Below are 48,251 nucleotides of genomic sequence, written 5' to 3'. Positions count from 1 at the left end.
ACCCCCGCGGCTTCCTCCTTCCAAGGTTTGTCAACGCGGGCCGCCAACGCCGGCGGCGAACATCGCGATGCGGCCCGCATCGAGAAACCTTCAGGGGGGCGGAACGGCTGGAATCAGGACGAACTATCGAGAAGCGGCCCTCTCGAGAATACAAGATTGCTTTGAACTTAACTCTCGCAGGAAGTGGCTTTCCTTCGTGACGCCGGCCAGCGAAACTGTTCTCGACGTGACGGCAATAACGGCAAGGCGTTCCGGGAGGATTCCTCGTGCGCTCTCTTCCGTCCGCTTGGCCTGATTCACGGTGTCGCCGACAATCGTGTAGTCGGTTCTCCCCTCATAGCCGAGGTCGCCGACAACGACATCACCTGAATGCAGCCCTATACGAACGCGGCATCCATCGCTGCCCACATCCTTCCGGGCACGCAGATGAATTGACAATGTGTCGGCGATTGCGAGCGCACATTCGACGGCCCGCAGCGCGTGCTTTTCATCCTCGATCGGCGCGCCCCAGAATGCCATCAATCCGTCGCCCAGGTACTTGTCGATCGTGCCGCCATATTGCTCCACTAACGGGCCAGCCTGGCTGAATATACCGTTCAGGTAGGACGAAATCTCTGTCGCGCGGCGGTTTCGCGAAAATTCGGTAAAGCCCTCGAGATCCAGGAAAAGCACCGTTACCTCGCGCACCTGGGATCGGCCGCTCTGATCGCCAAGGTCGATGAGCCTGCGCATGAGGCTATTGGGTATGTAGCGCCTGATGGACGCCAGCGCCGCCGCCATGCGGCTGAAAGCCCGCGCCGTGCTGGCAATCTCTGAAATGCGGCTGGCGTTCCAGCGGCTGAGATCTGGTGCTGTGAAGTTCAGTTCGCCCACGGCCCGGGAAGCGTCGCCGAACGAGACGATGGGACGAGCCAGACTGCGGGCGACAAGTCGCGAAACCAGGATCGACACCACCAAGAGCGCAAGTCCGATCATCACGACGATCGAGGCCATCCACCGTTCGCGCTCAGTCGTCGAGGACGAAACGTAAAAACCCGCAACCATCTTCGCGTCGCTGGCAAGTGGAAGCTCCCGGTAGAAATAGGTGTAAGATCGTTCGTTCACACGTGTCCAATGGGTCTGGGCCTGATGCAACGCCTTGACCGTCGTCGTCGGCCGGGGCGCCGACCATATCGCGGCAAGTACGTCATCGCCGATCGAATGGATCGTTGGCAGTTCGACCGGAGTGTCGTCGCTTGCCGGCGCTGCGTTCATGTTCGGATAAGCGACGATGTCGAGGCGGTTCGAGAGAACAAAGGGGACCACTCCGAACTCGCTGCCAAGGCCGGAAAGCCGTGGCGAGAGGCCGTTGAGCGGCACTGAAGCCGTCAGCAACCCAAGCAGACTGCCATCCCGCCTCATCGGTGCGCGGTAGGTGATGACGATTTCGCCGCTTGCGTAACTGACGAACGGGGAGGACCACGTGCCGCTGCGGCCCCCCGCTGCTTTCGTGATCAGCTCTTGACGAAATTGAAGGCCGTCATCGTCGACGAGCAGTTGTCGTTCGCCGTCGCGGGACCATCTGCGCATCGAACCATCCAGAGACACCAGGGCGATGCCGCTGATATGCCGGTTGGCAGCCAGAAGACTCTCGACGAAGCTTCCAAGCTGGAGCGGATCACCCGTGGTTCCACGACGCGCGCCAAGGGCTTCCGACGCGCCGTCCATTGCTTCCGATACGGGTGTCAGCAAGCCCTCGATCGGGGTTACGACAGCTTCCACCAGCAAGTCTCCGCGATCCCGGAGCAGTCGGCTGGCGACGTCTTGTGTGCCCATATAGCCGACGAGTACGACAGGCAGTGTCGCCCCTGCAACCAGCGCGCCGAGTATGAGCGGTAGCAACCAGGCGATCGACCAGCGCCGGCGTTCGCTATCACTTGCGGATGCTTGTGCTGGAGTTTCCAGCCTGCTCACTGTTGTCCGTACCCGCGCCATTCGGTTGCTCAAAGTTATAAAGCGAAAGCGGTAGCCGTCGGATCCGTCGGCCGGTCGCTGCAAAGACAGCATTCGTCAGTGCCGGGGCGAGCGGCGGCAGGCCGGTTTCGCCGATCCCGCCCCATGGGCCGCCCCATCTCCCCATAGCGGGAACCAGATGCACGTCGATCTGTGGTGCTTCGTCGATCCGCAGATATTGATAGGTGTCGAAATTAGCTTCGACCATCCTGCCGTTGTCTACGGTCATCTGTCCATAGAGTGCCGCGGCGAGACCCTGGACGATTCCCCCCTGGATCTGCTGTATCAGTATGTCGGGATGCACCACGTAATTCGGATCCACCGCGCACGTCACGCGATGAACCCGCAGTCGCCCATCGGTGATCGAGATCTCTGCGACTTGCGCGCACCAGGCGTGGTCGCCCTGCACCAGCGCAATCCCTTGATGGTGTCCTTCCGGCGCGGCGCCCCACCCCGCACGTATGGCCGCCGCGTCCAACGTCGCCAAGGCGCGCGGATTGGCCGCCAGCATTTCCTGGCGCATTCCATATGGGTCCATGCCACGGACCTCGGCGATCTCATCGAGGAAGGCTTCGCGGAACCAGCCGTTTTGCGAGTAGTTTACGCCGCGCCAGAAGCCAACGGGAATGTGGGTCTTCCGCTGCGCGACCGTAACCTTCAATGCCGGAACCTCGTAGGGCATATCCTCCTCGACGAAGGCATCCATCAGTGAGTGGTCGACGCCGTCGCGGAGGAAGAACGGCGCAAGCGTTTCGCCGATCGATGACCCGGAGAGGCGGATCTTCCACGCGGTCAGGCGGCCGTGTGCGTCGAATGAGGCGTTCTGACGTGCGATCACCATCGGGCGATAGAAATCGTGGGTGAAATCCTCCTCGCGCGACCAGATCATCTTGATCGGTACGCCTGGAACCTGCCGGGCGATACGGACGGCTTTCGCGGCCCAGTCTTGCGCTAGCCCTCGGCGGCCGAAGCCCCCGCCGATGAGGCATTTGTAGACATGGACCTGGGTCTCGTTCATCCCCAATGCCTGCGCGACCGCGCGGCTCGTTCCCTCGCCATTCTGGGTGGGCGCCCAGATTTCGGCGCGATCGTCGGTCACCCGCGCCGTCGCGGTCTGCGACTCCATGGTCGCATGGGCCAGATAGGGCGCTTCATATTCCGCCTTGATGACCTTCGCGGCACTCGCCAGTTTCGCATCGGCGTCGCCCACATCGGCGCCGATAGCTGCTTTGGGATCCTCGCATCCATGCTGAAAAAGGACGCGCAGGGAATCGTTCGAGACACCGCTGCCGATGGATTCGTCCCAAGTGACAGGCAGGCTCTGGATCGCGAGATGGGCCTGGTACCAGGTATCGGCGACGACAGCGACAGCACCATCGTCGACCTGAAGCACGTGGCGTACGCCCGCCATTGTGGCGACTTTGTCTGCCTCATGGGAGACAAGCCGGCCCCCGATGGTGGGACACGCCTTGATCGCGGCATGCAACATGCCCGGCAGTGACGTGTCGATGGCGAAGATCGGCTCGCCAAACACCCGTGGCCTTGCATCGAGCCGACGCGCTGGGGTGCCCAGGAGCCGCCAGGCCTCCACCGGCTTGAGGGCGACCTCCGGAGGAACAGGCCGCGCCGAAGCGCCTCCGGCCAATTCGCCGTAGGTGAAGGTCCGGCCCGAGAGCGTGTGCGTGACGAAGCTGTCTCGCGCCGTGCATTGCCCGGGTGAGACACTCCATCTCTCCGCAGCTTCTGCGATCAGCATTTCCCTGGCCTGTGCGCCGGCCAGCCTCAGATACTCCTGCGAGGCGCGTACGGAGATCGACGTCGACGTGACCATGTCGCCCCAGGGCTTGTCCTTGTGGATGTTCTCGTAGGTGTCGCAATATTCCGCGCGCACCTTGGCCCAGTCGCATTCCAATTCTTCGGCAACCAGCATCGGCAAGGCTGTCATGATGCCTTGGCCCATGTCGCTGCGCGCCACGCGGATTGTGACGATGTCATCCGGCTGAATCGCGATCCAGGCGGTAATATCAGCGGAATTGCCCGGGACGGCACTCGAGCTCTGCGCCAATGCGCGTGGTGCGCCAAATGTCAGGCCGCCGGCGGCCGCCGCGATCCCGAAGAGAAACTGGCGGCGGGTTTGCATGAAAGCTGTCATCGCTGCAACTCTGTTGCTCGATGGATGGCATCGCGGATCCGCTGGTAGGTGCCGCAGCGGCACAGATTGCCGGACATCGCGCCGTCAATGTCGGCATCGGTTGGTTGCGGATTGGTGGCGAGCAAAGCCGCCGCCTGCATGATCTGACCTGACTGGCAGTAGCCGCACTGGGCAACGTCAACCTCGAGCCAGGCAGCCTGAACCGGATGCGGTCTCTCGGACGTTCCGAGACCTTCAATCGTCGTGATCTGCGAGCCTTCTGCATCGGCCAGCGTCGTAACGCAGGAGCGGACAGCTTCACCATTGATGTGAACGGTACAGCAGCCGCAGAGGCCAACACCGCAACCAAAGCGGGTTCCCATCAATCCAAGATGATCCCGGAGCACCCACAACAACGGGGTGGTGCTGTCCGCCTCGACTTCTCGCTGAACGGAATTGACTGTTAGAAGAGCCATTTTGTTCCTTCGCTCTTTCCGGTTGCTTCACTTTGGCCCTAGTGTTTTCAAATAGGCGATAAGATCCGAACGGTCCCGGGCCTGGGGAAGGCTTACCGTCATCGTCGTGCCCGGAAGAAAGCCGGCCGGCGCTGTGAGAAATCGATCGAGATTCTGTTCGTCCCATACGGTTTGGGCATTGCTCATAGCGCTTGAATACCTGGTTCCGGTCACGGAGCCCGCGGCACGGCCGATCACGCCGTTGAGTGGTGGTCCGATCCGGTTTTCACCGGTGATGGAGTGACAAGCGGCGCAACGGCCAAAGACAATTTTCCCATGCGCGGGATCGCCGTCTGCATGCGCCGACACGATCGTCATGGAGGCAAAGGCCATGACATGGAGCAGTCGACGACCGTCGAACGAACCCTGTTGGCGGGTCATTTTGGCCAATCGAGCAACGATTTTCATATCTTGCGATACCTTCAGACGGGGAGGAGACCGCTTTGGGCAAGCGGGAGATGGCGTATACGTTGGCCCGTCGCGGCGAAGACGGCATTCATCACCGCTGGAGTGGCCACGGCGATCGGTGGCTCGCCACCGCCACCCCAGAAGTCTCGTGACTGCAGGACGATGGTTTCAACTTCCGGCATATCGGCGAGTCGCAACACGCGATAGGTGTCGAAATTCGTCTGCTGAATGGCGCCACCCTTGACGTTACACTGGCCGTACAATGCAGCCGACAGGCCAAAGGCGCAGGCACCTTCGGCCTGGCGGGCAATCAGTTCCGGATTTACCGCATTGCCGACATCGATCGCAACGATCAGGCGGTCGAGCCGAACAAAAGTGTCCTTGAGCGAGACTTCGGCTACCGCTGCGACATAGCTTCCATAGCCATTGGCGACGGCAATCCCGCGATAGGTGCCCTCGGGCGCTGCCTGACGCCAGCTGGCGCGCTCCGCAACTGCTTCGAGCACAGCGCGGTGCTTTGGGCGTTCAGCCATCATCTCAAGCCTGAACTCGAGCGGATCGCGCCCTGCTGCATGAGCCATCTCATCGACAAAGGATTCGAAATAGAAGAGGTTCTGATTCAGGTTGACCCCGCGCCAGGAGCCGGGCCGAATCGATGGATTATACATGACATGGTCGATCAGCAGGTCAGGGATGCTGTAGCTGAGCGTTCCGTTCCCCTCTCCTATGTATAGCCCGTGGAAGACGCGCGGATCGTTACCATCGACAAGTCGATGCGGAGCAATCGAACCGGAGATCGATTGCCCCGAAATGCGCATGTGCAGCCCGGCGAGACGGCCTTTGGCATCGAGAGTCCCAGTCATGCGGCAGCGCGTAATCGGATGGTAGTAGTCGTGCGTCATGTCTTCTTCACGTGACCAGATCATTTTCACCGGCGTGCCGGGAATCTGCTTTGCGATCAGTACCGCCATCCGTGCATAGTCATGATACAGGCGCCTGCCGAACCCGCCGCCGAGGTGCAACCGGTGCACCTCGCAACTTTCGGCAGGCAATCCGCTGGCTTCGGCTATGGTTTCGAGGCAAGCACCGGCGTGTTGGGTCGGCGCCCAGATCTCACAGCGCTCCGGGGTGTAGAGCACAGTCGCGTTGATCGGCTCCATCGCGGCATGAGCCTGATAGGGATAGCTGTAGTCGGCGGTGATGACACGTTCGCTATTTTCGATCGCGGAAAGGGCCTCTCCCACCTCTGTGCCAACATAACCCCGTTCGTCATCGAGCCCTTCCTTAAGCCGATCCGAAATCGTCGCATCGCTCACTGCCGCGTGCGGACCTGGATCCCAGTCGATTTCCAGCGCATCCAGGGCCGTTTTGGCTTGCCACCACCGGTCGGCAACTACAGCGACTGCAAGGTCTTCGACGGACAGGATATCGCGAACCCCAGGCATCGATCTTGCGATATCCGGTTTGAAGCCGCGCAGCTTGCCCCCGAAAATCGGACAGGATCGGACGGCTGCATTCAGCATCCCCGGCAATGACAGATCGATGCAGTAGAGTTGCTTCCCGGTTAGTTTTTCGGGCGTATCCAGCCTTTTCAGCGGCTGGCCTGCGATCCGCCAGTCCTCCGGTTTCTTGAGGTGCACGCTGGCTGGCGCTTCCATCCTCGCCGCCAGATGGGCAACCTCTCCGAAGCTCACACTCTCGCCACTGGGTGTATGCCTGATGATGCCGCTCGCGACCTGGCATTCGCCTTGCGGAAATCCCCATTGCTTGGCGGCTGCGGCGACCAGCATCATGCGCGCCGCGGCGCCGGCCTGCCGAAGCGGCTCATGCAGTTCGCGGATCGAACCACTGCCGCCCGTCTGAAAGTCGCCCCAGATCTCGCCGCGGACAAGATTCTCCCTGGGCGACGCATATTCGGTTCGGACTCGAGCCCAGTCGCATTCCAGCTCCTCGGCTAACAATTGCGCCAGCCCGGTCAGCGATCCTTGCCCCATCTCAGATCGGGAAATTCGAATGACAACGTCATTGTTGGGATAGATCATTACCCAGCCGCCGAGCTCATGCAGCGTTTTTGCAGGGTCGGAAGTCTCGGCCGAAGCATGGGTGGCGAAGCCCAGCGCGAAGGTGCCGGCTGCCGCTGCAGTCGCCTTGAGGAAGCAGCGACGGGACATGGATGCAACTGCAGTCATAATGTCCCTCCGCTAGTTTTCGTTCTGCTTGGCAAGTTCCGCCGCCGCCTGCTGGATTGCGGTTCGGACCCTGTTGTACGTCCCGCAGCGGCAAATGTTGGTTATCTGCTCGGCGATGATGTCGTCGGTCGGGTGCGGATTCTCATCCAGAAGTGCAACCGCCGCCATGATCATTCCCGATTGGCAATAGCCGCATTGCGGTACATCGCCTTGCAGCCAGGCCTTCTGCACGGGGTGTGTGCCGTCTTCAGAAAGCCCCTCGATCGTGACGATCTTCTGGTTCGGCTCAATGGCGCCCACAGGCATCGAGCAGGAGCGGACAGCCGTGCCGTCTATATGCACAGTGCAGGCGCCGCATTGTGCGATTCCGCAACCATACTTGGTACCGGTCAGGCCCACTTGTTCGCGCAGCACCCACAAGATCGGGGTGTCCGCGTCCGCATCGAGATGATACGTCTTGCCGTTGATGTTCAGGGTGATCATCTTTTCTGATCGTTTTCGCTTTTGTTTCCCAAGCCGATGCAACCGACGGCAGGCGTTGGTTGCTCGTGGTTCGATAGCCGTAAGATCGCGGGCTTCGTTCATAGTGTCCAATTGAAAAGTTTCTTTCTGTAATAGGCATCTCCTATAAGAGCCGGAACGGCAGCTTTAGGTGCAGAAAATTCAGCTGCTTAAACGACCGCGCTACGGCGCCATGGCAGACACAATGGGCCGATTGTCCATGGGGTGGCCGGGCCAGGTCGCGTTATCTGATCTGCAGCGACAAATTGCATAGGATGCTGTAGCGCCGTTTCACCGGCGTCACCGCGAGAGCCGGCTACGGGCGATCTCGATCATCCCCTTGGCCGTGGCAGCTATCGTGTCCTTGCGCCATGCAAGCGAAGTCGCGAGTTGCGGTGCCCTGCCGGCGAGGGGACGATATACGACGCCCGGATGCCTGATTATTTCAAACGATCGGATGACAAAGCCGCATCCCACGCCTGCTGCTGCCAAGCCAATCAAAGTCGTCATGGCAGTAACCTCTTGCACGATCATGGGACTGAATCCGCCATCCGTACGGCAAAGGTGAATGATCTGGTCGTAGAGATTTGGACCCATTCGGCGTGGGTTGATGAGAAAGGGCTCCCGCGCCAAGCGTGAAACAGGAATTGCGTCCAGCAACGAAAGTTCGCTCGATGCGGGGAGAGCCAACACCAGATCTTCGGGCGGGAACTCGAGCTGAGCAAATTCTCCGTGTTTCAGCGGCGGGTGAAGGAGGGCGACGTCGATCTCATTGGACAGCATTCCTGCTTCCAGGCGTTCGGTTTCGGCGTGAACGAGTTCGATCTCGACTTGCGGGAAGTGCAGCCGGAACTGTTGGACGAGTTCCGGCATGGCGGCATACGATGTCAGGCCGGTGAAGCCGAAGCGGAGACTGCCGGCTTCTCCGGCCGCCGCACGGCGTGCGTCGTTGACTGCCTCGCGCGTATTGGCGACGGCCGAACGGGCACGATCCAGGAAGACCTTGCCGGCAGGTGTCAGTTGGACATGGCGACGATCCCGCTTCAGCAGGGCTGTCCCCACCTGTTCCTCGAGAACCTTGATCCTCGAACTGAGTGACGGTTGCGTGATGTTGAGCCGCAAGGCGGCGCGGCCGAAGTGCAACTCCTCGGCGATGACGACGAAACATTCGAGGGCTCGATAGTCCAGGGTTCGTCCTCCTCATGCCACACCTAAACCGAGGCTTGCAGTACAAGAAAACTGGGCGTTACCAGACCTCCAGTCAATTGGTCGCGGGCTGACACCCGACTCCGACCTTATCGGTGCGATGCTGCTGCTCGAAAAGAAGCACGACTTCGCCCGGATTAGTACATCCTGTGGCTGCCAAGCGTTCATCCATGAATGATGCGAGATGCTAGTATCGCTGCCTGCCTCACTGCCTCATGACGGTTCATGTCTGCTTCCGAGTGTTAGCGAAGACGCCGTTAGCGGCCGATATTGTGCGCGCACCGGTCTAGGCTGGCGCTGTCGTTAGGCCGAGATGACCAAGCGCAAGTGCGCTTCCGTTGTCTTTCGACCTCGCGAAATGGGACTGCGGCGGCGAGAACCTCTCATTCTGCCAGCATGTAATCCGCCACGCTATAGCAATGGCTCGCCTGGTAGGCGTTCCGTCCCCGGTTCATGTGCGTCAGGTTGAACGTCCGAATGGCGCGCAACACGCGGCGGCTCGCAAGGAATTTGCGGATCGAGACAGAGCCGCGCACATTGATGCCGAAAATGTCCGCACCGCTGGGGAAGAAATAACTGACGTCCTCTGGCATCGCGACGCTTTGCTCGAGAAAGGATTCGTCCACCCGGCCCGGTGTGGCAGAACGATCCGTCGTGAAATCCGAAAGATGCACGATGAATCTGGCGCGGACATCCTCACCCTCGGCATAGAGCGTGAAAAGCTCCATCCAGCTCGCATTGACGCGTATGAGCGGCTTGTCCTTGGTCGACGGGAGACAAGAAACCGACCAGTAGTAGCGCTCGGTCTTGCGCGGCATCGGAATGCAGTTTGGACCGTATAGCCCGAGAATCGCCAGCACTTCCCTTGCCTGCGGGCGACGAAGCAGCTTCTCAAATCGAGCGGCGTATTTGAAGCGCTGTTCCAGGGACTCTGAGCGGTCGCCCGCGTCCGGCAAGTCGGTCTTGCCTTCTATCCAATTGCACTGCTGCTCGAGATCAAGGAATTGCCGCACACCAGTGGTTTTCGGGCGAGAAGTCGTGCCCATGTCACGCGCCCTGCGAAATTCGTGTGCTCGTCACCGGCCGACTCCTATGTTCTCGCTTGGGCGGTTGGGAGTCTAAGCATCGCCAATGCGTCTCCGAATGATACGTCGCAGATGGAGAATTTGGAACTACTGCTCGACCACGAGGCGAAAGTTCCATCACCGTTCGCCGCCTTCGTGACGGCTTGACTTCAGAGTTGGCGTTGCCTGCTCTGCAGCGCTGCAAGCGGGATCAAGTTCGATCTAGCTGATGGCCGATCTGTTGTGCAAAGCAGTTATCCACATCGCGGCGGAGTTAAGTCGTCTTTGGGCCAACGCGGAAGCCCGCGTCGTGTCGCAAGTATCCAGATTTTTGAATCGGTTTACTCCTGAAATTTGCCAAGTCGCAGAATAGCGGTCTCTACAAAACCTTGGGTCGATCTGTTGCCACCCGCCGTTTTCCTGCATTTGCACGCTACGGTTCTACTACTCCCGAAACTTGTTGAACTGACCCCGTTTCGGGTTCTTTTAATCGTCCCCGATCCAGGGCCGGCTGAACGGTCCCTGGCCGCAAGGGGACGACATGGCGGCAACGCACCAGAAATCAGAGGCGATCACGCGGCGCGCGCGTATGCTGCGCACAGCCCTCGGCTCCGCCATTGCCCATTTTCTGCACGACCCGTCGATCGTCGAGGTGATGCTCAATCCCGACGGCCGGCTCTGGATCGACCGGCTCTCTGAAGGTCTATTCGATTCGGGTGAGCAACTGTCTCCCACCGACGGAGAGCGCATTGTGCGCCTGGTCGCTCATCACGTTGGCGTCGAGGTTCATTATGGCAACCCGCGGGTTTCGGCGGAATTGCCCGAGACGGAAGAGCGGTTCGAGGGGCTGCTGCCGCCAGTCGTTGCGGCCCCGACGTTCGCCATCCGCAAGCCGGCTATCGCCGTATTTACGCTCAGTGATTACGTCACTGCCGGGGTCATGACCGACATGCAGGCCGAAGCACTCCGGCGGGGCGTTGCCTCGCGCGCCAACATTCTCATCGCCGGCGGTACCTCGACCGGAAAGACCACCCTGACCAACGCGCTGCTGGCAGAGGTCGCGAAGACTTCCGATCGCGTCGTCATCATAGAAGATACCCGCGAACTGCAATGCATGGCCTCCAACCGAGCGATGCGAGCGCTTCTTCAATAAGTCCCTCGGCGGCGACATGGATATGGACGAGGTCGCATCGCTGTATGCCTCCGAATTCATAGCGGCTTCGCCTGCCGGAGTGATGACCGGAAAGAACGACGACAAGCTCAAGCAGGTCATGGCCAAAGGCTATGCGCATTATCGCGAAATAGGGACGAAGGAGATGCGCATACGTGGCGTCCGCATCTCCCCCATGGATGATCAGCACTGCGTGGCCCATGTTGCCTGGACGGCAATCTATGCCCGCAAGGATCAGCTGGACGTCGCAATAGATTTCGATGTCCACTACTTCGTCCAGAAGCTGGACGGAGAGCCGAAGGTTTTCGGTTGGGTATCGGGCGACGAGCAGGCGCTTCTGAAAAAGCACGGCATCATCTGACGTCCGTATTCGGCTCACAAGCGATCGGCGCGCATTCTTCATCGCGATCGCCACCGTGGTGCACTAGAGAAGGGCCGTTTCGAGTTCATTTCTGAAAAGGGTGGAGGGCCAGGGGATTTGCTCGCCTTTCTGGCCCCTTCTGACTTCAAAGATCAGAAGTGGGCTGAACGATTTCAGCGAGCCTTGCCGCGTGCAAGGGCACAGACGTCTTGCGGCGGTTTGGTGGAAATGGGTTTTCGATGTAATCATTTGCCGATGGGATGGCGATCAAACCTCGCATACGAAAGGGCTGAACGGGAAGAATGGCGGTGCTTCATCGCGGCGCAACCGTTGTGGCGGCGGATAAACATCTACGTCTGGCAGCTCCTCTTCTTCGCCGCCGCCGCCGTGATCCTGGCCGTTCCGTTCCTCTACCCGCTCGCCCGCTTCCAGCACTGACCGGCTGCTCGCGTCCTGCTCCACTGGCCAGCCACACTGCTTCGGCCACGTCGCCCGGGTCGTCAGCGTCGGACTGGCAAATGCTGCTGCCGCGAGATTGGTATCCCTGAATTCAGGCATAGACAGGCAGTGGCAAAAAGGTGGCGGCCGCTATTCTGCGTCTTCGAGCCCTTGATGCCTGCGTGTTCCTTCTGGAGCGCGCGGGCACTTTTGCGTTTTCATCGCTCCTAGCTTGCCGGCTGCGCCTCAGGAAACTTCCACGATTCGTCGAGGATTTCGGCGCGCGGCCTGTAGAGGCGCACGGTGTAATTCCAGCCTTTCATGATCGGCAGGCAATTCGCGATTTTTCCATCGCAGCCGCCAAACTGGATGTCGATCGACCCGTTTTCACTTTTCTCGGCGGTTATGTTGTTGAGTGAATAAGCGTCGTAGGGGTTTTCCTCGTAGTAACCTTGGGCGTTGTAGAGGCTGACCGACCAAAAGCCGTCGACGGGCACGTCCTTGACTTCCAGGTTATAGATCGTCTTGCCGTCATTTTTTCCCGGTGTGAAGTTGAGGTAGGTCGCATCCTTGTCCGGGTTGCCACCCCAGGCGGCCGCCGCGGCGACAAGACGCCGCACAGGATCGACCTCACCTCGCTTGCCGAAGGCATTCTTGAAGTCTGGAATGGTCGAGCCCAGAACGAGCAGCGCATCTCGTACTTGCTTTTGGCTTTCCTGGTCCCATTCGGGCGCTTCAAATTTTCCTGGCCCCCCTTGCTGCTCGACCTTTATCGCGTCTTGAAGCGCATGGACCTTCTTGACGTCCTCGGGATCTGCCGGATTGACTAGCGTGCGGAAGGCGGTGGCGACATAGCGCGTGCCAGTCTTAGCTTTGTCGAGCGTATAGGTGCCTGGACCGTAAACCACCTCGGGGACGTAGTGATCCTCGTCGATTACCTGCATCGACATGAATCGATCACCGGCGTCGGGGAGGGTGATGGTTACCGGCCCCGCATCGAGGTCAAATATTGCCGACGAGTAGAGCGTGTCGCGATTGAGCCGGATGACGGTCTGATTGTCGATTCTGGCCGGCTCGCGACGATGGTTGAGCTTTCCGATGCCGTCACTGTCCTTGATTATATTGGCGAAATACAGGTCTGATTCCGCGCGGACAAAATTGTCGACGGTCACCGGCTCGGCACCCGCCGAATTAGCCGTGAGTGCGGGCAGAACCGAGAGCGCGACGATGAAAACTGCCGAGAGCTTTGTTCTCATTTCAACTATCCTTATTGTTCAGTTCAGCCGGTCAAGTGGGGGTGCCTTCCATTTGCCCTCCAGCGCTTCCGGCTTCGGCCAATAGAGCCGCATTGCCATGAAGAACGGCCCGGAGGGAGAAGGTAGCCAGTTTGCCTCCAACTCGCTGCCTGGCGACTCGTGCTGCACATAAAGCGTCAGCCCACCATCCGCGTCCTTCTTCAGGTTCGGCAACATCGGCGAATTGATCAGGTATCTGTTCAACTGGTTGGCCGACAATAGGCTCCGCGGCAGTTCGTAGAGCGTTAGCGACCAGAACGCGTTGACGGGCGGCAACTCGCCGGGCGCGAAGTGAATCGTATAGCGGTTTGCACCGTCCGTCGGCTTCTTGTCCGCATCGACGAAGTAAACGGGATAGATCGCCTCATCCTTTGAGTTCCCATAAATGCCGAGGACAGCCCCGGACATGCGGTCCAGATAGCTGCCATGCAGGAATTCGCGCGTGCCGAAGCTGTCCGCACTGGTCCTTTTGCCCGTATCGAGCTCGGTTTCCTTGAACTCCTTGAAGGTGGCCCAGGCATCGGCCATCCCATCCTCGAGCGCCTTGCGGATTTCAGGCGCTAACGCATCCGGATCGAACGGCTTGCCGGCTTCAATGCCGAGCTTGGCAAAACGCGCCCGCAACTCGATCTCGGACGGATGGACCGGGCCGAACTGCATGACGAAGTTGAGGTCGTTGAAGAACTTTGCTGAGGTTTTCTGCTCCTCGGGGGTGAGCGGTGTCATGAAGTCGATCGCTGGCGAAGCAGCAGGGGCGGATTGACCGAGAAAGGCGGACAGGGGCTCGACCTTGTACCCTGCCTGAATTTTCTTGACGTTTTCTATGTCGTCGGGACCGAAAAGCTGTGTCCGGTAAAGAAGGAACGCCAGTTCGGTTTCCGAACGTATCACCTCCTTGATCCCTGCCGGCTTCTCACCCTGCCAATTCGGTCCGGCCAGCAAAAAGCTGCCCGCACCGTTTCCGGTCGCGCGGCTGCCGACATAGGAGAAGTTGAACGTGTACATGTCGATGAATTGGATCGAATAGTAACGGCCTTCTTCCACCTGTGGTACGGTCAGCACCATGGGTTCCGTCCTCAGGTCAGCTCCGACAAAGGAATATGGCGTATCCGAATTAGGAGTCTGGATCGCTTTGTCGTCGGGCGTATAGACCCGCGCCGTGTTGTGGATTTCATTCCAGCCGCCTTTGTACTCGGGATTGTTACGGTCCACGAAGTAGGAATGCTGGATGCGGTAGCTGTCCACGAGCGGGAAGCCGTAGATATAGGCTTCCTTGGCAATAGCGCGAGCTTCGTCAGGACTGATCGATTGGGCGTGCCCAAGCATGGGAAAAGCTACGAAAAGTAAAAGCGCAGATATAGCCGCTGTCAGAATGCGGTGCATTTCTCCACCTCTTTTCCGAGACAAGTGCTGAAGCTGCCGGAATAACTAAGTGGATTTCAGAAGGATAGTTGGACCTTGGCCTCATGGAACTGCGCGTAGCGGCAATCCGCGGGCGAAAAGGTTCACTCCATATCCGGCACTTCGCCGGCCATAAACAGCGTCCTTGATGCTCGTCATATCTTTCGGCTTATGTTTCGTCCCAAACCAAATTCCTGACCTAAGTTAGCTCTGCCGGTTTCTCTTAGTGGTAGTGCTTTGAAGGTTGCGTGCCTTGCCTCCAACGGCCTGAGGGGACCGAAATGAAATACACACATGCAGACGTTCGCCTGACGAAACTGCCGCGCATGGTGTTGGTTCGAGGTCGAAAAGTGAGCGTAGATCGAACGGCGATTGAGTTTTGGTCGGAAAACCCAACCGGAATACTCGTGGCGGTTTGGAACGCGGAAAAACGGTTGTTCCGGCTGCGAAAGGCTAATGAGTAATATCCATGGCGGTCGGCCTACGCCATAAGGCGGTGAACTTCCTTTTGCCCGTCACGGAACAAAAATGCTCGCGTCAGCGTTGCTGGCTGGATGGGGTTCGAGCAGATAGCTGAAGTTTCACACGTCTTGCAACATACACGAGACACATTGCATGAGCTACGAAGGTATTTAGCGCAGGCGGGATACCGGGAAATTCTCGATGATATTGAGACGCTGGTAGCTACCGCTGAGGACGAGGCAAGACGGGAACTTGGGTGGCTCAACAGCAAGCAGGTACTACCAACTCTATCTAGGCAGTCAGTCCGCAGCCGCTTTCCGTGGCTCCCCTTACCAGAAACTGCCCAAGCACAAACGATGTCTCACGCAGAAGTTTCTTGACGTAGTCCGGCGGTAATTTTTCGAGATGTTCAGAGGCGTCCATAAGCTCGACAACTAGCTGAACACCTCGGGCGTCAAGTTGTGGCATCGCAATATCCTCCCTCATGAAGGATGGCCGACGCCAAGGCGGGGGCTGGCTGGGGCTTTTCGCGCCGGCCATCGCGAAGGAGTATAGTCCTGCGCGTAAGAATTATATCACCGCTTGCGACGGGTGCGATATCCCATTTAGGTGCTCTTCAGCAATGAGAGGCCGACGCGACGAGGGTTCAATTCATCACATCGGCCAATGCGGTAAACCCTGCCGGTCAGCCGCATGAGGAGATAATCACCGAATTCTTTGCCGTGCTAGCATTTTTGATGGGAACATTGCCGCAAAACGAGCGTTTCCCTTTTGCCGCCCACTGTCTGGGGTTGTGCTATGCGCTTGGGCGGCAGCTGCCGGCCTTTCCCTTACTCCCCGGCGGTATAGAGCCCGCCTTCGCCGCCCAAAGCGATGGCGGGCTTCTTATTTCTCGAAAAACTCCTTCAGATGTGAGGCGCCAACTTCTACCAATGATCACCTGCGTGAATGAGAATATCAGCTTCTTCCGCAGCCTTAACGAATGCCTTCCGGCCGTCTGACGGTTGTAGAGGACCTTCAAGCGCAGCCATCACAAACTTGCCAGCTTCGAGGTGAAATGGTCCCCGCCTGCCGGGCCACCTTGTGAACAGAACCTCGGCCGCTTCGTTGGCTGAAACGACACGTCGGTCTTCATGTGCCAGCCTCCTTATCGAGGCTGTAACGGCTGCGACGTCAAAGTGGTTGCACAGCGTTTGGACATGCTTTGAAGGTGCGCGCCCTTCTTGATCTGCGTCCGGTTCCAAATTGGGAATAGCTTCGCCGTCCAACCAAGAGGCTCGACGTACTTGCGCGGGGGTTAGGGCGGGTGGCGCCGAGCCTCCGCTGACACAGTGCTAGCGATGGCCAGAGCCCATTATCGATCCGTCGTGCCGATTAGGTGAGGCGGATGAAGTGATAAAGCCGGTCACCTGTTGGAGGTAAGCGGGAAGCTTTGGCCGGAACCACACTCTAGGGGATTATTCTCAACTTGTGCTAGAATGCGGTTCAAAGCTGGAGGGACAACCACGATGCAGCAGATACTTCCGGTTCTCGGCTACATAGCCGCAATCTTCGCGTTCGTCTTGGGCGGAGTCCTTATCGCCAGACGCTTTGGATGGGATGCCGAGATGAACACGTGGGTGCATCTATCCAGGCAGTTTTGGAATCGGCGCAATCTTTCGGGCAAATGAACTCAACGATTTTGTTTTAACTCCTTCGCCTCTCGATGAACATGGTAGGTTGCAATCAGCCGATCGCTCTGCTCGATTGCAAACTTCGTGCCGTTGGTCTTATCTACCGAAAGCCTCACCTGGCGCGTAATTGAGGGGCACATAGGCTTCCGCTATCGCGGCTACCCGGTTCTTCGCCCAGGTCTCGGCATATCGCCGGATCGCGTCATAACTGCCATCGTAGCCGTGTGCTCTGACCTCCTCGTAAATCCGGATCAACGTCAGCCGTTCACGCAACGGCTTGCCCTCATTGGCTGTCAGAAACCGCTCGATCTCGGCCTTCCACACTCCGACCTTTGGCAGCGGTTGTCGCTCTCGTTCATAGGTAAAATCGGTCTCGTCGGAGCGCAGGATCTTGCGAACCGTGTTGCGTGAAACATGGAGTTCCTGGACGATCTTCTTCACCGACCAGCCCTCAACTGAAGGACATAGGCAATCAGGAGGCCCATCGATCCAAGATTGAAATTAAGGCCGGTCTGATCAAGAGCATCTTGGATGCCCTACGAGCGCAAAGGCGGATCGACGAAGACGAGATGTTTAGTAGGCGGATCGCTTCCCCACGATACGCCACCGGCGATATTCGCGTGTGGACCTATTATTCGCTACTCGGGTCGAATGTCTCCCTTACCTCATCGATTTTGCCGTAAGCATCCCCGACCCCAAGCACGTCCTTGGCCCAGTCCATCATCTCGTCGTCGACATAGTTATCCCCGTAGGCCGCAACGCGGTTGTCGTTTGCCGCTTCCAATAGAGCTGCTCTGAGGGCTTCATCGTCAGTGCCGACGGCTGCGGCTTCAGAAGCAAGTTCGGCTTGGCTGAGCGACGTCTCGGCTTGGCTCACGGCAGTTGCCGCGGCACTGTCCAGCAATCCCTCTACCGCGGCAACCTCGGCTTCCCAGGACACTACATCCTCCGGTGCAACAGTGGCTGCGTTCAAATCCTCAAGCCGGGAGGCAAGGCTTTCTACGGTTGGATTGTCGTAGACGCTGATCGCATCGTCATAAGGCGTTATTGCCGCTGTCTCGACTGCGATTGCAAAGCTTGCCTTCGCTTCGGCAAGCGCGGCCGCCGCTGCCGTGACTTTTGCGTTTGCCAAGTCGAAATTTGCCGAGGCCATTACGAAAGCCGATATCGCAGCCATGCGAGGCGACTTGCTGTTCAGATAGGCATGGTAGTTCCGCTTCAGTGAATTGAGGCCAGCCAGTTTGGCGTGAAAATTCTTCGGCCTTGCTTCCGGCAGGGCCACATTTGCGGGCAAAACCGCCAGCTTGGCGGCCTTGCTTGCAAGATTCGCCGATTTCACTCTCGTGGGGAATGCTTTGGCAGTTGAACCCTTTACACGCGAACGTTCTTTGCCAAAAACCGCACCAAAGACGCTGCCAATCGATTGCGAGACGGCTTGACTACCCCGGGAGGTTTTTGAACGACCCCTCGCATCGGCGGACTTGCCATGTTCGCCAGTGGCACCCTTGCCACCCCCGCCGCCTTTTCCACCGCCATTTTCGCCACCGTTACCACCCTTGGCGTAAGCGGTGATCCATTCGAGGCCGATCGTGGTCGAGGTAAAATTGATGGGTAGTACGGCTATCGCCAGCGCCGACACAGCCAACACAAGAATCTTGGACTTCATCGCAAGCTCCTCCCAGACGACCCGCTTGGGAACAGAAGTAGAATGAGCTGCGGCGATGTCCAATAAATTTGTATCTCAGCGCGCAATCGCTCCGAGAAACCGCAATGGTCTGTTATACGACGAAGAAATCCGAACTAGTCAGCGCATTCCTGTATCGAGCACAGCGAACTCGGAAACTCCGCCTGCGCCGTTGCCGTTTTGAATCGTAAGTAAGATTGCCGGTGGTTGGATCATAGACAACGCGATCATCGGCGTCGTGCGCCGCCGTCCCGATGTAGAAGGCCTAGTCGTCGAGCGTACCAAGCGTGGAGAGGGCGGTGAAAACGGCGTTGTCCAGCCAGATCATGTCGTCGGCTGCTTTTGAGCAACTGTCGTCATCAACCCGTGATGTACCCTGTGTTATCGTTGAAATTACTCGTTGATCCACGGGAGCTGGGAGCTCGCTCTCGACGTCTCTTGGAGGCCGGCAGGCTAGGATCGGATCGAGGGCTTGCGGCCCGGTCTGCCTGAACGGCAAAGTTGCACACGTTCCGCAGGTGGACCGATGATCCGTCCGATTACCTACAAGCCTCCGCCACCCCCGACTCCAAAGGTTGATCCCCAGGCGAACGCCGAGCATTTCACCAGGCTGCAGGCCGAAGCCACGAAGCTGCGCAGCGAAATCAAGCTCGCAAGCAAAATGGGCGAGACTGATGCGGCGGCCAGCGCGCGCCAACGCCTGACGCAGGTCAACACGGAGCTAAGGACGGCGCAATCCATGAGCCCGGCGGTGCAGCCGGCCCTGGTGAAACCTGCGGCGATCACTGCACCGAATGGCAACGGCGGCGCCACCGCTGCGCCTGCGCTTTTCACGACGCAGAATTTTGCCGCGCCAAACCTTCTACTGACCAACGGTCCGTCAGATGGCGGCGCCTCGCCGGAAGCCACGACCGCGAACGACATCGTCGAGGACATCGACAGCGGCAAGAGCATCGACAACATTGCTGAGGATTGGGACATGAGTCCCAAGGAGGTGGTGGCCGCCCTGAATGCCGGCGGCATCGCGGCAAAGGCCACCGAATACGCCAACGGCGATACGCGAACGACGATGATCACCGACGGCAGCGGCCGCACGATCACCGAAAACCAGGATTATCAGCACGGCGGCTACTATATCGAAGTGACGGGTGCCGACGGGCAGACGACCTCCTCGCCAGTCCGTGACGATCTCGGCGACGGCTCCGTCACCGAACGCACGACGAATCCGCAGACCCGTATAACCACGACCACCGAAACGAACGGCGCTGGCGCCGTCATCGTCACCAAGAACCTGCCGAATGGTTCGACCGTGAAGACGGTGACGCCTGCCGGCGGCCCCGCATTGCCGGTAACCACGGTGACGGGTCCGGACGGCGAGGACATCGTCCTGGCGCATGCGCAGGCAGCGAACGGCTCCGCCGCACTGTCGATCCAGGAACAGCTTGCCGAAGGCAAGAGCTTCGAAGAAATCGCCGAGGCAAGCAATCTCACGTCCGAGCAGGTGATCGCCGAGCTGAATGCCGCTGGCCTCGAGGTAACGCAGGGCGGCGACGAAGGCGAGACCCTGCAGATTGTCGTCACCGATCCGACTACCGGCAAAACGGTCACCTACAACAACGACTACCAACACGGTTCGACCTCGGTAACGACCGTGGAGGGAAATATCGAAACGACCGACTCGATCGATGGCAACGGCAGGACTAGCCATACCGAGCGCAATACCGAGACCGGCGAGCAGACCACCACCATCATCGACCCGAAGCACAACACCGAGACGATGATCGTCTTCGACAAGGATGGGCGACGCACGGAGACCGTCGTCGAAACGCTGAATGACGGCGAGCCGATCGACTACGAGGTCAAGCCGGGCGACAATCTTAGCGACATCGCCGAGGCGTATGGCGTGACGCTGGAGGAACTGGCCGAGAGCAATCCGGAACTGTTCGCCTCTCCGCGCGATCCCGACCTTATCCATCCAGGAGAAACGGTGGTCATCGAAGGCGGCACCAAGACTACTGTCGAGGTGACGTTCAACGGCTATACGGTGACCGAGAATCCGGACGGCACCGTCACGGTCGCCAATCAAGAGCACGCCTACGAGATCGAGTTCGAAGCCGGCAGTCTGGAGGCGGACCTGGCCGGGCTCTTGACGGAGGTCAATCCAAACAGCAGCGACCCACAAGAGGCACGCGAGGCCGAGACCGTCCTCAACACCCTCGATGGGATATTCGCCAGCGAGGCTATCCAGCAGGAGGCAGCGGGCCTGGATCTCGAGGCCGTCGAGGGACTGGGAGAGGTGTCTGCCGCAACCTGCGAGGTGCTCGAGGAACACGGCACCGGGATCCTGGCCGAACCGGTGCTGGATCAGGATGGCGAGGTGCTCGACCTTTATGGTGAGCGTCCCGAAGAGGCTGGTGCCGACTGGATGCCTGTGGACTGGCAGGGCACGGTGCGCTGGGTCCATCCGGATGTCGCACAAGCCCTGATGACGGATTTGGAGACGCTGGCAAAGATCAGCGAACTTTCCGCGGTCGTCGATCTGTCCAATGCGCAGAGCGACGTTTATGCGCTCGACTCCGATCATGCCAGTGCTCAGCATGCAGCCGAGGATAAGCTGAACGGAGTCCTGAACCCGCACGGCTACGCTATCACCTTCGAGAGACCCCAAGGCACGCTCGATGAAGCCCGGGAGACGCTGACCGCGGCCCAGACCGTGCTCAACGACGCCACCGAAGTGAGGAGCACCTACGAGGAAGCGAGTTCGACGCTCGACGCGGCCATCGAAGCGAATCGCGAACTCGATCCTCCGGTGGCCGCTCCGGATCCAAACGCGCGCCAGGCGATCGCGGAAGACTCTAACATCCACACCGACGCCTACCAGCAGGAGGAATATGCCACCTCCCGGGCCGAACATGCCGAAGTCGAGGCCTTGTTCGGTGAGTATAACCGCCTGATCGCGGAAGGCGACCTGGGTTCGATCGATCTTGCGATCACGCGTAACGAACAGGCCGGCGTCGACACACAATCGCCCGAGCATCAGAATCTGCTGAGCCTGCGCGACCTGGCGCAGAATCGCGTCGAGCTGGGGCAAGCCAACGCGGATTACCTACGCGCCGAGAGCGACCTGCGCGGCTTTGAAGCCGAGTCTGCTCGAATGGTGCGCGAGATGTTCGACGAGTGGGCGGAGGGCAACTCCGGCGGCGACGACGACATGTATGCGCGTGCCTATGTGACCGCCGACGGTCAGGCGATGATCGATGTTTATTACGATCGTGGGCACTATGCCGAGGAGTACAACATCGACCGCCCGATGGCGAACCACTCCCTGCACGGCCAGTCGATCAGGCTGAGCGTGTTTGATCAAGATCTTAATCCGGAAATGTCGCGCAATCCGCCGGGGTCGTGGATCGATGAGTCGCTCAACACCGCCTGGAATGAGCATGTCGCAACAGGTGTCCCGGAAGGTAAATCGCTGAACACCGCCTGGAACAAGCATCCGGAAGGCATTCCCGAAGAGTACGAGATCTACACGCATGGCCAGACATTCATCGCGGCGCGCGAAAATGCTGCCGCAGATTTGAACGAGCTCATGGCATCGAATGCGGATACCGCATTGGAGACCCTGAACGAAGGTCTTTCCGCAGCCCGGACCCGGAGCCAGTTCGCGAGCGATCTCGCCGAGCATGGGCCAGGCACGACCGAATTGCCTGACGGCGCCTTTCCGGACGGCGTCGAACCCGTGAGCGTGGAATGGCAGGGCCAGACCATCATGGTCTCGCCTGAAATAAAGGAACAGTTGGAAGCCGGCAATCTGGATGCGGTCATCGAGAGCGGAACGCCGATCCGGGTGCAGATAGATGTGCCGCCGGATGACGGCGAGTACAATCCCGAGAGCCGCTGGGTTGCAGCGGAACTGGCACTGAGCACGCTCGACCTAGCCGCCGTCAACACCGAAATCGGAAATATGGAGGGGTTCCGCGACCAGTTGAATGGAATCGCGGCGGGCCAGCGCGATACCGCCGAGAATACGCAAAACTATTACATGCCGAACGCCGTACAGGACGAACGCCTGGAAAACGACACGCAAAACGTGCTGGATGCCGATTTCCAGTCCCAGTTTCAGAGCCTCTTCCAAAACGGCTTCGACGGCTCCTTCCAAATCCAGGAAGGGGATGCGCTCGAACAGACCATTCAGGAATCGCTCGGCCTTGACGCCGAAAACGAGGATTACGCCGATATCATCGAAACCGTCGCGGACGGGATTCGCGAATTTGGTGGCGATACGCCAGATGTCTCCACGATCCCGATATTCTACGTTGACGAGAACGGCACCAGCCAGACGATGCTGTTCGGTGTTCGCAATGGCGAGGGCCAGACGACCTATGTGGACATAACGGGCAAGCGCTACACGGACATAGAGGATTTTCGCCACAACAACGAGCAGTTCAGCGACGACGGTCAGATCGTCTACGCCAAGGACCTGGACATGACGCCGGGTGAGGACGGTCAAATCGAGATAGACGCCGAACAGGCCCGCGTGCTCTCGGCCTGGGAATCCATGGTTGATCCGATCGTGGGTATCGGGACCGCTATCGCTACTGTCGCCTCCTTTACGCCGCTCGCTCCCGTCGCGGCACCGATTGCCATAGCGGGCGGTGCCTATCTCGGCACGCGCGCAGCCATCAACCAACATGAGCACATCAGCCGCGGCGGTGACTGGGCCGACAGCCAGTCGATTATGAACGTAGCGAGCATAGTAACGACGGCGTTGCCAGTAGGCTCGAGCGCCCTGCGCCTGGCTGGGCTTGTCCGGGCAGGTCTTCCGCGCGGAACCGCCTTCATGGCGAGCATCGGAGGGACGAGAGCGACCAACGCCTATGCCGACGACGTCGCCCGATTCATGCAGTCGGGAGCCACCTCCAACCGCATCGCCTACGGCATCGACGCAACTACAGTTGCCGCAGCCGTGCCGCTGGTCGGCGTTTCCGGTTACGACATCGTCGTCAATGGCGGTGAGATGAATGGCCTTCAGTTCGCCAATGCCGTGCTCAATTTTGGCGCGGGCGCATTCGGCGCCGGCATGGGCATCAGGGGGCTGTCGGTTCGGCCGGGATCCGGACAAATCGGCGACCACAGTCAAAACGCGCGACAGGGCACTCCTGACGGGCTCGTGCCGGACGTCGTGATTCCGCCGCCGAATGATACGACGGGGCCGCCCGCGATAACCGCCGGAGACAGGGGCCGGCCGATGGTCGTGCATGAGCAAGGTCCCGATGGAGTGCACCGGCCCACGGACAAGGTGGTTTTCCACGACGCCGATCACCCGGTTATCCAGGGCGAGACCGTTGTCCGCGAGGCAGACGGCGCGTCGCAAGAGCGGACGCGTCACCACCAGGCCGGCGAGCCCGCGCCGCGCCCACCAATGACGGACGAGGGCGGCGTGCCCGCACGCTATGTCTGGGATTGGGAGAGCCGGACCTTCAGGCAGAGCCCCCCGGTCGGAAGCCGGCCGATCGAGTTGCCGGCCACCCCTGAACGCCCGATGCTGACCGCCTCGCCAGCAACAAGCCATACCTATGTTTCCCTGCAGAATTCGCGCCACCCGGATTTCCATACCAACGCCGAACAGTTCGGTGCCGAATTGTATGGCGGTACCCCGCAGGTGCATTTTCCTGTGTCGGCCGATCCGACCGGTCCCAATTCGGTTCGCGGGAGCGGCGGCAGATATGTCGATGTGGCGGTTGTAGATCCTCAAACCGGCCGAACCCTTGCCGTCGAAATCAAAGCGTACGGGCGCTGGACGACCGTGGACGGTGAGCCCACCATGAGAACGGTTCCCCTGACCGAACAGATACAAGAGCAGATCAACAAGGATATCGCGCTGAGAAGCGCTGTCTCCGGGTACGAGCCGCGGTGGGTATTTCTGGGCGCCCCACCGTCTCCGGCTCTGCAACGGGCGCTCAACGATGCGGGCATTACTGCAAATATCTGGCACCCTCCCAGCAGCGGCCCGGGGTCGCGGATGGGCCTCGGCGATGACAACAACAGCAGTCCGCCCCTTCCAGCCAGGACGGCCATACCTGACAACGGCGGCAACCCGCGTACCTTCGTTGTGGACGCGAACGGAGTGACTACTCGACGAATTTTTGAGGCTGATCCAAATGGCGAGGTTTCGTTGATTCATCCGGCCAACCTAGACGCGCAACATCTCCAGACGCCGGAAGAAGCAGAGGTCGTGCTTCTCTACAGCGCGCTGGAAGCCGGGGACGGCCAGACGATTGCGAAGCACGATGTCGATTCGCACAACACCATGCAACCCGTAGGCGAACGTTGGGGCGTTGCGGTCCGCGACATTGTGCCGGAGACATACGAGGTGCGCATCACGCAGGTGCATGAAAACGAGCTACTGTTCTTCGATCCTGTTACGCGCCGGACCTTCGGCCGGTCTCAATATGACGGAACGCCGCCTTTGCAGTTCGAAAACGGAGCCCGCGTCTTTCACCCCGGGACCAATAGGGAATACATCTATAACGCTGAGCGGCAGCGTTTCGAGGCCCCTCAGCCTCCTGCTGATGCCTCGCTTTACTATAATGCCGACGCCAATGTTACGCTGGTGCGGCAACCGGAGGGAAGCTTCGATCTGTTCGGCAGGGGCAACAACACCGCTGGCGTCGGCACCTGGAAGCCCTCACAGAGGGATGCTGCGCATGAAGCGCCCGAAGGCTCCGACTGGCGCTATAACGAAGCAACGAACCGCACCTACAGGCCAGATGAAAACGGAGAGCTTCAACGCCTTGCTCCAGAGAATGAGGATGGACTGGTCCATTACGACAAAACGAATAACGCCACTTATCTCATCGTGCCGCATTCAGGCGAAGTCAGATTCTTCGGCAGGGGAGACAACCGCGTTCCGCAAGATCCTGCAAGCCGGGTTCAGCGCGTGCGGCAGGCGATCAGCAATTTCGTTGGGGACAACCGCATAGGCGCGACGGGGAGGATCAAAGCTCCTATCCCCGGGGATGTCGCCACCGGCCCCACGATTTCCTCCATGGGCAGAGCTGTGGGAACAAAGACCGGCTTGGGCAAGCCGAACAAATCCGACCGGGGTTGGGAATTCAGGAATGCGCCGCTCAGCCCTTTGACCGGATACTCCGTACAGGAGGCATTTCAGTTCAAGGCCAGCACGTTTCAGAATGAGATCGAGACGATTCTGGCGGGATACCCCGAGGCGTCTCCTTTCCGAGGCGAGGCGGTCAAATGGCGGGAGGTCGGGGCGTATGCAGACGACTCAAGCCGGACGGTCGTCGAATTGTCTGTGGCTCTTGAACTGCGAACCGGTGACACGACGCGGCTTCAGTCGGGTGAAAGGGACTTCTTTGGTGCCCGCCGGGGTCTGGTGCGCGAACTCACCCACGGTATTCCCTTCAACAAAGTAATGTCGGAAACCAAGGTCAGCCTGCCGCTCTGGGCACGGATCATGATTCTGCAAAAGCTCGGCTATGACCCTGCGGCCATGCCGGAAATTCTGGTAAACCCGCAGGAGCTTCCGCCCGAGGTGGCGGCGATCGCCCTGAGACCCGGCTTCGAGGATAGACCGGAAATCGAGATCGACGGTCTGCCCCAGGGAGCCAGGGTCTCTGAGCCCTTCGTCCAGCAGGTTCAGGCAGCGCTGGGGCAGAGCCGCATCCAGCTGCAACTGGTCACCAACGATCCTGCAGGGCTGATGCAGGCCCTGCAGGCCAACCCCGATCTGACCAGCGTTCACGGGCTTCATGATCCGGAGCAAAGCCTGATCTTCGTGGACGGCAGCGTCCGTAGCGGAATGCGTCTGTCGCGGGTGAAGGTCGATCCTGACCGCCTGCACATCACCGATCTGGCAGGCCGGCGGCGTTACGTCATGAACCCCTCGCAGATGAATCTGGACGTGGTCTTCAACAGACACCTCACCGTGGACCACTGGCTTGACCGGGCCTTCTGGCCGCTGAAAAATCGCTTAAGGGCAAGCGGCATGCTACCGCAAAGGATGCAACCGCAGCCGCACTACCATCCGGGGGGGTTCTACCGGCCGATCCAGCAGGGCAATCCGAGGGCGGCGAGACGCGAGACGGTTTCCGTAACACCGCTCAGCGTACTGCGTATGTTGAGCGGCGAGATCCGCGTTGCGCACAAGACCAGCAACAACTCTGACGCAACGCCGCGCATCCTGGGGGCAAGGTATGCGCAGGATCTTAGGACTGTCACCATTTCGCAGTCGCATGGCGGCGAGACCCAGGTCCAAGTCCCCAACTGGCTGGCCGATATTTTGAACAGGGGCGGGACTGGCCACGGGGTGGTATGGCCCAAAGGCGGTACAAAGGCATTAAACCCCCTTCTCGATAACTGGCAGGCCCATCCGGAACGCTCCGATTCGGTGAGGGAGTTCCGTCAGAACACCTTGAGGACGATCGAGGGCAGGGAAGGCAGTCACCTGTCCCCCACACAGGTGACCGCCATTATCGATTTCTTGTCGACGCAGGGATGAGGGCAGGATGACTGCGAAGCCCTGATCATCCGGACGCGCTTTTGAGATCGCGCGCCTTGTCGCAGAGGGAGACGGCGGCTGAACGATGCTGAGCGTCGATTCCAACGCAGCGATTAGCAGCGGATAGCTGCGGCGTGCTTGTCGAACATATCTCTGGCTTTTTCCAAGTTCCGTCCATTGTAGCGCGAATACATAGACATCGATATCGGGCACACTGGCGCGGGAGGGCCAAGTGAAGAGGATCGGCGCGACCCGTCGTGCCCGCGAGCGAATATGACGGCGACGAAGATGCGATCGTCCGTGAAATCGATCCTTTCCCTCCTTAAAGGGAGTGAACACCGCTCGCTTCCAATCAGCCGGGCCGTTGGCGTGATTCCCCCTGGCCGGGGGTATCGTGGCGTTCGCACGTAGGGTCAATCCTTCAATATCTTTGGCAATTTAAGCTGGCCGCTTTCCAGAAGACGAGTCCATACGCCTTCTCGTCGCCATGCACCACGGACACGACGTTGTCCAAAATGTTCACGATGATGAGCTCAACTGCGCCAGTAGGGAACGTTGATGCAGCGCGGTTTTGGAATGGTGGCGAGATGCGGACGAAAGGCTTCGTATCCTGAGAATTCTCCGGCAAGCCAGATGAAGTAATCATGGCTGACCGCGACAGCGTCGATCTTCGTCGTAACCAGTTCGATGAAGCGCCGCCCGGATCCATGATCTCCCGGCTGGCGTTGAACCCAGTCGACCGACATGCGGGCCGGTGCGGTGAATGGCAAGTCGTCTTCGGGCCCATTAGTTTCGATAACGATATTGCCCTGGATATCGCCGGGCAGCGTCTCGGCGATCCGCGCAATAGCGGGAAGTGCGGTTTCGTCTCCCGCCAGTAGATAGTTGTTCGCTTTCTTTACACCGAGACCACAAGGGCCTGAGATGCCACAGAGGTCTCCCGGTCTCGCTTGCAGAGCGAAGCGGCAGGCCGGTCCCGCATGGTCATGCAGCACGAAATCGATGTCGAGCCAGCCGGCATCGGCATCGATGCGCCGGATGGTGTAGTAGCGCGTGACGATGTTCGATAAACCGCCTTTCCGGCGCGAGCTACTGCCGGCACTCATGCCAGTCTCTCCAGCCACTCCTTCGGCTCGATCGTGAACATGGAGCCGGACATGGAGATTCTTGAGCGTGTCGAAATGGGCAAGATCGTCGCCAGCCAATCGCAGGCGCTGCATGCGCGGCGCGATGCGCTCGACGGCAACGACCCTCATCATGCGGAAGCCATCGTCTCTCTTGTTCATCCCCGCCTCGCGATCAGCACCAGCAGAAATGGCCCGCCGACTACGGTGGCGAGAAGGCCAGCGGGGATCTGGAATGGAAAGATGAGGTTGCGGCCGAGCCAATCGGCGACAAGAAGAACCAGTCCGCCGATGATCGCCGAAGCCGCGAGTTGCGTGCCGGCTCGATGGAATCCGGCAAGGCGTGCCAGATGCGGCCCCATCAGTCCGGCGAAACTTAGTGGCCCCACGAGGATGGTCGCTCCCGCAGTCAACAGCGCCGAGATCGAGAACAGAATGTTGCGGCTATAGGCGATGGATATGCCCGAGGCCGATGCAGTGGCGAGGCCGAGCGGGAGCAATTCGAGCCAGCGCCGGATAAGCCGAATGCAGGCCAGTGCGGCAAGCAGCAGCGCGGAAGACAGCAAGGCCTCCCTTGGCCGCACCGCGTAGGTCGAGCCGGAAAGCCAGGCCAGCAGCTGACCGAGGCGCGGATCCTGCGACGTCATCAGAACGGCCATGACGAAGCCGGAAACGGAGCCTAGCGTAATGCCGATCAGAAGCAGACGATCTCCCGAGAAACCGGGTTTGCGCGACAGCGCCAGCATCAGGAAGAGAACGGCAAAAGCGCCGGCGGCACCGGCTGCAATCTGGTCCGTCCGTGTCGGGGCTGCAGCGGTCAGGAGCAGAAGGATGACGCCCAGCATCGCGCCGGAAGAGACGCCGAGCACTTCCGGCGAGGCCATGGGATTGCCTGTCATGCGCTGAAGGATGGCGCCTGCCAGTGCAAGCATCGCGCCGCCGCTGAATGCCGCCAGCGCGCGAGGGCTTCGCCAATCGAAAAGGGAGACGGTTTCTGCGCCTGCCGCAAACGACCAGCCATCCGGTCCCTGACCGGCGGATATCGCCACCCAGAAGGCGGGAACGAGCAATGCAGCCAGTAGGGTGACGGCGACCAGCGGATGCCTCAGCCTGCGAGGAGCTGAGCCAGATTCGGCTTGCGGCGGAGTGAGCAGCTTCAAACGCCTGATCAGCAGGAACAGCAGCGGAGCACCGAGCAGCGCCGTCACCGCGCCCGTTGGAAACAGCCGGTATGTCACCGGCAGGGAGAGTACGATCTGATCCGTGGCCGTCAGCAGCAATGCGCCCGTCAGCGCGGACCAGAACAGGTGTTCGCCTGTGCGCCTGGCGCCGGAGGCGCGGGCCAGGGCCGGGCTCGCAAGGCCGACAAAACTTATGATCCCGACAGAAGCGGTCACGACTGCCGTCAGCGCCGCCGCGGCAACGAGCGCGATCAGACGATAGGTTGCAATGGACAGTCCGAGGCTTCTGGCGTTGCCGTCATCAAGACCGAGCAAGGTCAGCGGGCGCACCAGAAGCATGATGACTATAGCGACAAGCAGGAGGCGTGGAGACAGGAAGAGCACTCCGCTCCAATCCTGCTGGTCGAGATAACCGGCTCCCCAGAAAAAGATGCCGGTCAGAAAGTCATGGTTGAACAGCGTCAGCACCGCACTCACCGCGCCGCAGTAGAGGCTGACGATCATCCCCGCCAGGGTTACGGTGACGGGAGACAAGCCCTTGTTCCAGGACAATGAGAGAATTGCCAGCAGTGCCAGGATGGCGCCGGAGAAGGCGATCCATTCCGGTCCGGATGCCAAGAGCGCGGGGAACCACAGGCTGGCGATGGACAAGGTGAGATAGGCTCCGGCCGAAATTCCGAGCGTGGCGGGTTCGGCTAGAGGGTTGCGCAGAATGCGTTGCAGGACAGCACCGGCAAGTCCAAGTCCGGCACCAGCCATAAGGGCGACAAAAATACGGGGCAGCACCGTATGATGCAGGAGCATCTGCGCTGTCACGTCCGGGTCCGGAAAGATCAGCGAGACGAGTGGTGCGTTATCCGGCAACAGCCCTTTCATATTGAAAGCGGCCAGCGACAAGGCGACAATTGCTAGGGCAAGCACTAGAAACGGCGTCACAGCGTGCGGCCTATTCATCCTGTCCTCCGGCGGACAGGGCAAGCGAAGCGAGCCGCGCGAAGCGGCGAACGGGCGGCAAGCCTCCATAAAAGAGGACATCGGGAATTCGCACGATACGATTTTGCTTCACGAATGGCAGGCTGGCGATGACAGGAGACGCCAGCAGGATATTCAGTGTATCGCGGCTGGTGTCGCCTACGCAGAGCAGCCGCGCCTCCGGACGATCCGTCAGCCGATCGGCGCTGGCAGTCGTATGGCCATAGCGGGACACATGGCCGCTCCAGGCGTTTTCTATGCCGAAATGATCGAGCACGTTCTGGAACAGGCTGTTTCTGCCGAAGATCAGCAGGCGCCTGCCGTCGATAACAGTTGCTACGTAAAGGGGACGGCCGTCATAGCCGGCGAGGCGCTGTTTGCCGTCGGCCAGTTCCACGTCCACCGATTGCTCGAACCGTTCGAAAGCGATTGACGCGCCGATCTCCCCAGCAAGGCTCGAAAGAGCTTGCCGGGCCCGTCCCAGATGGTCGGCTTCTCCGAAATTATCGGGATCGAAGAAGCATACCGGCGCGATCGCCGACAGCGGCTCGCGCATTGTCGCAAGGTCGCCGTTCATGACCACCAGATCCGGCTTCAGCCGGTAGATCAGTTCGAGATTGGGCTCCGAACGAAGGCCGAGTTCGCGAATGGTAGGCTTCAGTTCCGGTTCCACCACCAGCGAAGCGTAGCGTTCCAGCTCCGGCATGGCGAGCGGAGCGACGCCGAGAGCAAGCAGATTTTGCCCGCTCACCCAGTCCATCGCCATGATCCTATCGAAAGGCTTTTCGGACGTATGGGCTGCGCGCGCAAAACACATGGAAGTCGCCCCGCCGAGAAAAGCCCGGCGGGACAAGCCCGTTGCATGCACAGCCATCAGAACTTCATCTGGGCGGAAAACGCGATCGTTCTCGGGGCTCCCAGATAGTAGCTGTTCTGCCAGTAGTTCTTGTCGGTCACGTTGCTGACATTCAGCCGAAGCGTCAGCGGGTTGCCGAAACGTTCGGTCGTGTATCGCATCCCGAGGTCAAGGGTGGTGTAGGAGGGAAGGGGGTCGTCATTGACATCGTTCGCCCATTGCTTGCCGGTGTAATAGACGCCGCCGGTCAGGACGAGACCCTCAATGGCAGGGACCTCATATTCGGCGTAGAGCTTCGCCAGCACCTTGGCGACGTTCATCGGCTCGTTGCCATCGTATTCGCCGCCTTCCACCTTGGCGTCCAGAAGGGTAATGCCGCCGATGAGCGTGAGTTCGTCGGTCGCCTTGCCCGTCGCCGTGACCTCTACGCCGCGATGTCGCTGCCGTCCGTCCTGGGTGTAGACGCCACTCGAATCCGTGAACTCGTAGGCCTTTTCGATATCGAACAGCGCACCTGTCAAGAGCACTCCGCCTAATTCCGCCTTGATGCCGATCTCCTTCTGCTTGCTCACCATAGGGGCCATGATCTGCCCGTAGTTGGTGCTGGTGTCGGGAGCGATCCCGCCCTGTTCCAGGCCTTCGATGTAGCTGCCATAGACCGTCATCCACGGCATCGGCTTGTACATGACTGAGACCGATGGCGAGAGGCGTCCCTCGTCGTAATCAGGTTGATCCAGCTTGCCCTCGCTATTGAGCGCATGGCTCATGATGCGGCTGTAGTTGACGCCGACCAATGCGGACCACTGCTCGTTGAATTCGATCTGATCGCCGATGACGAAATTATGGTTGCGGACATATCCGGCGTCATAGAAGGACGAGGTATCTTCAGGGAAAGTCGGCTCCGGAAGATGAATGGGCGAGGACATCGGAAACGGTCCGATCCAGCCTGTGTTCGGATTGTAGGACGTGCTCCAGCCTCTGTCCGAGTACATATGATAACCGGCGGTAATCTTATGGGAAACCGTTCCCGTATCGAACGTAACATCGGCAAATGCCTGCGCTGCGTCGAAGACATTCTTTGTTTTGCCCGAGTGAATCGCGATCTGATAGTATTCCCCTGGCGATCGCACCGAATTCATCGTGTGATCCTGGACCGGCCGATTGACATATTCGCGCATATAGCCGCCGCGCAGCGTTATGAAGTCGTTGAGTTCATAGGTCAGCTTGCCGGAGAAGCGCTTCTTTTCGAACTCATCGCGAATCCAGGGCTGACTCCAGTTCTTGCTGGCATCGGGAGCCGCGCCATGCGGAACGCCGGGGCGGAATGACCAGTAGGAATTGGGGACATCCGTATCGTATTTGCCATACGACGCGTTGAGTTGCAGCTTCAGCCGCTCGGTGATGTCCCAGTCGAGGGCACCGCTTGCCAGGAAGCGATCTACGCTCTGGTCGTCTATCGCCGTGTCGCCGCCCTGCTTGACGATGTTCAGGCGATATCCTGCGCGGCCTTCTGGATCGATGCGGCCGCCGAAGTCGCCGTGAATGTATTTCTGCTCGGCGCCATATGTCCCGACGGTGACGCTGTTCAGGCGCTCAATGGTTGGGCGTTTGTAAACGTAGTTTATCATGCCGGCCGGGGCGGCCGCGCCATACAGGAACCCCGAAAGTCCAGTTAGTATCTCGATACGTTCCTTGTCCTCAAGACTGCTCGCGTGGCTGTAGGAGCGCCGAAGGCCATCCTCGGCGGTGTCGTAAGTGGTGAAGCCGCGCATGTTGACCATCGGCGCCCAACCTGAAGCCTGCGGCGTCTGAACGCGCGTCGTCGGGCTTATCCGGAAAATGTCATCAGGCGACTGCGCCTGAACATTCTGTATGAGTTCGCGCGGCACGACGCTGACCGAAAAGGGCGTATCCTTGATCGAAGTCTGCCCCAACGGGCCCAGCGAGGAGACCGTGTTTGCGCGGTAGCCGTCCTTTGCAAGCCCGTCCTGCTGAAGCGCAGAAACGCCCCCGGAGCCTTCAACGATAACGGTGTCAAGAACGATCGAACCATCGGCACTTGCACTGCCCGCCGGTGCGGCCGATGCCGCTACAATCGTCACGGTGTTGCTGCCGGTGAATGAATAGCGAAGCCCTGAACTCGAAAGAAGCCGGGCGAGTGCATCCTCGGTCGTCATGGTGCCGTTCACGGCCGGCGCGTGCGTGTTTGTCGCGATGGACGTCTGGTAGGCGATCTGAACACCCGACTGGTCTGCAAGTGTCCGCAGCGCCCGGTTCAACGGCTGGCCTAGAATATTGAAGCTATGCATGCGCGCCGTCTGGGCGGCAGCCTGCGAAACCGGCAGAAGCAGCGCTGGCGCTCCGACACAAAACGCCGTGCTCATCATGAGCGTCGTCAACAAACGGTCAGGCGCGCGCCGTCTTGATACTTTTTCTACACTGCCGTGCACGATTGAAACCCCCAACATGTACCATGGAAACGGCCCTTGCGAGCCTTCGTGAAGGGAGTGGGTACCTTGCTGCCTGGGCCCTTCATCACATTGACGCGTGAGAAAGCCGTTTGCCTAAAGACGATGTCACAACTTTTTTGAATAAAAATGTGGATCAGGAGATCAGCAGCATGACGCCGGGAATTCGGCGCACTGAAAGTCCTTGTGTTTTTGCCAGCGCCTGCACGGCGGCAAACGCTTCCGCGGTCGAGAAGATCGCACTCACGGGCACCGATGCATCGATGCCGGGCCGCATCACGATCCGCTCGGGAACATAGCGGCCGAGCTCGGCCATTGCGCGGGAAAACGGCTGGCCCTCGAAAATGATACGCCCATTTCGCCATGCAAGCACCGCTTCGGCGTCGGCGGCATACGCGGGTCGCGGTGCCTCTCCGCGCGCATACACGGTTTGCTCGTTCGCGGTCATCTCGATACTCACGATGCTGAAATCGTCCATCGCGGAAGGGCTTGCCGGCCCGGCGACATTCAAACACCCTTCGGCTGCCGTAACCGTCGCTATCCCATCAAGTATCCCGACGGAGAAGCGACCGGTATTGGTGCTGCTGTTGCCGCCCAACGCGGCCACCTGAAACATCGCGTCCTGATCCGGAACGACTTTGAATTCCGCTTCGCCTTTCAGAAGCTCGACCAGCCTGAGACCGGGCCGATAGCCGACACTGACGGCACTGTCCGTATTGAGGATCGCAACCGAGCCGTCCGGCAGCGGGAACTCCGTCTGGTCGCCGACTGCGGTGGTGAAATCGGCACTCCACCAGACCTGCAGGCTTGGAGCCGCGACCAGAGCGACTGCCGCGGCTGCCGTGGCCGCGCCCCCCAGCAGAAAAGTGCGTCGTCCCATCAAAGCTCGTTGGCTCGGTCTGGCGGCGGCAAGCGGCGGCATGCCGACCGGCTTCACATCGAGTCCCTGCAATTGCTGCCAGAACAGGCGCTCGTGCTCGAAAGCGCGCCTGTGCTCGGGGGACCGGTCCCGCCACGCCTTGAACCGCTTCAAATCAGCGTCGCTGACATTGCCCGAAGTCAGCCGCACGATCCAGTCACGTGCGTCCAGGCTGATGCGGCGTTCAATGTCGTTGCGTTTCTGGTGCTCGTCCATGCGCTCGAAAGCTGATGCGGATAGGGGCTCGATTTCGAGCTGTTCTAACCTATTGACGCGTGAACGTACTCGCTACCTAAACACTTATCCGGAAAATTTCTCAGTCGGAAAGTTCATCGCGCAGATCGGCGAGCCGTTCAAGGGCTCGGCGGATATGATAATAAACGGCTTCATCGGTGATGCCGTGCAGTTCTGCAAGCCGGCGATGGGATATGCCGTCGATCCGGTTCATCAGAAAGATATTGCGGGTTTTTTCCGGTAGTTCGTCCAGAATCTTCCTGACCGCTTTCAGGTTTTCCCGACCGATCAGCGTGCGTTCCGGCGAAACCAAATCGCAGTTTTCCCCCAGAATGTCGGCAAGTTCGCTATCGATTTCGTTGCGCCGGCGTTGGTTGCGCAGATGGTCGGTAACGGCATGCTGTGCAACGCGCGTGATGAAGCCGGCCGGATTGCGGATCGCGCCATCCTCTAGCCCGGCGTTTTCCAGTTTCAACCAAGCGTCCTGCATCAGGTCCTCGGCTGTCGCTGAGCAACCGGTTCGCGCCTTCGCAGCCGCATCCAACCGAGGGCGAACCCTCACAAAGGCGGCGATCAGTTTTCCGAGAGACAGCCTGTCCACACCAGCCCACAACATGAGAACGACAATGAAGCTCCTGAACCAGAAGCCACTTTGACGTAAGGGATTGAGAAAAACGCTGCAATGGCAATGATTTAGAGAAGTTCTAATATTCCGCCAAAATCTTGCCTGCCAGTGTCATGTTTAGTGCTTGATTCTATTGATACGGAGAAGCGTCGGCGCTCTTGGAGTGTCAGATTGAGGGTCGTCATCGGACGATCATTTCCAAGGGTGGCGTTGCAAATCTGCAACAGCATACGACAGCAAGCAGTCAATGCCAGCTCGGTGCAGGCTCGACGAAACACGGTGCCGTCTGACCCTTCCATTGAACGGAAAAATCCGATCATCGTTGTTTTGTTGGTAGAGCCGCTGCTCCTCCACAATTGTCCATGCGTCGGAGCTGATGACTGTGACAAAGAGTCGAAGACCCGTTGCGAGAGGAAAACTAGAAGTCGGGATTAGGATTCGAGAGAGACCGGAAGCCAAAAAAATATAAATGCCATAGCCAAAGTAACGGCATGCTCCTCTTGCCATCTAAGCGCGAACCAAACGGCAAGGTTCATGATCACGCTACCACCGCGGCCGTTGTGGGCGGCAGCGCCTCTGTGAAAGTTTCTGTTGTCCCCGCCGGACTTTGATGAATGGCGTACCGAGGAGTATCAAAGAAAGGGCGATCAGCTCCAGAAAGAAAGTCGTCGCCTGAGGGATTAAAACCGTTCGCTGTTCCGTAAACCTGTCATGGATCGAATGAAACCACGCTTCGACGTCATAGGCCAGCTTGGCTCGATGCGCCGTTATGCCCGCTCGCTGACGCGTGATGCGATTGACGCAGAAGACGTGGTTCACGACGCGCTGGTCCGCGCCTATGAACGTCGGGAAACGTTCCGGCAGGGCGATAGCCTGCGCGCCTGGCTGCTTTCGGTCTTGCATAATTCCTTTATCGACGGGGTCCGTTCGCGCCGTGCCGAAGCTGCCCGGGTCGTGCAATCCGGATACCTCGCCGAAATCCGGATGGAGCCCCACCAGGATCACGTCGTGCGGCTCGCGCAGGTGAGGGAGGCGTTCCTCGACTTGCCGGAAGAGCAGCGCTCGGCCTTGCATCTGGTTGCTGTCGAAGGGCTTTCTTACCAGGAAGCCGCCTCTGCGCTCGACATCCCACTTGGCACGCTCATGTCACGCATAGGACGGGCAAGAGCCAGCTTGCGCGAGATGGAAGACAATGTGGCAGGGCAGCCGAAGAGCCGCCTCAGGATCGTGGGAGGCTGTGATGACCGAGATTCGTGATCCCGTCGTGGACACTGACCTCGACGCCTATGTGGATGATCAGCTGGACGCTGGTCGCCGGATCGAGGTCGAGGCCTATCTTTCGGGCAACCCGGAAACCGCGGCGCGCGTCATGTCCGATCTTCGGGCTCGTGGCGAGTTGCGTCTCGCCTTGGCAGGGCCAAAAGGCATGGCCCGTCCCGCGACCGGTGATGCGGCTCGCCGCCTGGAACGTGGTCTGGCTCGCAGGAGATTGGTCGGTAGCCTGCAGCGCGTAGCGGCGATTGCAGTTTTCGTAGGAGTGGGCTGGATGGCGCATGCTGGATTTGGCCCGCTGGTCATATCGGAAGTCGTGGCATCCACGCCGCCTCCAGACTACGTGAACGATGCGGTGATGTCGCACAGGACAACCGCCCTTCGCGCCTCCATGGCCTCGCAGCCGGCGGTTCCGGACTATGATCCCGATGAAATTCGTGCGGCAACGGCGATTGTCATGCCAGGGCTGCCCAAGGACTGGCAGGTGGCGGACGTACAGCTGTTTCCCTCCAAGTTCGGGCCAAGCGTGGAAATGGCAATCAAGACCGAGAAATTAGGTGCCGTTTCGCTGTTTGCGGTGCGTCCGGGCACGTTCGATGTGGTCAAGCCCACTGTTGCCGACATGCAGGATGTGACTGCGGCCTATTTCCAGATCGGCGAAGTCGCCTATGCGCTCGTTGCGAAGGCTGACGCACTCGATCTCGACCGAGCGGCAAGCCAGCTCTCCGACACGCTTTATTGATCCAGTCAACCTAGGGAGATTTCAGGATGAACACTCCATTCCAATCGGGAATGAACACGGCTCGCAGCCAGTCTGCGACAGTGTTCGACGAGGGCCTGCGGCGGCATATGCTGCGGGTCTACAACTATATGGGCCTCGGGCTGGTGCTGACGGGTATCGTCGCCTTCGTCGTCGGCTCCACCCCGGCGCTCTACGTGCCAATCTTCTCGACGCCGCTGAAATGGGTGGTGATGCTCGCGCCACTGGCTTTCGTGCTTGTCTTCTCGTTTCGCATGCAGTCGATGTCGGCGGCCGGAGCGCAGATGATGTTCTGGGCGTTCTGCGCGGTCATGGGGCTATCGCTGGCCGCTGTATTCCTGGTTTTCACCGGCACCAGCATTGCCCGTACCTTCTTCATCGCGGCAACCATGTTCGGCGCAACCAGCCTTTACGGCTACACCACCAAGCGTGATCTCTCGCAATTCTCGTCGTTCCTGATCATGGGCCTGATCGGCGTGGTCATCGCCAGTCTGGTAAACCTCTTCATCGGATCGACAGCACTGCAATTTGCGATTTCGGTCATCGGCATCTTCGTCTTTGTCGGCCTGACGGCATGGGACACGCAGACGATCAAGGAGCAGTATGCCGAGAATTTCGGTGCCGAATCCCAGCAGAAACTCGCGGTCTTCGGAGCTTTCTCGCTCTATCTGAACTTCATCAACATCTTCCAGCTCCTGCTGACCTTCACGGGCCAGCGCGAGGAATAGCAGTCAGGTCAGAGCATCATAATGGACAGACAGGACCAGCAGGCCATCGTCGGCCTCTTCGACAAGCTTGCCCGATGTTGCGCGGCAATCGCCGCCGTGCGACCAGTAAGCGGAAGCCTATATCGGCGAGCAGATCGCCTGCCAGCCTGGAGCTCCTTACTATATGGCACAACCCATCATTGTGCAGGAGCAGGCGCTGAATGCAGCCCTGGCCCGGATTGAAGAACTCGAATGCGGTACCGAGGCAAAATCTGCATCAGGCGGACTGCTTTCCGGAATATTCGGCGAGGATCGCCAGTCTTCGAAGTCGACACATTCCGTTCCACGGATTGGGCGTGCCCCTTCAACGGAACAGGACGATGCGATCTCGCAAGGGTATGCGGCCTTGGAATGTCATTGCGGGAGATCTCCGCAAAGACCGGCGATCCCCGCGCCTCACTGCGGACCCCGTTACGAATAGGGCTGGATAACCTGGCGATGCACTACAAGATCACCGCCCGTCCCCGGCGAAGTGTCTCAGCTTGACGCTACGCCTGTCGCGAGCCTCGCCGAACTCCTATATGCTTATCGGAATGCATGCAGTGCAGGAGGCTGAAGCCATGACGGTATACGGCGTTCTCATGTCGTTCGGCGGGCTCATTTTGGCGGGTATCATTATCAAAGGTTTTTGGAGCGGCGACCGCGTCAAATCAATTGAGCAACCGGACGATTGGCAGAAGCATAATGCTGGCGGCGGACCTCCGGGAGGAAGCTGATGCCAACCGGTCCTAAAGGGCTAATCCCGCCAACGTGTTCGGCCAGTCCACTTGACGGTGGGATTCAGTAACGTAGATTCGTCCGTAACGTGGTGATTTGTGCCACACGAGCCCGCCCGTGAGGCGGGTTTTCTGTTTCAAGCATGAGCAAAGTGCCCGATCGGGTAATCGGGTGTCATGGCTCGTTCAAAGAAGAAGACGCCGATCGTAGGCATGACGTCCGCCGAAAGCGACAAGCCATTTAAGGCTGCCGAGCACCGGCGCGAGCGTCGCAGTGTACGTCGCGCTTTGGATAGCGGCGAGGATGTCCCTGAGTGCTTCGTGGTTATCTCCACTGGATCGATGCGGACGGCTACGACGGTGCGTGTACCAATGTCGGTGCAGCGATAAGTTTTGCCATTCGCATCGAATTCCATACCGATATGGAAGTCCGCGGGTTTGAGGGAACTGTTCCGCCCATAGTCCAGGGCGTTCAGCCCTGCCTCAATCTTTTCGAATGCGGTCTTGCTCATACCGGCGTTCCCCTCAATCGAGCGCGTGCCGAAACTATTTACGATTTTAGCACCGTGAGGAAGTGGTCATCCCCCCGGGCTCATAACTTGGAGAATGCGCGTTCAAATCGCACCGATGCAAACATTTCTCTGCAAAACGGGCATATCGCGTTTGCTTCGGGTTGGAGGCGGTAGAATTCTCCGCCGCCGGGCTGTCTCTCAGTTGTTAGACGTGACGACGCGGTCTTGAATAAACCGCAATGGGTATTCATATAGAGCGGGTGTAGCGCGTCCCCATCATGAGGTTGATGCGCGGAGGCTTTCCTTTTTTGTCCGACCACGGATGTACTGGCGAGTTGAGAAGTTAAGCCGCACATCTCATCTGAGACGCCGAAGCCGTTGGGAATTTCCCGGCGGCTTTTTCGTTTGAGCGGGTTGCCATTCTTCGTCCTGCGATTAGATCAGGAACGGCGACCAGTCGCCCTGATCTATGATCTGTCCGAATGTTCCGAAACAGTTCTTTCGGGTGAGGCTATCGAGCTTTTAGGCCTAAATCCCCCGCAGAGTTTCGCCCAAAGAAGGAACGCCCACACCTCTGAGAGGGCGGTAGTGATGGTACCGATCTGGTCAGCCACTTGATATGATCCTCAACTAGCAGCGGATGCTCCGAGAGAGGAAGCTGTTCAACAGCTTCTGAGCCAGGTTCGACTCCTGGCGACCGCCTCGTCGCGTCGGGGCAAGCCCGATAGATACGAAATGGCGAGGCGAGCGCTATAGCCTGTCAGAACTTGCTGAAATGACGATGTCTTTCTTTTCCCAACGATGGGTATTGCCGCAATGAGGGCAGGACACCGAGCCACCCTCGATCTCCGCCTTGGCAAAGGCCTCGGGCTTCATGCACACGCCGGTAGTCACCGAGTATCCCGTCACCGGGCAGCAAAACACGAGCTTGGACACCACGTCCTCTTCAATATCTTAACTTACTCGGTCAGGAAATCACACATGGCTTTGGCCGACAAGCGTGCGCGGGGTTACGAGGCTGTCACCTCGCCATTCTACTTCGTCCGCCGTGCCGCCAGATACATGATCGCCATTGCCGCCTGCTTTCGTTGCCAGCCAGCTGCCTCAGCTCTGTCAAGTAACTCGTCTAGAAAAGGCTCCATCGCATTTCGGCATTCGATTTCATACTTGAGGTCGGTCGCCGGAAGGACCGGCTGAATAATGTCCAGGTTTTTGGCCATTGTTGCCATGCTCCTTGAAATGATGGCCGGCGGCATGAAAATCACGCCGCCGTAATACAACTTTCGCTAAGCCGTAACGCCGCCGCCACGGCTGGGATTCGGAGCCAACATCCACGGCATCGGCGTTGTGACTTCTTCGAGGATTTTCACCGATCTGGCGAAGCTTACGAAAGCTTCGCGCGCAGCGGATCGCGGATAATCGCTGTCAAAGGCTTTCTGGCAGGCGCGAAGGGCGGTTTCGTAGATCGGGCCGCGTCTATTGTTCGGCCACTCATAGAGAAATTCCAGCGCATCTTCGAGGCAGGAAATCTCCTGGATAAGGACATTTCCGTCTTTCACGAAAACAGGGCTGTCGAACATCCGATCGTTCATCAGATCCTCCAAGTCAAACGAAAATTGAGTTTCGGGTTAGGTCACAGCCGCCAACGGCCCGTGGCCCGCCAAAAAAAAATATGTCGGCCGAATTTGGTCGTCAAGATCAGGACGGCGAACGGACGAGGCGAAAGCCTGCCCTCCGGCTCTACGGTTTAATCAGCACTGTCGTCATCTGGGTTATCGACTTCGCAGCCGATGCCATGGCAGCCCTGATAGTTACCTTGCGTGTCAAAGTTCGGATTGCCGTCCTTGTCGTATTGGGGTCTGTCATCGATGACGCTGGCACGCGCATTGGCATTGAGAGCATCCCGGCGTGCCTGGTCTCTTGCATCTTGCCGTTCCAACGATTCCATTGTGCGGCGCTGGTCATCGGCACGTTGTTGGTCTTGATCCATCATGCAATCAGCAAAGCGGTTGGTGCCCGGTCGATAGCCGTACGAAGCGCACTTATCCTGGTCCATGGCTCTCTGATCTTCGGAGCTGACACAACCGGCGACCGCCAGTGGCACAAGAGCGATCAGCAGATATCTTGTCTTGAAATAAAGCACCTAGTCCCTCCAGATTTTCAGCCGGCATCCAGCCAGCCTCCAACGCTAATAAGTTGAGTCGCAGCGGGACAATAAACTGTTACAACTTGTCGTAACTGGATGTTAGGCCCAGACAAGATGGGTGGGAAGCGAACGGTCAGTCCGTTCCCGAGTTAAGCGGTGTGATCTCGCCCGCAGCGTGAGCATTTCCTGTTCGGCCATGGATGGTGGGCGTTGAAAAACTTCCCCTCAGTTCTAAGCAGCGAACATCCACACTCCGGGCAGGAAAACAAGTAGTACGCGGTAAAGCCAAGGACGCCCCAGATCAGCAGTGCGAGATGGGACCATTTTGGGCCGAACGTATGTTCCACGAACGGCTGCCAGTACGGCAGCGTTATCAAGAGCAAGACGGTCGAGCCCATGAAGAGCCATGCTTTCAAATAAAGTGACATGGGCGCCAGCTTATGCCGATTCTGCTAAATCAACGCCATGAGGCATCGCCCAAGCGCAGGCAAAGGGCAAGACGGCTGACAACGCGTATGTACCTGCCGGCTTCAAAGCGAACCGCAGCTTATTTATTTACGGAACACACGATCATTTGCCATCGAATGGGGGAATGCTGTGAATGGTTCTGCGATGGAAGTTGGACGCCTTGGTTTGATACGTGTGAAATTGCGCCGAACAGTGACCCCACGCCGACCGGGATTAATCGGCTGATTTCATTGCGAAAATGAACTGCCGTTCAGCGCTGAATTCTGGAGTGTTGCGGAGCGCATCCAACCGCTGGCCGAGCAATGGATGCTTCTGCTGCAAATCGGCGATTACGACAACATGATCAACGACTTCGACGGGCTGTTCTACGTCTGGATAAAGCGCGAGCATCTTCGCGCACGCGACTTTTCAAAGGCGAAATTTGTGTTTCAGACGGATTAAGGGGTCGTTTGCGGGAGAGGGCGGAGTCCTGCGTTTGCGGCCAGCTTGCCGGCGATGATCGGGCGTTGCTATGGCGTGACTGATATGGTCGAGACCGTGCGGACAGTCGTCGTGACCGTTGCCTTGCTCACATCGGTACCATCGAAGCTCATGATGTTCACGATAAGCGGAAGATTCTCGACTGTTGCATAGGCGCTCACGCCCGATACTGTGACATTTCCGTCCTTGACAATTCGCTGGGCGACATAGACGGCGCGATCATCGCGACTGACGACGGGTGATCCACCAATCGGAGGACTTTGCCAATAGCGCGGGGTCAACGGCTCTCGGGCGCTGAAACGCTGAAATGCGGCCGCCAGATAAGCCTCTCCGGTCGGTAGATCATCATTGGTCAATAGGTTGAGAGAAATCATACGACGCCAGCGCTGAAGCTTACCTGCTTTCAAGATGTTGCTCGTTTCGCAGTCGACGCCCATCGCGAGGAGATCAGCTTTCCTATCAGCGGGCGGTCTCGCTCGCCGCAGTATCTCCTTCTCGGCGGGGGTCCCGTCCGGAGCAACACGACAAAAACCGTTTGGCATCGAGAGTTCTATTCGTTTGCCGTTGACCTCTGTAGTGAGCTGTTCGCCATTGAGAGGGTCAGCAAGCACTTCGGCAGACGTGCTGTCATGTGAGGCAGATAGCAGACCGGAAGGATCGAAATTGAACGTGACTTTACCCTGAAGGCCAAGACCGACGAGTCGCGGCTCGCATTTTAAGATCGCCCTGACCGCCGCATCTGCAAACGTGTTGTTAATCGGGCCTTCGCCTTTCCGGACAATCTCGGGCTTATCCTTGAGTGAGCCATCAGGCCCGAACGTCGCAGAAACCACAATCTTTCCCGTTGCTCCGGGCGGAGAGCTGAAGCAGGACTCTACTACCTCCTGAATCTTAGAGGCAGCCGAAGTACCCTGTTGTTGCGCCTTCGTCGGCCCTTGAACGATTGCGAACACTCCCGCCGTTATCGCCAAGCTAGCCCAGAACCGTTTGCTCATCATACCTCAGCCGCTTTCCTTCTTGAGTGTACATCTACAATGAACGGCACCGAGGGTCCGCTCGCCCGAATCTCACAAACGAAGGTTTACGATACACGCTCCAAATGCTCGGCGGCAGGGACCATTTCCGCTTCAAAATCCGTATCATAATCAATGCTTCACATACGGTTGGCCGCTAACGTGGGATTTCGCCCTCTCCCGCAAACGACCCCTTAATCCGTCTGAAACACAAATTTCGCCTTTGAAAAGTCGCGTGCGCGAAGATGCTCGCGCTTGATCCAGATGTAGAACAGCCCGTCGAAATCGTTGACCAGCAGGAGCGCTGGATCGCCTCCGCCATGATAATCCAGCAGTACCAGTTTGTATCCTCAGCCATCTACGCCCTCTATTGGATCTCCGACAACCCTTCTCGCATCATCGAACGCGCCGAGGACCATGCTACCGTCAAGGCTCGCTTATTCGACCGCGTCGCTCGCTGCTGGGAATTGATGGGGGCACAATTGCGTCCGGGCAGCTACCTCCTCGGCGAGGACTTGTCGGTTCTCGACCACTATGTGGCCACGGCGTCGCGCTGGTCGCCTGGGCGGCTGCGCTTTTATGAGGTTGCGCCCGGGCTAGCGGAAACAGTACGTCGAGTGGACGCCGACCCTCGGCTGACGGCCATCTGGGCGGAACGTTCCCCGTTTACGCAAGGCTGGGAGCGTTAGGTGTGCGAGTTTCGGATTAATAGAACCTGTCAAAAGAGGAGCAAGATTGTTGGCTTAACCGGGCCTGCCACAAAACTCCCGAGTTTTTTGCCTATTGAATCGCGGACTTTTGCAGCGGCCTAAAATCAGAATCTCCGCGACAGGAAGCGGCGAAACAGCCGGCCGTCTATGATGATCAGGCTCGCCATGATCAATATCATTCCGACAAGCTCGAACACCTTTAACTGCTCTCCAAGAAAAGGCGCTGCTGAGCATGATCGCGCTGACCGGCACTAGCAGCGTCACCAAGGAGGCATTTGTTGCGCCTGCTGAGGTGATGAGATTGAAATAGAGGATGAACGCGATGGCGCGGGCGACCACGGACAGGACCACTGGATGTGATGATGCTTGCCGGGTTGTAGAGCCCAAAACGATCGGCACCATGAGAACCGTCGCGCCGGTAAGCTGCCCGGTGGCGACTACCGTAGGGCTCATGCTCTTGAAGCGCTTCGCATATACAACGGAAGGCGTAGGAGATCGCAGCTTCGCGAGCTCGCGGTCGAGCTTGGTTGTACTGTCCTTCCGCTAGTGGAGGATCGACTTTCCACCCGAGTGTCTGGCCCCGCCATAGACCGCCAGAACAGCCCCTGCGAAATAGATCATTAGACCCGTCATCGTGGCCGGTGCGTAAGCCACGCGACCTTCAACGATTTGAAACAGGAAAACGAACAGTGGACCGATCGCCGTGATTGCAGCCAGTGTCAGGGTGGACATCAGCGATATCGCCTTCTGCATCGCGAAGACCGGAAATGCCATGATCGCGAAGCCGACCAGGATAACACTGAGCAGCCCGTTGGGATCGACCGGCCCTTTCCCATCAAGGCCGAGCCATGCGGCTGAAAGCGCCACCACGATGTAGAGCGGAAACCGCAGCGCATATTGCGCAACTGGTGCGATGCCGAAGCGGTTGAGCCGCTGGCTGTAGATCATCATCGCCGCGAGACTGATGGCAGACACACAGGTCAGCAGCAGTCCGGCGATCCCGGCAGTCCAGCCGCCTCGCACGAAGCCTGATTGTCCAAGCAGCGTGATCGCCGCCAGATAACCGACGCCGATCACCACAGTGATCAGGCCGACGCCTTCGACCCGGTTGCGATGAAGCTTCTGGAACCCCGCAAGCCGAGGCAACCACGATGACAATGGGTATCAGCCCCGAGAACACAGTGAATACCACAGCCGGTTCGATCATTTGAAGCGCGAAGAAATATGCGATCCAGACAAGGGCGTCGAGAGGTTTAACCCGAACAGACTGGCTCCATTGGCGCAGGCAATTTTCAGTTGCTCCGGAGTCCGTACCTTCGCCCAGATCAGCGCTCCGGCAGCCGTGAATCCGAAGACTGCCCCGCCGATCAGGAATGAATCGTAGTCCTGAAATACGCCACCAAAAAACACGGCCTGTGCCGCTTCTAGGATCACAAAGGAAAAGGCCCAGATCAGCCCGAGCGTTGCATTGTTCATCGTCTCACCATACCGATTTTCATTTTGATACGGCGAAAGTGGCGGATAAGGTGGTCAAAATATTCATAAAAATGGCGAATCAGACCACAGGAGGCGCTGCATATGGATAAGCTAGATCTGCGGATCGTCGCCGCGCTTCAGACAGACGGTACGCTCACCAAGGCGGAGCTGGCAGAGGCGGTTGGCTCGACGCCTTCGACCTGCCTGCGCCGGGTCGCGGTGCTGCGGCGAACGGGCGTCCTGAAAGCCTGCGTCTATCTCGCGGACCCGGCCAAACTCGGGCGCAGCATTCGGGCTGTCATCACTGTCACAACGCGCAACCACACCAAGGACGTGCGGTCGTCCTTCGCGTCGCGAGTTTCAGAAGAACCGGCAATCACCCAGGCGTTCGGTGTCACTGGCGATCTGGACGCGGTGCTGATCGGGCATTTCGGCGATATGGAAGAATATCAGGCGCTCTGTGACCGCCTCTTTGACAGTGATCCGGACGTGGTCCGCTACACGACGCTATTCGCCGTCGAGACCTATAAGGAGACGACGAAGATTACGCCTCAAGACGCTGCCCGCAAATGATAGCCGGCGAGCCGTTCATCGGATGTGATAGAAGACATTTGATGCACCGCACCGAACGTCCTAGATGGTGCTCGAAGCCGCTGGCGCAAATTTCCTAGCATTCGAGGCAAACCAGCCGCTTTGAAAGATCGAGGTATTTTTCCGTCGCAACAGTCGGGCGCAAAAGCCGGTGGCAACCAGGGGACTTTTGCGACAACTGAGGGCCGCTTTATCGCCAGCCAATCCGAAAGCTGCCCGACGATCGTTGCCTGAATTTCGGCTCGCTACCCTTCTCTGCGGCACTCTGCTCGGCGGATGCTGTCAGCGCCGCGCGATTGTCGGCCTTGCGGACGCCCTCGCGCTTCTGCAACTTCCAATTTGGTCTCGGGAAATGACAGGTGTAGCCGTTGGGATAGCGCTCGAGATAATCCTGGTGCTCGGGCTCGGCTTCCCAAAAATCGCTGACCGGTGTCACCTCGGTCACGACTTTGCCCGGCCAGAGGCCCGAGGCGTCCGTGTCGGCTATGGTGTCTTCCGCGACACGCTTCTGCTCATCATTTGCGTAGAAGATCGCCGAGCGATAGCTCGCGCCGACATCGTTGCCCTGGCGGTTGCGCGTCGTCGGATCATGGATCTGGAAGAAGAGTTCCAGCAGATCTCGATAGCTGATCGTGTCTGGATCGAACACGATTTCGATCGCCTCGGCGTGGCCGCCATGATTGCAATAAGTGGCGTTGGGCACCTCACCGCCGGTGTAGCCGACGCGGGTGGAAATCACGCCGGGATAGCGGCGGATCAAATCCTGCATGCCCTAGAAGCAGCCGCCGGCAAGAATTGCGCGTTCGGTCGTCATGGCCTCTGACCTCCTGAATTTGGGTTCATCGCCAATATAGGCATTGTTGGCATCTTTTTTCAGTCGCAGGCCATTTGACACAAACTCGTCGCCGATGGAGATTATCCTGAAGCTGGCGCAGTGTGCGCTCCATGTCAGTCGAGACGATCATGGGCAAATATCGAGACCATCGCGAGCCGCGCCGGCATCGGCATGACGATGACCCGGTTTCCTTTTCGGAACGGACTTCCGAGCCAAGCTACTTTCAGCGCCCGTCGTCCGTGGCCGCAGACCCTGTCGACGCCGAGGTGATGTGGTTCAACGTCAGCAAGGGTTTTGGCTTCGTCAAAGTGTCGGACGGCACGGAGGCCTATCTGCATATCCGAGTGTTGGAAGCGGCCGGAAGCCGCGGTGTTTCCGAGGGGACACGTCTCAAGGTCGCCGTCGAAGAAAGTCCAAAAGGTCATCAGGTCACGCAAGTTCTGGAAATCGGCGATCAGATCGCGAAAACGCCGGCACATACACCCCTCGCTGGAGAGTCCATCGCCGGGACGGGTGCGCAGTTGGAGAGCGAGGGCACGGTCAAGTGGTACAATCCCGAAAAGGGCTTTGGCTTCATCGCACCCGATAACGGTGAGAAGGACGTCTTCGTTCATGCCACCACGCTGTCCCGCTCAGGGCTCAGCGTACTGGTGGAGGGACAGAAGGTGTTTGTCGAATGCGGGCAGGGCAAGAAAGGCCTGGAAGTCCGGAGCATTCGCCTAGCCTAGACGCCAATACGTTGGCCAAGGGCCAAATTGCCCCCGATCGCCGCTCGCAGATCGCCGTAATCCTGGCGAAGCTGCCCGGCCGCGTACTTCAGGTCTGCCTCATCCTTGACCATGGCGAACCAGAGACTGGGGTCGATTTGGTTCACCAACGGCGACGATTGGAAATCGCCTGAGAACTTCATGGCAGAAAAATCTTCGAGATCGATCTCGCGTTGAAGCAGTTCGATGGCCTCGACCTGCCTGGCGAGATCCGTGCCGGTTGCCGCTACGGCTCGGTTCGACCCACCATCTGCGGGATCGATATAGGCTCCCCCATCGTCCAGCACCGGGTCGATCTCGGCGACGAATTCAAGCAGCGGTGCCGCGCGGCTCAGCCTTACACCGAG

At 59.0% G+C, this 48,251-nt stretch carries 38 protein-coding genes and 3 pseudogenes; 12 read left to right on the top strand and 29 right to left on the bottom strand.

The window, feature by feature from the left end:
- Positions 1 to 123: 123 nt before the first annotated feature.
- From BM413_RS33895 to BM413_RS29470, 8 genes are all read right to left on the bottom strand, one after another.
- Entirely contained in the window at positions 124 to 732 is a 609-nt protein-coding gene (locus BM413_RS33895; RefSeq protein ID WP_244538097.1) for an adenylate/guanylate cyclase domain-containing protein, read from the bottom strand.
- Between the two features lie 1,180 nt (positions 733 to 1,912).
- Complete coding sequence (locus BM413_RS29500; protein ID WP_091918418.1) at positions 1,913 to 4,144, bottom strand: xanthine dehydrogenase family protein molybdopterin-binding subunit; 2,232 nt, start codon at positions 4,142 to 4,144, stop codon at positions 1,913 to 1,915.
- Positions 4,141 to 4,599, bottom strand: coding sequence for a (2Fe-2S)-binding protein (locus tag BM413_RS29495; RefSeq protein WP_091918417.1), 459 nt, complete (start codon positions 4,597 to 4,599; stop codon positions 4,141 to 4,143). The genes BM413_RS29500 and BM413_RS29495 overlap by 4 nt, the downstream gene beginning before the upstream one ends.
- Before the next feature lie 27 nt (positions 4,600 to 4,626).
- The gene (locus BM413_RS29490) at positions 4,627 to 5,046 is read right to left on the bottom strand and encodes a c-type cytochrome (RefSeq protein WP_244538095.1); all 420 of its coding nucleotides are present in this window, start codon (positions 5,044 to 5,046) and stop codon (positions 4,627 to 4,629) included.
- A 14-nt stretch (positions 5,047 to 5,060) separates the two neighbouring features.
- A complete protein-coding gene (locus BM413_RS29485; RefSeq protein WP_348272948.1) occupies positions 5,061 to 7,217 on the bottom strand; it encodes a xanthine dehydrogenase family protein molybdopterin-binding subunit in 2,157 nt (718 codons plus the stop codon).
- Positions 7,218 to 7,247: 30 nt separating this feature from the next.
- A complete protein-coding gene (locus BM413_RS29480) occupies positions 7,248 to 7,718 on the bottom strand; it encodes a (2Fe-2S)-binding protein (protein ID WP_091918415.1) in 471 nt (156 codons plus the stop codon).
- A 318-nt stretch (positions 7,719 to 8,036) separates the two neighbouring features.
- Positions 8,037 to 8,924, bottom strand: a complete 888-nt coding sequence (locus BM413_RS29475; protein WP_280141872.1) for a LysR family transcriptional regulator — start codon at positions 8,922 to 8,924, stop codon at positions 8,037 to 8,039.
- Between the two features lie 401 nt (positions 8,925 to 9,325).
- The gene (locus BM413_RS29470; RefSeq protein WP_091918413.1) at positions 9,326 to 9,988 is read right to left on the bottom strand and encodes a hypothetical protein; all 663 of its coding nucleotides are present in this window, start codon (positions 9,986 to 9,988) and stop codon (positions 9,326 to 9,328) included.
- Positions 9,989 to 10,547: 559 nt separating this feature from the next.
- Here BM413_RS29470 and BM413_RS29465 point away from each other — a divergent pair.
- From BM413_RS29465 to BM413_RS32855, 3 genes and pseudogenes are all read left to right on the top strand, one after another.
- Positions 10,548 to 11,120, top strand: a pseudogene (locus tag BM413_RS29465) (ATPase, T2SS/T4P/T4SS family); the annotation flags it as partial.
- Positions 11,101 to 11,538, top strand: coding sequence for a hypothetical protein (locus BM413_RS29460; RefSeq protein WP_091918412.1), 438 nt, complete (start codon positions 11,101 to 11,103; stop codon positions 11,536 to 11,538). The pseudogene BM413_RS29465 and the gene BM413_RS29460, both read left to right, overlap by 20 nt.
- 117 nt (positions 11,539 to 11,655) lie before the next feature.
- Positions 11,656 to 11,976, top strand: coding sequence for a hypothetical protein (locus BM413_RS32855; RefSeq protein ID WP_139238692.1), 321 nt, complete (start codon positions 11,656 to 11,658; stop codon positions 11,974 to 11,976).
- A gap of 227 nt (positions 11,977 to 12,203) precedes the next feature.
- Here BM413_RS32855 and BM413_RS29450 read toward each other — a convergent pair whose 3' ends face one another.
- From BM413_RS29450 to BM413_RS29430, 4 genes are all read right to left on the bottom strand, one after another.
- Positions 12,204 to 13,232 carry a DUF1254 domain-containing protein gene (locus tag BM413_RS29450; RefSeq protein WP_091918410.1) on the bottom strand — a complete coding sequence of 343 codons (1,029 nt, stop codon included), beginning with the start codon at positions 13,230 to 13,232 and terminating at the stop codon, positions 12,204 to 12,206.
- 18 nt (positions 13,233 to 13,250) lie between these two features.
- Positions 13,251 to 14,597: a DUF1254 domain-containing protein gene (locus BM413_RS29445; protein WP_244538094.1), complete on the bottom strand. Its 1,347-nt coding sequence runs from the start codon at positions 14,595 to 14,597 to the stop codon at positions 13,251 to 13,253.
- Positions 14,598 to 16,903: 2,306 nt separating this feature from the next.
- Entirely contained in the window at positions 16,904 to 17,248 is a 345-nt protein-coding gene (locus BM413_RS29435) for a hypothetical protein (protein WP_210189000.1), read from the bottom strand.
- A 190-nt stretch (positions 17,249 to 17,438) separates the two neighbouring features.
- Complete coding sequence (locus tag BM413_RS29430) at positions 17,439 to 18,473, bottom strand: hypothetical protein (RefSeq protein ID WP_091918407.1); 1,035 nt, start codon at positions 18,471 to 18,473, stop codon at positions 17,439 to 17,441.
- 544 nt (positions 18,474 to 19,017) lie between these two features.
- Between BM413_RS29430 and BM413_RS29425 the strand changes: the two genes are divergently transcribed.
- Complete coding sequence (locus BM413_RS29425) at positions 19,018 to 27,012, top strand: LysM peptidoglycan-binding domain-containing protein (protein WP_091918406.1); 7,995 nt, start codon at positions 19,018 to 19,020, stop codon at positions 27,010 to 27,012.
- Between the two features lie 533 nt (positions 27,013 to 27,545).
- Here BM413_RS29425 and BM413_RS29420 read toward each other — a convergent pair.
- The 6 genes from BM413_RS29420 to BM413_RS29395 all read right to left on the bottom strand — a co-directional run bounded on the left by BM413_RS29420 (position 27,546) and on the right by BM413_RS29395 (position 35,382).
- Positions 27,546 to 28,298, bottom strand: a complete 753-nt coding sequence (locus tag BM413_RS29420) for a siderophore-interacting protein (RefSeq protein WP_091918405.1) — start codon at positions 28,296 to 28,298, stop codon at positions 27,546 to 27,548.
- Positions 28,295 to 30,271, bottom strand: coding sequence for a Fe(3+)-hydroxamate ABC transporter permease FhuB (gene fhuB, locus BM413_RS29415; protein WP_091918404.1), 1,977 nt, complete (start codon positions 30,269 to 30,271; stop codon positions 28,295 to 28,297). Before fhuB ends, BM413_RS29420 begins: the two co-directional genes overlap by 4 nt.
- On the bottom strand, positions 30,264 to 31,163 hold the full coding sequence (locus BM413_RS29410) for an ABC transporter substrate-binding protein (RefSeq protein WP_244538093.1): 900 nt from the start codon (positions 31,161 to 31,163) through the stop codon (positions 30,264 to 30,266). The genes fhuB and BM413_RS29410 overlap by 8 nt, the downstream gene beginning before the upstream one ends.
- On the bottom strand, positions 31,163 to 33,529 hold the full coding sequence (locus BM413_RS29405; RefSeq protein WP_244538092.1) for a TonB-dependent receptor: 2,367 nt from the start codon (positions 33,527 to 33,529) through the stop codon (positions 31,163 to 31,165). The genes BM413_RS29410 and BM413_RS29405 overlap by 1 nt, the downstream gene beginning before the upstream one ends.
- A 220-nt stretch (positions 33,530 to 33,749) precedes the next feature.
- Complete coding sequence (locus BM413_RS29400; protein WP_091918402.1) at positions 33,750 to 34,748, bottom strand: FecR family protein; 999 nt, start codon at positions 34,746 to 34,748, stop codon at positions 33,750 to 33,752.
- 100 nt (positions 34,749 to 34,848) lie between these two features.
- A complete protein-coding gene (locus BM413_RS29395; protein WP_091918401.1) occupies positions 34,849 to 35,382 on the bottom strand; it encodes an RNA polymerase sigma factor in 534 nt (177 codons plus the stop codon).
- A 720-nt stretch (positions 35,383 to 36,102) separates the two neighbouring features.
- Here BM413_RS29395 and BM413_RS29390 point away from each other — a divergent pair.
- The 4 genes from BM413_RS29390 to BM413_RS33310 all read left to right on the top strand — a co-directional run bounded on the left by BM413_RS29390 (position 36,103) and on the right by BM413_RS33310 (position 38,906).
- The gene (locus tag BM413_RS29390) at positions 36,103 to 36,648 is read left to right on the top strand and encodes a sigma-70 family RNA polymerase sigma factor (RefSeq protein WP_091918400.1); all 546 of its coding nucleotides are present in this window, start codon (positions 36,103 to 36,105) and stop codon (positions 36,646 to 36,648) included.
- The gene (locus tag BM413_RS29385) at positions 36,632 to 37,405 is read left to right on the top strand and encodes an anti-sigma factor family protein (RefSeq protein ID WP_091918399.1); all 774 of its coding nucleotides are present in this window, start codon (positions 36,632 to 36,634) and stop codon (positions 37,403 to 37,405) included. Before BM413_RS29390 ends, BM413_RS29385 begins: the two co-directional genes overlap by 17 nt.
- A 26-nt stretch (positions 37,406 to 37,431) precedes the next feature.
- Positions 37,432 to 38,151 carry a Bax inhibitor-1/YccA family protein gene (locus tag BM413_RS29380; RefSeq protein WP_091918398.1) on the top strand — a complete coding sequence of 240 codons (720 nt, stop codon included), beginning with the start codon at positions 37,432 to 37,434 and terminating at the stop codon, positions 38,149 to 38,151.
- Positions 38,152 to 38,750: 599 nt separating this feature from the next.
- Positions 38,751 to 38,906: a hypothetical protein gene (locus tag BM413_RS33310; protein ID WP_175544489.1), complete on the top strand. Its 156-nt coding sequence runs from the start codon at positions 38,751 to 38,753 to the stop codon at positions 38,904 to 38,906.
- Positions 38,907 to 39,043: 137 nt separating this feature from the next.
- Here the strand turns inward: BM413_RS33310 and BM413_RS33305 are convergent, their stop codons facing one another.
- The 5 genes from BM413_RS33305 to BM413_RS29350 all read right to left on the bottom strand — a co-directional run bounded on the left by BM413_RS33305 (position 39,044) and on the right by BM413_RS29350 (position 41,561).
- Complete coding sequence (locus tag BM413_RS33305; protein WP_175544488.1) at positions 39,044 to 39,418, bottom strand: hypothetical protein; 375 nt, start codon at positions 39,416 to 39,418, stop codon at positions 39,044 to 39,046.
- Positions 39,419 to 40,168: 750 nt separating this feature from the next.
- Positions 40,169 to 40,354 carry a hypothetical protein gene (locus BM413_RS32850; RefSeq protein WP_139238691.1) on the bottom strand — a complete coding sequence of 62 codons (186 nt, stop codon included), beginning with the start codon at positions 40,352 to 40,354 and terminating at the stop codon, positions 40,169 to 40,171.
- Between the two features lie 98 nt (positions 40,355 to 40,452).
- Positions 40,453 to 40,638, bottom strand: coding sequence for a hypothetical protein (locus tag BM413_RS29360; protein ID WP_091918395.1), 186 nt, complete (start codon positions 40,636 to 40,638; stop codon positions 40,453 to 40,455).
- 66 nt (positions 40,639 to 40,704) lie between these two features.
- Positions 40,705 to 41,010, bottom strand: a complete 306-nt coding sequence (locus tag BM413_RS29355) for a DUF982 domain-containing protein (RefSeq protein WP_091918394.1) — start codon at positions 41,008 to 41,010, stop codon at positions 40,705 to 40,707.
- Between the two features lie 155 nt (positions 41,011 to 41,165).
- Complete coding sequence (locus BM413_RS29350; RefSeq protein ID WP_091918393.1) at positions 41,166 to 41,561, bottom strand: hypothetical protein; 396 nt, start codon at positions 41,559 to 41,561, stop codon at positions 41,166 to 41,168.
- Positions 41,562 to 42,338: 777 nt separating this feature from the next.
- On the opposite strand from BM413_RS29350, the gene BM413_RS29345 reads away from it, so the two are divergent.
- Positions 42,339 to 42,473, top strand: a complete 135-nt coding sequence (locus BM413_RS29345) for a DUF1963 domain-containing protein (protein WP_091918392.1) — start codon at positions 42,339 to 42,341, stop codon at positions 42,471 to 42,473.
- A 68-nt stretch (positions 42,474 to 42,541) separates the two neighbouring features.
- Here BM413_RS29345 and BM413_RS29340 read toward each other — a convergent pair whose 3' ends face one another.
- Positions 42,542 to 43,507, bottom strand: a complete 966-nt coding sequence (locus BM413_RS29340; protein ID WP_139238690.1) for a hypothetical protein — start codon at positions 43,505 to 43,507, stop codon at positions 42,542 to 42,544.
- 263 nt (positions 43,508 to 43,770) lie between these two features.
- On the opposite strand from BM413_RS29340, the gene BM413_RS29335 reads away from it, so the two are divergent.
- Positions 43,771 to 44,214: a glutathione S-transferase family protein gene (locus BM413_RS29335; RefSeq protein ID WP_091918390.1), complete on the top strand. Its 444-nt coding sequence runs from the start codon at positions 43,771 to 43,773 to the stop codon at positions 44,212 to 44,214.
- Between the two features lie 54 nt (positions 44,215 to 44,268).
- On the opposite strand, the gene BM413_RS29330 is transcribed toward BM413_RS29335, so the two are convergent.
- The 3 genes from BM413_RS29330 to BM413_RS29320 form a co-directional block, all read right to left on the bottom strand.
- Complete coding sequence (locus BM413_RS29330; RefSeq protein WP_244538091.1) at positions 44,269 to 44,688, bottom strand: DMT family transporter; 420 nt, start codon at positions 44,686 to 44,688, stop codon at positions 44,269 to 44,271.
- A gap of 90 nt (positions 44,689 to 44,778) precedes the next feature.
- The gene (locus tag BM413_RS29325; RefSeq protein ID WP_139238689.1) at positions 44,779 to 45,393 is read right to left on the bottom strand and encodes a hypothetical protein; all 615 of its coding nucleotides are present in this window, start codon (positions 45,391 to 45,393) and stop codon (positions 44,779 to 44,781) included.
- Between the two features lie 45 nt (positions 45,394 to 45,438).
- A complete protein-coding gene (locus BM413_RS29320; protein ID WP_091918388.1) occupies positions 45,439 to 45,711 on the bottom strand; it encodes a hypothetical protein in 273 nt (90 codons plus the stop codon).
- A gap of 102 nt (positions 45,712 to 45,813) precedes the next feature.
- Here BM413_RS29320 and BM413_RS29315 point away from each other — a divergent pair, with 102 nt between their 5' ends.
- Complete coding sequence (locus BM413_RS29315) at positions 45,814 to 46,284, top strand: Lrp/AsnC family transcriptional regulator (protein ID WP_091918387.1); 471 nt, start codon at positions 45,814 to 45,816, stop codon at positions 46,282 to 46,284.
- 337 nt (positions 46,285 to 46,621) lie between these two features.
- Here BM413_RS29315 and msrA read toward each other — a convergent pair.
- Positions 46,622 to 47,071: pseudogene (gene msrA / locus BM413_RS29310) on the bottom strand (peptide-methionine (S)-S-oxide reductase MsrA); the annotation flags it as partial.
- 194 nt (positions 47,072 to 47,265) lie between these two features.
- On the opposite strand from msrA, the gene BM413_RS34075 reads away from it, so the two are divergent.
- Positions 47,266 to 47,865, top strand: a complete 600-nt coding sequence (locus BM413_RS34075) for a cold-shock protein (RefSeq protein WP_091918421.1) — start codon at positions 47,266 to 47,268, stop codon at positions 47,863 to 47,865.
- Here the strand turns inward: BM413_RS34075 and BM413_RS33300 are convergent.
- Positions 47,862 to 48,251 (bottom strand): annotated as a pseudogene (locus BM413_RS33300) (hypothetical protein); the annotation flags it as partial. The gene BM413_RS34075 and the pseudogene BM413_RS33300 overlap by 4 nt on opposite strands.

It is taken from the genome of Mesorhizobium sp. YR577 (genome assembly GCF_900116595.1).
Taxonomy (GTDB): domain Bacteria; phylum Pseudomonadota; class Alphaproteobacteria; order Rhizobiales; family Rhizobiaceae; genus Mesorhizobium_M.
The sequence above is the reverse complement of the archived record's forward strand: the minus strand, read 5'-3'. Positions and strand labels throughout refer to the sequence as shown.

Coding starts and splice junctions, on each gene's coding strand:
- BM413_RS29335 (WP_091918390.1), top strand. CDS start 43,771: ATGCTCGCGCTTGATCCAGATGTAGAACAGCCCGTCGAAATCGTTGAC.
- BM413_RS29495 (WP_091918417.1), bottom strand. CDS start 4,599: ATGGCTCTTCTAACAGTCAATTCCGTTCAGCGAGAAGTCGAGGCGGAC.
- BM413_RS29420 (WP_091918405.1), bottom strand. CDS start 28,298: ATGAACAAGAGAGACGATGGCTTCCGCATGATGAGGGTCGTTGCCGTC.
- BM413_RS29315 (WP_091918387.1), top strand. CDS start 45,814: ATGGATAAGCTAGATCTGCGGATCGTCGCCGCGCTTCAGACAGACGGT.
- BM413_RS33895 (WP_244538097.1), bottom strand. CDS start 732: ATGCGCAGGCTCATCGACCTTGGCGATCAGAGCGGCCGATCCCAGGTG.
- BM413_RS29400 (WP_091918402.1), bottom strand. CDS start 34,748: ATGGACGAGCACCAGAAACGCAACGACATTGAACGCCGCATCAGCCTG.
- BM413_RS29430 (WP_091918407.1), bottom strand. CDS start 18,473: ATGAAGTCCAAGATTCTTGTGTTGGCTGTGTCGGCGCTGGCGATAGCC.
- fhuB (WP_091918404.1), bottom strand. CDS start 30,271: ATGAATAGGCCGCACGCTGTGACGCCGTTTCTAGTGCTTGCCCTAGCA.
- BM413_RS29450 (WP_091918410.1), bottom strand. CDS start 13,232: ATGAGAACAAAGCTCTCGGCAGTTTTCATCGTCGCGCTCTCGGTTCTG.
- BM413_RS29395 (WP_091918401.1), bottom strand. CDS start 35,382: ATGTTGTGGGCTGGTGTGGACAGGCTGTCTCTCGGAAAACTGATCGCC.
- BM413_RS33310 (WP_175544489.1), top strand. CDS start 38,751: ATGACGGTATACGGCGTTCTCATGTCGTTCGGCGGGCTCATTTTGGCG.
- BM413_RS29355 (WP_091918394.1), bottom strand. CDS start 41,010: ATGAACGATCGGATGTTCGACAGCCCTGTTTTCGTGAAAGACGGAAAT.
- BM413_RS29500 (WP_091918418.1), bottom strand. CDS start 4,144: ATGACAGCTTTCATGCAAACCCGCCGCCAGTTTCTCTTCGGGATCGCG.
- BM413_RS29410 (WP_244538093.1), bottom strand. CDS start 31,163: ATGGCTGTGCATGCAACGGGCTTGTCCCGCCGGGCTTTTCTCGGCGGG.
- BM413_RS34075 (WP_091918421.1), top strand. CDS start 47,266: ATGGGCAAATATCGAGACCATCGCGAGCCGCGCCGGCATCGGCATGAC.
- BM413_RS29385 (WP_091918399.1), top strand. CDS start 36,632: ATGACCGAGATTCGTGATCCCGTCGTGGACACTGACCTCGACGCCTAT.
- BM413_RS29320 (WP_091918388.1), bottom strand. CDS start 45,711: ATGAACAATGCAACGCTCGGGCTGATCTGGGCCTTTTCCTTTGTGATC.
- BM413_RS29490 (WP_244538095.1), bottom strand. CDS start 5,046: ATGAAAATCGTTGCTCGATTGGCCAAAATGACCCGCCAACAGGGTTCG.
- BM413_RS29345 (WP_091918392.1), top strand. CDS start 42,339: ATGCTTCTGCTGCAAATCGGCGATTACGACAACATGATCAACGACTTC.
- BM413_RS33305 (WP_175544488.1), bottom strand. CDS start 39,418: ATGAGCAAGACCGCATTCGAAAAGATTGAGGCAGGGCTGAACGCCCTG.
- BM413_RS29445 (WP_244538094.1), bottom strand. CDS start 14,597: ATGCTTGGGCACGCCCAATCGATCAGTCCTGACGAAGCTCGCGCTATT.
- BM413_RS29425 (WP_091918406.1), top strand. CDS start 19,018: ATGATCCGTCCGATTACCTACAAGCCTCCGCCACCCCCGACTCCAAAG.
- BM413_RS29480 (WP_091918415.1), bottom strand. CDS start 7,718: ATGATCACCCTGAACATCAACGGCAAGACGTATCATCTCGATGCGGAC.
- BM413_RS29390 (WP_091918400.1), top strand. CDS start 36,103: ATGGATCGAATGAAACCACGCTTCGACGTCATAGGCCAGCTTGGCTCG.
- BM413_RS29340 (WP_139238690.1), bottom strand. CDS start 43,507: ATGAGCAAACGGTTCTGGGCTAGCTTGGCGATAACGGCGGGAGTGTTC.
- BM413_RS29485 (WP_348272948.1), bottom strand. CDS start 7,217: ATGTCCCGTCGCTGCTTCCTCAAGGCGACTGCAGCGGCAGCCGGCACC.
- BM413_RS29470 (WP_091918413.1), bottom strand. CDS start 9,988: ATGGGCACGACTTCTCGCCCGAAAACCACTGGTGTGCGGCAATTCCTT.
- BM413_RS29330 (WP_244538091.1), bottom strand. CDS start 44,688: ATGAGCCCTACGGTAGTCGCCACCGGGCAGCTTACCGGCGCGACGGTT.
- BM413_RS29405 (WP_244538092.1), bottom strand. CDS start 33,529: ATGAGCACGGCGTTTTGTGTCGGAGCGCCAGCGCTGCTTCTGCCGGTT.
- BM413_RS29360 (WP_091918395.1), bottom strand. CDS start 40,638: ATGGCCAAAAACCTGGACATTATTCAGCCGGTCCTTCCGGCGACCGAC.
- BM413_RS29380 (WP_091918398.1), top strand. CDS start 37,432: ATGAACACTCCATTCCAATCGGGAATGAACACGGCTCGCAGCCAGTCT.